The sequence below is a fragment of the Streptomyces colwelliae genome (assembly GCF_048158785.1).
Classification (GTDB): Bacteria; Actinomycetota; Actinomycetes; order Streptomycetales; family Streptomycetaceae; genus Streptomyces.
This window is the reverse complement of sequence record NZ_JBLTJC010000038.1, coordinates 1-45,977: the sequence shown is the minus strand read 5'-3', so window position 1 is coordinate 45,977 and position 45,977 is coordinate 1. Positions and strand designations below refer to the sequence as shown.

Here is a 45,977-nt window from a genome sequence, read left to right as displayed (position 1 = left end):
GCGTGCCTACCGCCTGGGCGCCCAACACCTCTGGGAGCAACTCCTCCATGAAGCAAGGAAGTTGGGCGGCGACGCGCCCGACGCGCTCCCCTCCAGAGGGTCCTCGGCGAGCATCGCCGGGTTCGCGGCGCAGCCGACAGGGCCGGTGGCGGCATCGATCCAGCCGGCGGCCCGTCCACCGTTCCGCCATGCCCACCAGCAGCCGTACGACCTTCTCGCGGCCCTCGATCGGGCGCCGGACCGCGCTCGCCCTGCCGCCGCCGTCGCCCCACCAGGTCGCGTCGGCGGCCAGGACCTTCTCCAGGCCGGTCGAAGCGGGACCCCGGTTCGCCCACCCGTTGGACCGCCCGCCGGTACAGCTGGCGGGAGTTGGCCTCGGTGAGGTCCAGTACGTCGGCGACACGGCGACACGGCGTCCCGCTGTTCGGCCGACTCGAAGGGGCCGAGGGTGCCGTCCGCGGTGAGGACGGGTTCCGGCAGCCAAGTGCCGACGTACTGCTCGCTGCGGACCCGGGCCGAGGTCGTCACCAATCTCTCCCGCACCCGGCTGACGGCATAGCCGCCGCACGGCATGAGCGCTGAGTGGCCCGGCGGTGGGCAAGGGCCGTCGTCACCACCGCCGGACCGGTCCAGGGGTGTCCCCTCCGGAGATCCGAAAAGGACTAGACCAGATGATCCAGCAGGTAGGGGCCGCTTGAGAAGTCCACCGACACTGTCTGTGAGTCAGCCCACACCCTTCACCTGGATGGACCCTTGCCGGGCGTGGCACACTGGCCGTGTACCAGAAGCAGCGCACTCCGGGGTCGGTGAAAGTCCGAACCGGCGGTTACAGTCCGCGACCCGTCCGCTTCCAGCGGCCGGTTGACCAGGTGAAATTCCTGGACCGACGGTTAAAGTCCGGATGGGAGGCAGTGCGCGGCGGGCGGGCATTCGTGCGCGCCGCCGTATCGGCTCGTCCTGTGTGGACGGGGCCTGTCCGGCGTCGTCCTCGGTGCTTCCGTTCGTTTCATTCTGTCGTCTTCGACAGGCCCCGGAGTCCGTGCCCCGATGTGGCAGGAGGACCCGGGAAGTGTTCACCGGAATCGTCGAAGAGCTTGGTGAAGTCACCGCTGTCGAGACCCTCGACGACGCGTGTCGCTTCCGCCTGCGCGGCCCTGTCGTCACCGAGGGCGCGAAGCACGGCGACTCCATCGCCGTGAACGGCGTGTGTCTGACCGTCGTGGACTTCGAGGGTGACGAGTTCACCGCCGACGTCATGGCCGAGACCCTGAACCGCTCCAGCCTGGCCGACCTCGCCGTCGGCTCCCGGGTCAACCTCGAACGCCCGATGGCCCTCGGCGCCCGCCTCGGCGGCCACATCGTGCAGGGCCACGTCGACGGCACCGGCGAGGTGATCGAGCGCAAGCCGTCCGAGAACTGGGAGATCGTCAAGATCTCGCTCCCCGCGGACCTCACGCGCTATGTCGTCGAGAAGGGCTCCATCACCGTCGACGGCATCAGCCTCACCGTCGTCGACGCGGGCCCGGACTACTTCACCGTCAGCCTCATCCCGACCACCCTCGGCCTGACCACGCTGGGCCACAAGCAGCCCGGCGACCCGGTCAACCTCGAGGTCGACGTCATCGCCAAGTACGTGGAGCGGCTGATGGGTTCACGCGAGGTGACCTCGTGAACTGGCTCAACTCCGAGGCCTTCGTCCTGTTCGGCCAGCACATCAAGTGGTCGGACATGATCGGCAACGTCGTCGGCCTGATCGCCCTGGCCTTCGGCTGGCGGCGCTCGATCTGGAGCTGGCCCACCCAGTTCGTCTCCGGGGTCATCCTCTTCGCCGCGTTCGCCACCGCCCACCTCTCCGGCAGCGCCGGCAAGCAGGTCGTCGTCATGGTCGTCGCGGTCTACGGCTGGTGGCAGTGGAACCGCGGCAAGGGCGGTTCCGCCGACGGCCACATCACCCCCCGCTTCGCCACCTGGCGCGAGCGCGCGATCCTGGCCGGCTCCGCCGCCGTCGGGACCGTGGCCGTGGCCGTCCTCTTCAAGGCGTACCCCTCGCTCTCCTGGGACCCCTGGCCCGACGCCTACATCTTCGTCGGCACCGTCGTCGCGATGTACGCCCAGGCCCGCGGCATGGTCGAGTTCTGGTTCGCCTGGCTCCTCGTCGACCTCGTCGGCGTCCCCCTCAACTTCGCCAACGGCTTCGCGTTCTCCGGCTTCGTCTACGTCATCTACGGCGCACTCGTCCTGTGGGGCATGCGCGACTGGTGGCTGCGCTCCCGAAAGGCCCCGCAGCCCGTCCTGGAAGGAGCGCCGGCATGACAGCGGCACCGATCCTGTACAGCACCGACGGTTTCGAGGACTTCTCCCTCGACCCGGTCGAGCAGGCCATCGCGGACATCGCGGCCGGCCGCCCGGTCGTGGTCGTCGACGACGAGGACCGCGAGAACGAGGGCGACCTCGTCATCGCCGCCGAGAAGGCGTCCCCCGAGATCATCGCGTTCATGATGAGCGAGTGCCGCGGCCTGATCTGCGCCCCCATGGAGGGCGACGAGCTGGACCGGCTCCGGCTCCCGCAGATGGTCGAGGACAACACCGAGTCCATGAAAACCGCGTTCACAGTCTCCGTGGACGCCTCGCCCGTTCACGGTGTGACCACCGGTATCTCGGCCTCAGACCGCGCGACCACGCTTCAGGTCCTCGCGAGCGGCAACGCCCAGGCCGACGACCTGGTTCGCCCCGGCCACATCTTCCCGCTGCGCGCCCGCTCCGGCGGCGTGCTGGTCCGCAACGGCCACACCGAGGCCGCCGTGGACCTCGCCCGCCTCGCGGGCCTGCGCCCGGCCGGCGCGATCGTCGAGATCGCGGGCGAGGACGGCCGTATGCTCCGCCTCCCCGAACTGATCCCGTTCGCCCGCAAGCACGGCCTGACGATCATCTCGATCGAGGATCTGATCAGCTACCGCCAGGCCGCCGAACCCACCGTCCGCCGCGAGGCCGAGGTCCAACTCCCCACCCGCCATGGCCAGTTCACGGCCTACGGCTACCGCTCCACCGTGGACGGAGTGGAGCACGTCGCCCTCGTCCACGGCGAGATCGGCGACGGCGAGGACGTTGTCGTCCGCGTCCACTCCGAGTGCCTCACCGGCGACGTCTTCCACTCCCTGCGCTGCGACTGCGGCCCCCAGCTGGAGGCCTCCCTGGAGCGCATCCAGGAAGAGGGCAGGGGAGTGGTCGTCTACCTGCGCGGCCACGAGGGACGCGGCATCGGCCTGCTCTCCAAGCTCCGGGCGTACGAACTCCAGGAGCGCGGACGCGACACCCTCGACGCCAACCTGGAGCTTGGCCTGCCCGCCGACGCCCGGGACTACGGCGCCGGCGCGCAGATCCTGGAGGATCTCGGCGTCCACAGCCTGCGCCTGATGACCAACAACCCCGACAAGACCGACGCGCTCGTCCGGCACGGCCTCAAGGTCACCGGCCGCGAGCCGATGCCCGTACAGGCGGGCGAGCACAACCTCCGCTACCTGCGCACCAAGCGGGACCGGATGGGGCACGACCTGCCCTGGCTGGACGCGGCCCCCGTGTCCACCTGCGGCAACCAGTAAGAACAGGAACTGAGGAGAGACGTGAGCGGCAAGGGCGCACCCGAACTGTCCGTACGCAACGTCGGAGACCTGCGGGTCGCCGTCATCGCGGCACAGTGGCACGAAAAGGTGATGGACGGTCTGGTGGACGGCGCGCTGCGCGCCCTGCACGACCTGGGGATCGACGAGCCGACCCTGCTCCGGGTCCCCGGCAGCTGGGAACTCCCGGTCGTGGCAAAGGTGTTGGCGGGCCGGGGCTACGACGCGATCGTCGCCCTCGGTGTCGTCATCCGGGGCGGCACCCCGCACTTCGAGTACGTGTGCCAGGGCGTGGTTCAGGGCCTCACCCAGGTCTCGGTCGACACCGGCGTCCCCGTCGGCATGGGCGTCCTGACCTGCGACACCGAGGAGCAGGCCCTGGACCGGGCGGGCCTGGAGGGCTCGAACGAGGACAAGGGGCACGAGGCGGTGACGGCGGCCGTCGCGACGGCGGCCACCCTCCGCTCAGTATCCGAACCGTGGCGTTAAGCCCACGATCGTTTGCAATAGGGTGGGTAGCACCATGTCCAATAAGACGTTCGAGGAGCTCTTCACCGAGCTCCAGCAGAAGGCCGCCACCGGCGACCCCGCCACTTCCCGCACCGCAGAACTGGTCGGCAAGGGCGTCCATGCCATCGGCAAGAAGGTCGTAGAAGAGGCCGCCGAAGTGTGGATGGCCGCAGAGTACGAGGGCAAGGAGGCGGCTGCCGAGGAGATCTCGCAGCTGCTCTACCACGTCCAGGTGATGATGGTCGCCCGCGGAATCTCGCTGGACGACGTCTACGCCCACCTGTAAAAACCCTTAAGACCCGTTCGAGACAGTTCACCCCTTTTCACCCGAAGGAAGCCGACCTCATGCTGCGCATCGCCGTCCCCAACAAGGGTTCCCTGTCAGGACCTGCGGCGGACATGCTGCATGAGGCCGGCTACCAGCAGCGCCGGGAGTCCAAGGAGCTGCGGATCGTCGACCCGGTCAACGAGGTCGAGTTCTTCTACCTCCGCCCCCGCGACATCGCGATCTACGTCTCCTCCGGCCGCCTCGACATCGGCATCACCGGCCGCGACCTGCTCATCGACTCCGCCGCGAGCGCCGAGGAGATCCTCCCGCTCGGCTTCGCCCGCTCCACGTTCCGCTTCGCCTCCAAGCCCGGCGCGGCGAGCAGCGTGGAGGACCTCAAGGGCAAGACGGTCGCCACCTCGTACGAGGGGATCGTCGCGGGGCACCTCGCGGACAACGGCATCGACGCCTCCGTCGTCCACCTCGACGGCGCCGTCGAGACCGCCATCGAGCTGGGCGTCGCCGAGGTCATCGCGGACGTCGTCGAGACCGGAACGTCCTTGCGCAACGCGGGACTTGAGGTCTTCGGCGACCCGATCATGAAGTCCGAGGCCGTCGTCATCCGCCGCAAGGACGCCCCGACGGACGACACCGCGGAACCGAAGGTCCAGCAGTTCCTGCGCCGCCTCCAGGGCGTCCTGGTCGCCCGGACCTACGTGATGATGGACTACGACTGCCGGGTCGAGCAGCTGGAGAAGGCCGTCGCGCTCACCCCCGGCCTGGAGTCCCCGACCGTCTCCCCGCTGCACAACGAGGGCTGGGTCGCCGTCCGCGCGATGGTCCCCGCCAAGGAAGCGCAGCGGATCATGGACGACCTGTACGACATCGGCGCCCGGGCCATCCTGACGACGGCCATCCACGCCTGCCGTCTCTGAGGAACACGCCAGCCATGTCTCAACTCCCCGCCCTGCCGGTCACGTTCCGGCCGGGGCGCACCCGTGCCGTGCTGCTCACCGCGGGCATCGCGATCTTCGTCGTCATCACGACCGTCGCGATGCTGCTGGAGCAGCTCACCCCGGGGGAGAAGCTCAGCTTCGTCTTCACGGGGGCCATCCTCTTCGCCGTGCTGGCCCTGCTCGCCCGGGTCAAGGTCGTCGCCGACGAGTCCGGTGTCACCGTCGTGAACATCGTCAGCAGGCGCCGTCTGGCATGGGCCGAGATCCTCCAGGTGAATCTGCGCCCCGGCGATCCCTGGGTCTTCCTCAATCTCAGCGACGGCACCAGCCTGCCCGTGCTCGGCATCCAGCCCGGTATCGCCAAGGCGCGGGCCATCGCCGACGCGCGCACTCTGCGGGCGCTCGCCGAGGACCGGTCGCTGAGGGATCTGCCGTAGAGGGCCATGTCTTGATTAATCTGTTGTCGGTGGCGTTTTTCGTTCCCGCCTCCGCCACCGATGTTCCCCCCTGTCTTCAGAGGCACCCTGCGACCCGAGGAGTGACTCCCTCCAGCGATGGACGGATCGTCCTGTAGTACCTGCGCCGCCCCCTCCCGGCATATCGAGGCGGCGGCATGACCATCCCCTTGTTGCTCCTCGGAGCGGCGATCCTGCTGATTCTGGCCAACGGCTTCTTCGTCGCGGCCGAGTTCGGGCTCGTCACCGTGGAGCGTGCCGAGGCCGAGAAGGCCGCCGCCGAGGGTGACCGACGGGCCGCCACGGTCGTCGAGTCGCTCAAGGAGCTGTCCTTCCAGCTCTCCGGCACCCAGCTCGGCATCACCATCACCTCCCTGGTCGTCGGCATGCTCGCCGAACCGGCCCTCGCGGAGCTGCTGCACGGCCCGTTCAGCGCGATCGGCATCCCCGAGGGCGCCGTCTCCGGCGTCGCCGTGGTCGTCGGCATGCTGCTGGCCTCCGCCGTACAGATGGTGATCGGCGAGCTCGTGCCCAAGAACTGGGCGGTGTCGCGCCCCCTCCAGGTCGCGCGCTTCGTCGCCGCACCGCAGCACACCTTCGCCCGCCTGTTCCGCCCGGTGATCGCCGCGCTGAACACCGTCGCCAACAAGCTCGTCCGCGCCCTCGGCGTCGAGCCCACCGAGGAGCTGGCCTCCGCCCGCACCCCCGGCGAACTCGTCTCCCTGGCCCGGCACTCGGCGCAGGCCGGCACGCTGGAGCAGGACACCGCCGATCTCTTCGTACGGACGCTGTCGCTGGGCGAGTTGACCGCGCAGCACGTGATGACCCCGCGCGTGAAGGTCAGCGCGCTCCAGTCGTCGGCGACCGCCGAGGACGTGGTCAACCTGACCCGCGCCACCGGTCTGTCCCGCTTCCCCGTCTACCGCGAGAAGATCGACGAGATCATCGGCATGGTCCACCTCAAGGACGCGCTGGCCGTGCCCTCGCACGCCCGCCTGCGCACCTCCGTCACCAGCATCGCCAAGTCCCCGGTCCTGGTCCCCGAGACCCTGCCCGTCCAGCCGCTCCTCGCCCGGCTGCGCAGCGAACAGCCCATCGCCGTCGTCGTCGACGAGTACGGCGGTACGGCCGGGGTGGTCACCCTGGAGGACATCGTCGAGGAACTCGTGGGCGAGGTCCGCGACGAGCACGACGGCCAGGACGTCCCCGAACTCGCCGCGGCCCCACCGGAGGACGGCAAGCCGGCCTGGGACGCGGACGGCAGCTGCCGGGTCGACATCCTCCAACGCATAGGCCTCGATGTCCCCGAGGGCCCGTACGAAACGGTGGCCGGACTGGTAGCCGACCTCCTCGGCCGCATCCCGGCCCCCGGCGACAAGGCCGAACTCCCAGGCTGGCGGCTCTCAGTCCGCCAGGTAGGCCACTACCGCGCCGAACGAGTCCGCCTGGTCCGCACGACTCCGGCCGTGAACGTGATGGAGGCGGCCCGATGACCGTCCTCCAACTCCTCTTCGCTGTACTCCTGGTACTCGCCAACGGCTTCTTCGTAGGCGCCGAGTTCGCCCTCGTCTCCGTCCGCCGCAGCCAGATCGAACCCCTCGGCACGGCCCGCGCCCGACAGGTCCTCTACGGCCTCGAGCGGCTGCCGCAGATGATGGCGGCGGCCCAATTCGGCATCACCGTCTGCTCGTTGACGCTGGGCGCGGTCGCCGAGCCGACGGTCGCACACGTTCTGGAGCCGGTCTTCGAGTGGATGCACCTGCCCGAGGGCATGATCCACCCCCTCGGCTACGTCCTCGCGCTCGCCGCGGTCGTCTTCTTCCACCTCGTCATCGGCGAGATGGTCCCGAAGAACCTCGCGATGGCCGCGCCGGAGAAGGCCGCGATGTGGCTCAGCCCCGGCCTGGTCGCCTTCGCCCGCGTCTGCAAGCCGATCACCGTGGCCCTCGGCGCCGTCGCTCAGGGCATCCTGCGGCTCTTCCACGTCGAACCCAAGGACGAGGTCGAGGCCGTCTTCACCAGCGAACAGCTCAACCGCCTGGTGGAGGACTCGGGACAGGCCGGCCTCCTCGACCCCGAGGAGCAGGAACGCCTCGAAGACGCCCTGGAGTTGGGCTCCCGCCCGGTAACGGACGTCCTCCTGCGCCGCGAGGACCTGGTGACGGTCAGCCCCTCGGTCACCCCGGGCGAGATCGTCGCCCTCACGGCCCGCACCGGCTACTCCCGCTTCCCCGTCGCCGCGGAGACCGGCGCCTTCATGGGCTACCTCCACGTCAAGGACGTCCTGGACCTGGAGGAATCCGAGCGAGCGGTCCCCCAACAGATCTGGCGCCCCATGACGACCCTACGAGCCGAACTCCCCCTGGACGACGCCCTCACGGTCATGCGCCGAGCGGCAACCCACCTGGCCCAGGTAGCGGACGCCTCCGGCAAAGTTCTCGGCCTGGTCGCCCTGGAGGACGTCCTGGAACTCCTGGTAGGCGAGGTGACGGACCCGGCCCATCGGGAGGTCCCGGCACCGGCCCAACCACGAACGCCGGAACTGAAGCAGGCGGTACCCAGTTGAGAACTCAAGCGGGCGGTGTCCGGCCCGGAGGCTGATGCCGGCGGTACTTGGTTGAGACCTGGAGTCGACGGCGCCTGCCTGAGAACTGAAGCGGGCGGTGCCTGGCTGGGGACCTGAGGCGGGCGGTGCCTGGCTGAGGCGAGGCCTGGAGCGGGCATCGTGTGGCTGGGGCGCGGGCCTGGGGTCTGGAGCTGGCGATGAGCGGCTGAGGGCTGGAGCCGTCGGTGTCCGGCCTGAGGTCTGCAGAGGGCTTTGCCTGGCTGATGGCCTGAAGCCGGCGGCCCCTGGCAGGCACCGGTTCCCCGTGCCCACCCAAGGGGCGCGGGGAACTGCGCGACCAGCCCCCACGCACCCGCACTCGCGGAACAACAGATCCAACCCAGCCCGTGCGCACCCCTCACATCCCGGCAGAACCGGGCCCCCTCCCCGACAACACCTCTCCATACGCCTGCATCAGATCCGGCAACCGCAACGTCGACAGATCATCCCGGGACAGCATCCCGGGATACACCGACAACCGCAGATCCCGATACGCACAGCTCTTCTCGTACAGCGTCCGCAGGAACCGCCCGTTCCCCAGCTCGTCGATCCACCCCTGATCGACAACATGCCCGGCGATCGACCGCAGCTCGTCCAACGCCTCCTCGTCCCACACGTCACCGTTCTCGGCGGCCAACACCTCGCCGATGGACGTGAGTTCAAGCGGCCGGTACGAAGGAAAGTCGACGCGAGTCGTGAAACGGGACGACAACCCGGGGTTGGCCGCCAGCAGCCGGTCCATGCCCTCCGGATAGCCCGCCAGGATCACCACGAGGTGATCGCGATTGTCCTCGGCCCGCTTCAACAGCACCTGCAAGGCCTCGTCGCCGTACGCATCGCCCTTGCCGTACCCGGAGTTGGAGAGCGAGTAGGCCTCGTCGACGAAGAGGACGCCACCGATCGCCGAGTCGATCAACTCGTTTGCCTTCACAGCCGTCTGGCCCAGATACTCACCGACCAGGTCTGCCCGCTGCGCCTCGACGAGATGGTCCCCGCCGAGCAGCCCGAGGGCATAGAAGACCCGCCCGAGAATGCGCGCAACGGTGGTCTTGCCGGTACCCGAGGGCCCCGAGAAGACGAAGTGCCGTTTCGGCGGCTGAACCGGCAGCCCCTGCCCGGCACGCAGCCGCGCCATGTTCAACTGGGCGGACAGCGCCTTGACTTGGCGCTTCACCGGCTCCAGCCCCACCATGCGCTCCAGTTCGTTGAGCGCCTCCTCCAGCAGGACGGGATCGGTGGGCCCCGTGGGCAGCGGAAGCACCGGATTCGAGGTCTTCTCCCGCACCGAATCGCCCGCGGCGGGCAGCGGCCCGGTCGGCGGCAGACCGGGCTCCGACAGCTTCAGATCGCGCCCCTCCGCACCGAACAGCGGATCGAGCCCGTCCGGCCCCTCCAGCGCGTCCTGCCCGCCGGAGAGTGTGATCGCCGCGAGGTCGGTCACGTCCTCGGAGCCGTCGTACCCGTCGGAGTCGGTGATCGCGGCGAGCCGCGCCGAGGTGTCCATGAACGCGGGGTCGACGCGATGCACCGCCCGGTACAACGGGAGGGCGGCGGCACTGCGCCCGGTGCCCTCGTGGGCCCGCGCCAGCCAGTACCGCAGCTCCTTGCGCTGCGGCTGTTCGCTGCGGCAGCGCATCAGCGCGGAGGAGAGGAGCGGTTCGGCCTGGCCGTACATCTCCAGCCGTACCCGGGCCATCCCGCCGAACAACCCGGCCTCGATGCCCAGGAGTTGATCGTTGATCAGCGGATCGGTGTGCCGGACCAGCTGCTCCCAGTCCTTGACCAGATAGGCGCGGCACGCGTGCAGGAAGCGGACCTGGTGGTCGGTGTCGACGGGCGGCAGTCCGGCCAACGCCCGGTCCAGCTCGGGAACATGGCGGCCGTCCAGCCAGTGCGAGGCGTGCGCGAGCAGCAGATCACGCGGGCTCTCCAGCACGGGCTGGACCCACCAGCCCAGCCAGTACCAGGAGTTGAGTGTGCGGCGGTGCCTGGTGCGCTGTTCCCCGAAGCGTTCCCGGTGCCGGTACATGCGCAGCAGCGCGGTCGTGGTGTCGACGCGCAGCGCGTGCAGTCCGAGCCAGCCGTCGGCCATCCCGGGATCCATCCGTACCGCCGTGCGGAACTCCTCCTCCGCCTGCGGATAAGCGCCCATCGTGTAGGCGTCCACGCCTCGCAGCCACGCGAGGTCGGCCGGGGCCTCGGGGCCCTGCGTGCCGAAGTCCATCACGTCCCCCCACAAACCGTGCCCCCGTTGATTCGCCGCCGGGCCGGCGCCCGTCGGCAGTCTGGGTCGAACCGCTGTGCCGCGGACGGGAGTTGCCGTGGTGCGCGAAGCAGCCGTCCGTCGGTCGCACCCTGGGCATCGTACCTGCGGGGCAGTCGCCCATCGAAGGGTGCCGCACAGGCCGTTTGACGAGGTGGGAGCAGATGGGGCGCACTCAGGACGGTGACCCAGGGTGAGCAAATCACGGCTCGTGACGGCCGGAAAACGCGCTGGGAGCAGAACGAAGCCCCCGATCACGGGGGAACAACCGGGGGCTTCGCGACTCTGGGCGGCTCCGAACGGCCGCACATTCAGAACGTAAGACCTGTACGGCCCCTGGGTCAAGCCGAGTTGAGGCACTCAAGCAAGTTCGAGTGAAAGGGTCTTCACAAGTTCAGCACACTGCGGGCGGTCCGTCACCGTGGGTCACCTCATGGTCCGGTCCAATCGTCCCTGAGGGCCCCGCGAGTACCTCGTACCCCATGCTCAACTGCCGTACCAGGAAGTCCGCGTGGGGTCGCGAAGGGTCTTTGGCGAAGTGTTCGTGTTCCGCCTCGACCCACCCGTCCCAGAAGTCCCGCTGCTCCGCCCCGTCCCGCAGTCGCCCCCGTGCCCACGACTCCTCCCGGGGGAGTTCCATCCACAGCAGCCCCGCGAGGAACGGGCGCACCGCCCGGCGTCCGGCGCCGACGCCCTCGACGAGGACCACGGGCGCGGGCGGCAGCGCGCGGGGCGCCGTGAAGTGCCGGGCGTGCCAGTCGTAGGGGGCGTAGTGGGCGGTCTCGCCGCGGCCGAGCGGGGTGATCACCTGGCTCAGCAGCCGGCCGGTCCAGCCGAACAGTTCGTCGTGGCTGGCGAGGTCGTCCAGGTGCAGCACGGGGGCACCGCCGAGGGCCTCGGCCAACTGCCCGGCGAACGTGGACTTCCCGGACCCCGCGTGCCCGTCGACGCCGACGAGCCGGACCGGGCCGCAGGACGGGGGCAGGCGGCGCAGGTGGTGGGCGAGGTCGTGCATGGCTGGTCCCGGGAGGTCGTGGGGCGGGTGATGCCGCAGGTCGCCGGGACAGTCTAGAGAGCGGTGGCTCGCGCCCCAGGTCATACCAGTGGTCGATACCAATATTGGTGGGTGTGGCGAGGTTCGAAGTGCTGGCAGCGGAGTGCCGTGTGTGTTCATAGTGGGCGCACAGTCGTCCATTGGATCTGTCCCGACTGGATCTGTCCCGACTCGGAACACCCGGGGGTCTTCCGCCCATGAGCAGAGCCGAACAGCCGTCCCGCAGAACCGTCCTGGCCGCGGCGGTCGCCGCCGCGGTGGTGAGTGCCGCGGGCCCCGCGGCCGCCGACACCGCCGGTGCGCCCGCCGAGGCCACCGACACGGACCGCGCCCCGACCAGCTCGGTCGACAACCACGCGTGGACCACCTACGCCGACTGGCGCCGCGGCGCCGCCCAGGGCACCCGCGCCGTCGCGGGCCCCCGCCCGGGCCTCCAGATCGGCGCCGCCCTCGGCAGCGTCGACTACACGGACCCGCACACCGGAAAGACCGCGGCCTGGGAGTACGCGACCTGGACGTCCCCCGTCCACAAGCTCTCCGTCCCCGCGACGGAGACCATCGCCTCCTGGAACGCGCACACCCCGGCCGGCACCTGGCTCCAGATCGAGCTGCGCGGCACGTACTCCGACGGCACGGACACCCCCTGGTACGTGATGGGCCGCTGGGCCGCAGGCGACCAGGACATCAAGCGGACCTCCGTCGACGACCAGACGGACGGCAAGTCCACGATCTGGACGGACACCTTCGCGATCGACGACGCGACGACAGGCCTGCGCCTCACGTCGTACCGGCTCCGCCTGACCCTCTACCGCACGCCCGGCACCAAGCTCACCCCCACCGTGTGGCGGCTCGGCGCGATGGGCTCCGACGTCCCGGACCGCTTCACCGTCCCGGCGTCGACTCCCGGACTGGCCCAGGAGTTGATCGTCCCGCGCTACTCGCAGGAGATCCACGTCGGTCAGTACCCCGAGTACGACAACGGCGGCGAGGCCTGGTGCAGCCCCACCTCCTCGCAGATGATCATCGAGTACTGGGGCGGCCGGCTCACCCCGGAGCAACTGGCCTGGGTCGACCCGTCCTACGCCGACCCCCAGGTCGACAACGCAGCTCGCTTCACCTACGACAACCAGTACCAGGGCTGCGGCAACTGGCCGTTCAACGCCGCCTACGCGGCCACGTTCAAGGACCTCCAGGGCGTGGTCACCCGGCTTGGCTCGCTCGGCGACCTGGAGACGCTGATCGCGGCGGGCATCCCGGCCATAACGTCACAGTCGTTCCTCAGCAGCGAGCTGACCGGCGCGGGGTACGGCACCTCCGGCCACCTGATGACCGTGATCGGCTTCACCGCCGACGGCGACGTGATCGCCAACGACCCCAACTCGCCCAGCGATCCGGCCGTCCGCCGCGTCTACAACCGGCGCGAGTGGGAGAACATCTGGCTGCGCACCAAGCGGTACAACGCCTCCGGCAAGGTCTCCTCCGGCACCGGTGGCGTCTGTTACCTCTACTTCCCGGCACACCCGACCGCCCGCCAGCGCAAGGCCCTCGCGGCGGTGGGCGTGCGCTGACCCGGAGCGCTGTCACAGGGCGCCTGTGATCAGGCGCCCTGTGACCAAGGTCTCCGGCGCAAAAGCCGATACGGATGGCAAGGTGGACAGAACGGGGGAGTCCACCGCACATCCGACCTCTGCGAGCCACCATGACCGCACACTCCGCCAGCGCCGCCCGCACCCGTACCCGCATCGGCGGCCCCAAGGGCGACGGTCCGAAGATCGTCGAGCACGTCATGGGCTGGACCCTTGTCGTGGTGATCGCGATGCTTGTGACCCAAATCGGCCTGCTGTGACCTCACGCATACGCGACCTGCCATACTGCGGTTGACCAAGCCCAGTTGGAGAGCCAGAGTCGAAATTGGAAATCAGTCAGCAGCGTGACGTCCCACGTCCCCGGGCGCGCGGTACCGAGCGTTCCTTGGCGCGCCGCGCCGAACTCATCACCATCGGCCGGAAGTTGTTCGCCGACACGTCCTACGACGCGCTGTCCATGGACGACATCGCGCGGCAGGCGCATGTCGCCAAGGGGCTGATCTACTACTACTTCCAGTCCAAGCGCGGCTACTACCTGGCGATCATCAACGACTCGGTCGCCGACCTGGTGACCTTCGCGGCGAGCGGCCTCGAACTGCCCCAACTGGACCGCGTACAGCGGACGATGGACAGCTACCTGCGCTGGGCCGAGCACAACCAGGCCGCGTACCGCACCATCGTGAGTGGCGGCGTCGGCTTCGACACCGAGGTGCACGCCATCCGCGACGGGGTGCGCGCGGCGATCGTCGCGACCATCGCCGACGGGGCGTACGGTCGCACGGACATCTCCCGGATCGCCCGCATGGGCCTGTTCGGCTGGGTGTGCAGCGTCGAGGGCGCGACGCTTGAGTGGATCAGCACCTCCGACCTCTCCCGCGAGACGATGCGCGAAATCCTCGTGAAGACCCTCGGCGGCACCCTGCGCGCCATCGAGGAACTGGACCCCGCCCACCCGGCGCCCAAGCCCGCCCGCCGGGACGGCTGAAGCGGCGGTTCCGCCCCGTTCCGGACGGCCGGGCTATTCTTGAAGTAAGCGGTCGTTAACTGGTGACGCGAGACCTTCGATCGGGCATACTCACAGCGCAGAGCCGCTGGTCAGCCGCTTCCGAGACCCGGGAGTAGGAGCAGCGGCCGCATCCGTGCGGTACCCGGCCACGTCGCCTCGACCCCAGGCGTACGCCCGCCGATGTGCCCGACAGGGAGGAGAGCGTCGCCATGCCCGACCGCGCCCCGCAGCCGGTGGACCGGCAACTGCCCACGGACGAGGCCCGGGATCTGATCTCGCTGGCCCGCGACATCGCACAGCGCGAGATCGCCCCCGGAGCGGCCGAGGAAGAGGACGCCGGACACTTCCCGCGCGAGGTCTTCACCCTGCTCTCCCGGTCGGGACTGCTCGGCCTCCCGTACGACTCCGAGTACGGCGGCGGCGACCAGCCGTACGAGGTCTACCTCCAGGTCCTCGAAGAGCTCGCCGCGGCCCGCCTCACGGTCGGCCTCGGCGTCAGCGTCCACTCCCTGTCCTGCCACGCGCTGGCCAACTACGGCACCAAGCAGCAGCAGGTCGAGCACCTGCCCGCGATGCTCGGTGGCGGACTGCTGGGCGCCTACTGCCTCTCCGAACCGTCCTCCGGCTCCGACGCGGCCTCCCTGCGCACGAAAGCGGTGAGGGATGGCGACGACTGGGTGATCGACGGCACGAAGGCGTGGATCACGCACGGCGGCATCGCCGACTTCTACACGGTCATGGCCCGCACCGGTGAGGACGGCCCGCGCGGGATCAGCGCCTTCCTGGTGCCCGGCGACGCGGCCGGCCTGAGCGGCGCGGCGCCGGAGAAGAAGATGGGCATGAAGGGCTCGCCCACCGCCCAGGTCCACTTCGACGGCGTCCGCGTCCCCGACGAGCGCCGCCTCGGCGAGGAGGGCCAGGGCTTCGCGATCGCCCTGTCCGCACTGGACTCCGGCCGGCTCGGCATCGCGGCCTGCGCAATCGGCCTGGCCCAAGCGGCACTTGACGAGGCGGTGGCCTACGCGAGCGACCGGCGGCAGTTCGGGCGCCCGATCTCCGACTTCCAGGGCCTGCGCTTCATGCTCGCCGACATGGCCACCCAGATCGAGGCGGGCCGCGCGCTCTACCTCGCGGCGGCCCGGCTGCGCGACGCCGGCCGCCCGTTCGCCAAACAGGCCGCCATGGCCAAGCTGCACTGCACCGACACCGCGATGAAGGCCACCATCGACGCCGTCCAGGTCCTCGGCGGCTACGGCTACACCGCGGACTTCCCGGTCGAGCGCTACATGCGCGAGGCCAAGGTCCTGCAGATCGTCGAGGGCACGAACCAGATCCAACGGATGGTCATCGCCCGTCATTTGGCGGGTCCCGAAGCCCACCGAACCGGCTGACGCCTGGGGCCTGTCCGGAGGCTCGGGCCGCGGACGCGGCGCCCGTCGCCGTTCAGGCGCCGTTGGCCCCCTCCGCCCTGATCCAGCGGGCGGACCCCACCGGCGGCGCCGCCAGCCGCGCCCACTCCGGGTCGTGACGCCCCGGCAGGGTGCGGCCCCGGTCGGCCCAACTCCGCATGAGATCACGGTAGATGGGCGGGTCCTGGGGCTGCGGCGGCGCCGGGGGAACCGATTCTGCGGGTACGGGGACGAAGATCCGGCGCTGACGCCCGGTCGGCGCATAGGTGGGGGTCATACCAGGGCAACGTAAGGGCCCGTCGACAGGTCACCGGCGCGGGTAATCGAGCGTGCGTTCACCGGCGTACGGGTTCCGGGTCTGGCTACCGCACCCGACCTGACGTACCGTCACCTCCACTGTCCCCAGGGGAGGTTAGCCGTGGCAGACGACCGTCCCGTGCCCCTCGACGAGTACCCCGTGCACCAGGTCCCCCTGTCGATGAAGCACGTCGCGACCGGCGACCGGAACGCCTACGACCGCTGCATCTTCCACGTGTTCGACCACGAGGGCCGCGCCCTGCTCATCCTCGGCCTCGGCGTCTACCCCAACGTCGGGGTGATCGACGCCTACGCGACCCTCCGCACCGGAGACGTACTCCACGCGGTCCGCGCCTCGGACGCCCTCGGCGACGACCGCATGGAGCTCGCCGTAGGCCCGTTGCGCATAGAGGTGGAGGAGCCCCTGCGCCGACTGCGCCTGCGCTGCGAGGACAACTCCCTCTGGTGCGACCTCACTTGGACGGCCGAGTTCCCCGCCCTCTGGGAACCCCACCACGTCCAGTACCGCGGCGACCGGCTCACCCTCGAAGGGCGCCGCTTCGTCCAGGCGGGCGGTGTGGAGGGTGTGATCCGCGCCGGTGACGAGGAGTTCCGGGTCTCCGCCAACGGCTGGACCGGCACCCGTGACCGGAGTTGGGGCGTGCGGCCGATCCCCGGCGAGGAAGGCGGCAGGCTCGCCGAGGACCACCCGACCGAGGGCTTCCACTGGATCTGGTGCCCGGTCCGCTTCGAGGACCGCTTCCTCATGGTCATCGTCCAGGAGGACGCCGACGGCTACCGCACCCTGAACGAGGCGACCGTCGTCCGCCCCGGCCACCGAGACCGCCAACTCGGCTGGCCCCAGGCCGAGATCACCTACCGCTCCGGTACTCGCCACCCCGAGCGGGCCCTCGTCCACCTCGGCGACGCACGCAAACCGCAGGAACTCGACGTCGAGATCCTGACCTCCTCACCGCTGGCGACCGGCGCCGGTTATCCACCCGCCGACGACTGGCAACACGGCACGTGGCGCGGCCGCGCCTGGACCGACACGCGCACCTACGACCTCACCCGGCCCGCCCCGCTCGCCGCCTACGGCGTCACCGACCACGCGGCCCGCTTCCGCCTGGACGGCCGGGTCGGCCACGGCATCTTCGAGCACGGCTCTTTCGGCCGCCACGACCCGAGCGGCTTCACCGGCTTCGACTCGGTAGCACCGTAGGGGAGTTGAGACATGGCGACGGCACCCCGCCCCCGCACGACCACCCGTGACCCCGAGGAACTCGCCCACCGCCTCACCGCCTGGCTCGACACCCGCCTGCCCGGCGCCAAGGCCGTGGACGTCAGGGTCCCCGCCTCGAACGGCATGTCCAGCGAGACCCTGCTCTTCGACATCGACCACTCCGAACCCCCGCTCCGCGCCTGCGCGTTGAGACTCGCGGCGGACCCGGCGGCGTACACCGTCTTCCCGGTCTACGACATGCCGCGCCAGTTCCGCACGATGCGCCTGGTCGCCGAGCGGACGGACCTCCCGGTACCCGAGGTGCGCTGGCTGGAGGAGGACCCCGGCCCGCTCGGCGCGCCGTTCTTCGTCATGGCGCGCGCCGAGGGACGCGTACCGCCGGACGTCATGCCGTATACGTACGAGGGCAATTGGCTGCACGCGGCGACCGACGCGGAGCGGGAACATCTGGAGGCCGCCTCGGTCGGGATCGTCGCCCGCCTCCACGACCAAGTCCCGCTGGGAGAGGCCGAGTTCCTCACCCTCCCGGGCGACGGCGACGCCCTCCACCGCCACGTCGCATCCCAACGCGCGTACTACGACTGGGTGGTTGACGGTCTCGCCCGCTCACCGCTCATCGAGAGCGCCTTCGACCGGCTCGCGGAACTCTGGCCGGCCGACCCCGGCGAACCGGTCCTCAACTGGGGCGACGCGCGCATCGGGAACGTCGTCTACGACGGGTTCGACCCCGTCGCCGTCCTCGACTGGGAGATGGCGGCCCCGGCCCCGCGCGAGGTGGACCTCGGCTGGACCGTCTATCTGCACCGCTTCTTCCAGGACCTGACGGTCGCCTTCGGCCAGCCGGGCCTGCCGGAGTTCTTCCGCCGGGACCGGGTGGAGGCCCGGTACGCCGAACTCACCGGCCACACCCCGCGGGACATGGACTTCTACACCCTGTACGCGGCCCTGCGGCACGCGATCGTGATGCTCCGTATCGCCTACCGCCAGGTGCACTTCGGCGAGGTGGCCGTCCCGGCGGACCCGGACACACTGATCCTGCACCACGGCAGTCTGCGGGCCATGGTGCAGGGCAGCTACTGGGGTTGAGCGAGTGCGCTCAGGCGGCGCGGCGCATGTCCGGCACGCGCATCGGGCGCGAGCTCGGTCCGCCGACGTGCGAGAACGGCTGCGTCCGCCAGTCGAGGCCCTGAGGGAGCGTCAACAGCAGCGCGGTGTCCTGCTCTTGGGGCTCCGCGGACTCGTCGGCGGACCGGGCGTCGGCCGCCTTGCGGCCCGTACCGGCGCAGACCGTCAGCCCGAACGGGTTCCACGGCGAGGCGCACAGCGCGTGCTCAGGCAGGACCGCCTCGTCCGCGAGGAGCGCGATGGGCTGCACGCAGTCCGGGCAGATCACCCGGTACATCTCGAAGGTGTCGTACGCGTCGAGCTCATCGGCGTCGAAATCATCGGATTCGACGCCCTCCGGCTCGGAGTCGACGACGAGCTGCGGCCGCTTGGGCGCGGTGCGTCCAGGGCGCTTAAGACTCTGCATGGGTTCTCCCCCTACTGGGCTGGGCCGTGAAGGCACTGCGGCCTCGACCACAGCAAGCACTTCCCGTCCCGTCTCCGCGGTAATCACGAGACCATCACGGAGACCGTCCGGGGCCTGTGGCGTTCGTCACATGCCGCCCGCAGATGCCCGAGGCGGCGGTTTTGTCCCCGGCAGGCTCACGAGCCGCCCTCCGCCACATCACGAACCGGGTATGACCTGCGCCGCCGAGGTATCGGTGGAGATCAGCTGCACTGTAGGTTCTTGCGTCATGGAGGAGCTGGACCGACAAATCGTGCAGCTGCTCGTCAAGGACGGGCGGATGAGCTACACAGACCTGGGCAAGGCCACGGGCCTGTCCACGTCGGCCGTGCACCAACGGGTGCGCCGGCTGGAGCAGCGGGGCGTCATCCGCGGGTACGCCGCGGTCGTCGACCCGGAGGCGGTGGGCCTGCCCATGACCGCCTTCATCTCGGTGAAACCGTTCGACCCCAGCGCCCCCGACGACATCGCGGACCGCCTCTCCGACGTCCCCGAGATCGAGGCCTGCCACAGCGTCGCGGGCGACGAGAACTACATCCTCAAGGTGCGGGTCTCCACCCCGCACGAACTGGAGGAGCTGCTGGCCCGGCTGCGCGGCCTGGCCGGCGTCTCGACCCGGACCACGGTGGTGCTCTCGACGCCGTACGAGGCACGCCCGCCCCGCATCTGACGGACCTGCGTTCGGGGCGGCGCCGGTGAGGCGCGAGACTGTTCCCCATGAGTGAGCGCACCCCCGAGCCGTCAACCGTCCTGCTCCGCCGCGGCGAAGTGCACAGTCCCGCCGACCCCTTCGCGACCGCGATGGTCGTGGAGCGCGGCCAGGTCGCCTGGGTCGGCTCCGAGGGCGCCGCCGACGCCTTCGCGGACGGCGTCGACGAGGTGGTCGACCTGGACGGCGCGCTGGTCACCCCGGCGTTCACCGACGCACACGTGCACACGACGGCCACCGGCCTCGCGCTCACCGGCCTCGACCTGTCCGACGCGCCCTCCCTGGAGGCGGCCCTGTCCCTCGTCCGGGACTTCGCCGCCGCCCGCCCAGCCGACCGCGTTCTGCTCGGCCACGGCTGGGACGCCGCCCGCTGGCCCGGGGGCCGCCCGCCGACCCGCGCCGAACTGGACGCGGCGACCGGCGGACGCCCGCTCTACCTCTCCCGCATCGACGTCCACTCCGCGGTCGTCACCACGGCCCTGCTCGACCTCGTCCCCGGCCTCGACGCGACCGACGGCCCCCTCACGGCCGACGCCCACCACGCCGTCCGCGCCACCGCGCTCGCCGCCATCACGCCGGAGCAGCGCGTCGAGGCCCAGCGGACCGCCCTCGCCCACGCGGCGTCCCTGGGCGTCGGCTCGGTCCACGAGTGCGCGGGGCCGGAGATCTCCTCCGAGGACGACTTCACGGGCCTGCTGCGGCTGGCCGCCGAGGAGCCCGGGCCGCGTGTTGTCGGCTACTGGGCCGAGGAGGACGTGGCGAAGGCGCGGGAGCTGGGCGCCGTAGGAGCGGCGGGGGACCTCTTCGTCGACGGCTCCATCGGCTCGCACACCGCCTGTCTGCACGAGCCGTACACCGACGCCGGGCACACCGGCATCGCCTACCTCGACGTGGACGCCGTCGCCGCCCATGTCGTCGCCTGCACCGAGGCGGGCCTCCAGGCGGGCTTCCACGCCATCGGGGACGCCGCCGTGACCGCGGTGGTCGACGGCTTCCGGGCAGCCGCCGAGAAGGTCGGCCAGGGCCGCGTCCGCGCCGCCCGCCACCGCGTCGAACACGCCGAGATGCTCACCCCGGAGACCATCGCGGCCTTCGCCGAGCTGGGCCTGACCGCCTCCGTACAGCCCGCCTTCGACGCGCTGTGGGGCGGCGAGGACGGCATGTACGCCCAGCGGCTCGGCCTGGAGCGGGCGCGCGCCCTGAACCCCTTCGCGGCCCTGCTGCGGGCCGGCGTGCCCCTCGCCTTCGGCTCGGACAGCCCGGTCACCCCGATCGACCCGTGGGGGACGGTCCGCGCCGCCGCTTTCCACCGGACGGCCGAACACCGGGTCTCCGTACGGGCCGCGTTCACCGCCCATACGCGGGGCGGCTGGCGGGCCGTAGGACGGGACGACGCGGGTGTTCTGGTCCCGGGCGCACCCGCCGACTACGCCGTCTGGCGGACCGACGCCCTGGTCGTGCAGGCGCCCGACGACCGGGTCGCGCGCTGGTCGACCGACCCGCGCTCCGGCACACCCGGACTGCCCGACCTGACACCGGGCGGCGACCTTCCCGTCTGCCTGCGCACCGTCGTGGGCGGACGGACGGTGTTCGTACGGCCGGGCGAGTGATCTCCCGGGGTGGCGTGCCCCCGATCCGTGGCCGCCGCTCCGTCGCGCGACCTGCGCATCCTCGGCCCTGACCAGCCGGTTGAGGGGGAAAGGCCAGGTCAAACGACTGTTGACAGGCAGGCGCAGGGGGCCGGTAGGTTCGTCCGAGTCCACCACCGGACGCCCGACCGGGGAACCTCCGAGCAATCGCCGCAGCGCCGCTGGGTCAGGGACGGTGTGCCGTACCGGGCACCGCCACTGGGAGCCAGGCTCAGCGCCCGCGCCACGGCGAGGGAACGTTCCGGCCGGTCGGCTGGTGTGACCCGGGTGGGGCCCGGACGTCCAGTAGACAACGGCTTTGGTCGACCCGCAGCCGGCGGGTCCCAGGTCGGCCCGAAGGGCGCCGGGCCCCCATCCGCAGCACGTATTCACCGAAAAGGACGTTCTTACCCCGTTCTTGTCGAATCGACACCGCCGTACGAACGACGTGGCACGTCATGCCAGGCCGCGGCCACTATGGTGGACGCCTGCGTACGGACATGAAGGGGCAGCAGTGAACGACGGCGACGGAGCCCTCGCGGCACAGGCCCAGGGGCGGAAGTTCGGCCCGCTCGGCAAGGCCTTGGTGATCATCCCGACCTACAACGAGGCGGAGAACATCAAGTCCATCGTCGGTCGGGTGCGGCAGTCGGTCCCCGAGGCTCATGTCCTCGTGGCGGACGACAACAGCCCCGACGGCACGGGCAAGCTGGCCGACGAGCTGGCGGCCGAGGACGAACAGGTCCAGGTGCTGCACCGCAAGGGCAAGGAAGGCCTCGGCGCCGCCTATCTGGCGGGCTTCCACTGGGGCATGGACAACGGCTACGGCGTCCTCATCGAGATGGACGCCGACGGCTCCCACCAGCCCGAGGAGCTGCCCCGGCTGCTCACCGCGCTCAAGGGCGCGGACCTGGTGCTCGGCTCCCGCTGGGTGCCCGGCGGCCGGGTGGTGAACTGGCCGAAGTCCCGCGAGTTCATCTCCCGCGGCGGCAGCCTCTACTCGCGCGTGGCCCTCGACCTGCCGCTGCGCGACATCACCGGCGGCTACCGCGCCTTCCGCCGCGAGACCCTCGAAGGCCTCGGCCTGGACGACGTGGCCTCCCAGGGCTACTGCTTCCAGGTCGACCTGGCCCGCCGAGCCGTCAGAGCCGGCTACCACGTCGTCGAGGTCCCCATCACCTTCGTGGAGCGCGAACTCGGCGACTCCAAGATGAGCCGCGACATCCTCGTAGAGGCCCTGTGGCGGGTCACGACATGGGGCGTGGGCGAGCGCGTCGGCAAGCTCCGCGGCCGCGCGAACCCCGGGAGAAAGCCTTCACAGCCGTAGCCCTACGACTTCACAGGCCTCGTTGATCGTCCGCTTATCCCGCCCTGAGCCGGGCCCAGGCACACTGGACGTATGACGACTGGCGTACCCACCCCATCCTCCGCCGCCCGGCCTCCGCGTTCCCGGCTGCGTACGTTCCTGCCGTTGGGCATCGCCGTGTGGCTGGTGCTGGAGATCTGGCTGCTGACGGTGGTCGCGGGCGCGTCGAGCGGGCTTACGGTCTTCCTGCTGCTGCTCGCCGGGTTCGTGCTCGGCGCCGTGGTGATCAAGCGGGCGGGCCGGCGGGCCTTCCAGAACCTGAGCCAGGCCGTGCAGCAGGGCACCGCCCCCGCCAGCGGCGGTGGCAGCGGCCTGATGATGCTCGGCGGTCTGCTGCTGATGATCCCCGGTCTGATCTCGGACGCCCTGGGCCTGCTCCTGCTGGTCCCGCCGGTCCAGAAGGCCCTGGGACGCTACGCGGAGCGCGTGGTCGAGCGGAAGCTCGGCAAGGCGGCCCCAGGCACCCTGGGAGACGCCTTCCAGCAGGCCCGTATGCACCGCCCGGACGGCAAGGTCGTCCAGGGCGAGGTCATCCGGGACGAGCCCGGCAGCGACGCCCCTCAGGGCCCGCGTCCCCCACTCACCCGCTGACCCGGTCGCAGGCACGCAAAAGCGCGGGCGCCGTACAGGTTCGTACGGCGCCCGCGCTTACTTGCTTGTACTCGGTCGTGCGGTAGAACCGCTCCGCACCTTCAGGACTAGGCCGACTTGCGGCTGTCCCTCGGGTGAACCGCGATATTCATCGCGCCGGAGCGGAGAACGGCAAGACGCTCCTCGAGGACCTCTTCGAGTTCCTCGCGGGTGCGCCGCTCCATCAGCATGTCCCAGTGGGTACGCGCGGGCTTGGCCTTCTTTTCCTCAGGGCCGTCGCCGTCGACCAGGAGTGCCTGGGCCCCGCAGACCTTGCACTCCCACTCCGGCGGAATCTCCGCCTCGACCGAGAAGGGCATCTCAAAGCGATGTCCCTTCTCGCATGCGTACTCCACGGCCTGGCGTGGTGCCAGGTCGATACCGCGGTCCGTCTCGTAGCTGGTCACCACGAGGCGCGTGCCGCGAAGAGCTCGCTCACTCATGAATCGTGCCTCCCGGGCTTGTCGCCCACAGGACAGGTGTCGCTGTCGTCGTCATCCGGTCAACGTCCGGTCGGCGGTAAAGATTCCCGTACGGGGTCATGCGTCGCCGTCGTAGCCGCCCCTTGTTGTACCCACCAGCGCCCGGTTTGTCACATCTACTAGCAGATGTCACCTAGCGATTCGTCATCTTTGACGCGCAGTAACGGTACGCCAGGCAGGCCAAACGCGTACACTACCGCCCTTTCGCCTCCAGCGCTAAATCCTCTCGGGAAGAGGATTCCCCGCGTCGCTGATCGCCCGCGCCACTGGAACCCGCGCGAGCAGCACGAATCCCATCACGAAGAAGACCACCAGGGAGATGATCGCGTCCCGATAACTTCCGGTCAGCTGGTAGGTCACCCCGAACAGAAGGGGGCCCAGCCAGCTCATGCCCCGATCGCTCATCTCGTACGCCGAGAAGTACTCGGCCTCTTTCCCGGGCGGCACCAGATGGGAGAACAGGGACCGGGACAGCGCCTGGCTGCCGCCCAGGACGAGGCCGATCCCGGCGGCCAGCACGAAGAACCAGACGGGCGCGCCGGCGGGTAGGAAGTACCCGGCGGCCAGCGTCACCGTCCACGCGACGAGCGAGCCGAGAATCGTCCGCTTGGCCCCGTAGGTCCGGGCGAGTCGCCCCATGCCGAGCGCGCCGGCCACCGCGAGCACCTGGACCATCAGGACGGCCGTGATGAGCGTGGACTGGCTCAGGCCCAGCTCCTCGGAGCCGTACACGGATGCCTGGGAGATCACCGTCTGGATGCCGTCGTTGTAGATCAGGTAGGCGAACAGGAAGGACAGCGTGAGCGGTTTGCCGCGCATGTCCCGGACGGTCGCCGCGAGCTGCCGCCAACCCTGAGCCGTCGGTGCCTCGGACGGCGTGCGGCCGCGGTCACGCAGCCGTTTCAGCGGTACGAGGGTGAAGGCGCCCCACCAGATGCCGGCCGAGGCGAGACAGATGCGTACGGCCATCGACTCGGAGAGGCCGAAGGAGTCGTGGGCGGTGAACAGGATCAGGTTCAGGACGAGGACCAGGGAGCCCGCCGCGTAGCCGAAGGCCCAGCCCCGGGAGGAGACCGCGTCGCGCTCCTCCGGAGGGGCGATCTGCGGAAGGTAGGAGTTGTAGACCACCATCGAGACGGCCACCGACGAGTTGGCGACGATCAGCAGGAAGCCGCCGAGCAGATAGCGGTCGCCGTCCAGGAAGAACAGGCCCGTGGTGGCGGTCGCGCCCACATAGGCGGCGAGCGCCAGGAGGGGTTTCTTGCGGCCCGTGCGGTCGGCCGCCGCGCCCGCGAGGGGCATGACGAGGATCGACACGATGACGGACGCGGAGACCGTGTAGGCGAAGAAGGACCCCGCCCGGACCGGTATCCCCAGGGGATGCACGAAGCCGTCCGGGTCCGCCGCCGACTTCGCGACCGACGTCAGATATGGGCCCAGGAACACGGTGAGCACGCTCGTCGAGTAGACGGAGCAGGCCCAGTCGTAGAAGTACCAGCCGCGCTGCTCGCGCCGCCGCTCTGCGGCCTCGTCGGCCGGCTGTGACCGCAGGGTGTCGGTACCCACCCGTGCCCTCGCTTCCCCGTGCACGCGTCGCCCCGGGGGCTCAGGCCCAGACGCCCCGCTCCACCATGACCTCGCGCAGTGTGTCGATGTGATCGGTCATGATGCCATCCACTCCCAGGTCAAGGAGCCGGTGCATGCGATCGGCCTCGTTGACGGTCCACACGTGGACCTGCACCCCGCGCGCGTGGGCGGCGCTGACGAAGCGCCGGTCAACCACGGGGACGCCCGACTGCTCCTCGGGCACCTGTGCGGCGACCGCCGAGCGGCGTACCGGCAGAGGCGCGCCCCAGGAGCGCAGCCGCAGGTTCAGCACCCCGCGCGTGCCGAACGACGTGGCCAGGCGGGGACCGGCCAGGTGCTGGGCGCGGACCACGCGCTTCTCTGAGAAGGAGCCGACGAGGACGCGGTTCCAGGAGTCGGTGCGCTCCAGGAGGTCCAGGAGGGGGCGGAGCGCCGGCTCCGCCTTGATGTCGACGTTCCAGCGCACCTCGGGGAACGTCTCCAGCAGTTCCTCGAAGAGGGGCACCGGTTCCTTGCCCGCCACGCGCGCGTGGCTCACGTCCGACCAGAAGAGGTCCGCGATCCGGCCGGCGCCGTCGGTCACCCGGTCCAGGGTCTCGTCGTGGAAGGCGACGAGCTTCCCGTCCGCCGTGGCGTGGACGTCGGTCTCGATGTACCGGTAGCCCAGCTCCACCGCGCGGCGGAACTGGAACACGGTGTTCTCCAGGCCGTCCGCCGCGCCGCCCCGGTGGGCGAAGGGGATGGGGCCGGGGTGGTCGAGGTACGGATGACGTATGAGCGTGGTCACCGGGGCAGTATCGCCCGTTCCGGTGACCCGGTGGCTACGACCGTGCTGCCGCCGGATGCCGACGGGGCGGCGAACACGCGCAGGAACAGCTGGGCGAGCGGGCCGATCGCCAGGGCGTACAGCAGGGTGCTGATACCGACGGTGCCGCCGAGTGTGAAGCCGGTGGCCACGACCGCGACCTCGATCACCGTCCGTATGAGGCGGATCGAGCGGCCCGTGCGCCGGTGCAGCCCGGTCATCAGCCCGTCGCGCGGGCCCGGTCCGAAGCTCGCGGAGATGTACAGCCCGGTGGCGACCCCGTTGAGCACGATGGCCGCCAGCAGCAGCGGAATCCGTACGGCCAGGCCGTGCGCGTCGGGCACCAGCGCGAGGGTGCCGTCCATGGCCAGGCCGACCACGAACACGTTGGAGACCGTGCCCAGCCCCGGGCGCTGGCGCAGCGGGATCCACAGGAGCAGCACCGCCGCGCCCACGATGATCGAGACGACGCCGATCGTCAGGCCGGTGAGTTCGGCGAGACCCTGATGCAGCACGTTCCAGGGCTCCAGGCCCAGGCCCGACACCACCAGCAGCGCCGAGCTGGCGCCGTAGAGCGCGAGTCCGACGTACAGCTGGGCCAACCGTCGTCCGAGGCGGCTCTGTGTGGACAAGGGGGCTCCTTGGTGGTGGTAGTGGCCTGACACATGGCACTCTGTGGCTTGAGAACGAATGCCATCCATGGCCAATTCCGGGAAGGTGGACTGGTTTCCATGGCGCAGTGGACCTCGGCGATGGGCGCCGCGCAGCTCGCCCGGCTGCTCAACTCCCAGCAGGACCGGCCGGCCGGACCCGGCACCCGCCGGCCGCCCGCCTATCGCGCGCTCGCGGACGGCATCCGCCTGCTCGTGCTGGAGGGGCGCGTCCCGGTGGCCGCCCGGCTGCCCGCCGAGCGGGAGTTGGCGCTCGCGCTGTCCGTCAGCCGGACCACGGTCGCCGCCGCCTACGAGGCGTTGCGCACCGAAGGGTTCCTGGAGTCGCGGCGCGGGGCAGGCAGCTGGACCGCCGTACCGGCCGGAAACCCGCTCCCCGCGCGCGGGTTGGAACCGTTGCCCCCGGAGGCCCTCGGTTCGGTGATCGACCTCGGCTGCGCCTCCCTGCCCGCGCCTGAGCCGTGGCTCACCCGGGCCGTGCAGGGCGCCCTGGAGGAGCTTCCGCCGTACGCCCACACGCACGGCGACTATCCGGCCGGGCTGCCCGCGCTGCGCGCGATGATCGCCGAGCGGTACACCCTGCGCGGGATTCCGACCATGCCCGAGCAGATCATGGTGACGACCGGCGCGATGGGCGCCATCGACGCCATCTGTCATCTCTTCGCGGGGCGCGGCGAGCGGGTCGCCGTCGAGTCGCCCTCGTACGCCAACATCCTTCAGCTGATGCGGGAGGCGGGCGCGCGGCTGGTGCCCGTGGCGATGGCCGACGGGCTCTCCGGCTGGGACATGGACCGCTGGCGTCAGGTGCTGCGCGACGCGGCGCCCCGGCTCGCGTACGTCGTCGCCGACTTCCACAACCCGACCGGCGCCCTCGCCGACGACGACCAGCGCCGACGCCTCGTGGACGCGGCCCGCTCGGCCGGCACCGTGCTCGTCGCCGACGAGACGATGACCGAGCTGTGGCTGGACGACGACGTCGACATGCCGCGTCCCGTCTGCGGCTTCGACCCGGCCGGTTCGACGGTGATCACCGTCGGCTCCGCCAGCAAGGCCTTCTGGGCGGGCATGCGCATCGGCTGGGTCCGCGCGGCCCCCGACGTGATCCGCAGCCTGGTCTCCGCCCGCGCCTACGCCGACCTCGGCACCCCCGTCCTGGAGCAACTCGCCGTCAACTGGCTGTTCAGCACCGGCGGTTGGGAGCAGGCGGTCGACATCCGGCGCGCACAGGCCCGCGAGAACCGGGACGCGCTGGTCGCGGCGGTACGGCGGGAGCTGCCCGACTGGGAGTTCGAGGTGCCCAAGGGTGGGCTCACGCTGTGGGTGCGCACGGGCGGGCTGTCGGGCTCACGCCTCGCCGAGATGGGGGAGCGCGTCGGGGTCCGGGTGCCGTCCGGGCCGCGTTTCGGCGTCGACGGCGCCTTCGAGGGGTATGTGCGGCTGCCGTTCACCGTGGGCGGCGCGGTGGCCGAGGAGGCGGCGGTACGGCTGGCTGCGGCGGCCCGGCTGGTGGAGAACGGGGTCACCGGGGGCGGAGAGTCGCCACGCACGTTCGTGGCGTAGGCGAGAAAAGACGTACCCGGGTTCGGTGCGGGCGGGCGACTCCCGGCCGCCCGCACCGACCCCGGGCTGTTACGAAGTCTCCGCCACGGCGGCCTCCACCACCGCTTCTGTCGCTACCGTCTCCTCCGCGTCCGCCGGTGTCGTGCGCGGCGGGAGCAGGGCGAGGACCGCTTGGCGGTGCGCGTCGTTCGTCGCGTCGTCGTACGGGTCCGGGGTCGCCGGGACCTGGAGGCGGTGGACCGGGCCGTTGCCCAGGCGGGCGTAGCCGCGGCCCGGGGGGACCTGGGCGATCGGCGTGGTGTGCGGGGGAGCGCCCAGGACCGCCTCCAACTGCGCGGCGGTGGCGGGGCCGAGGACGACACGCGCGCGTGTGTGCTGTCGTACGGCGTCGCTGAGGGTGTCCGCGCTGTCGAACTGGTCGGCCACCACCACCGTCACATTGGCCGCGCGGCCGTGCCGGAGGGGGACCTGGAGCAGGGACTGGGGGTCCTTGTAGCCGTCGGCCGTCGCCACGTGGGCGAAGGCGCTCGGGCGGTCCAGGATGATCCACAGGGGGCGCCTGGTGTCGTCCGGTGCCGGGTGGCCCGACTGGCGGGCGCGGTTGGCCGCGATCAGTCGGCGTTCGGTCTCCTGGGAGGCCCACTCCAGGCTGGCCAGTGCGCCGGCCAGGCCGCACTCGACGGCGAGGACGCCGTCCCGGCCGGTCAGGCACGCGTACTCGCCGGTGCCGCCGCCCTCGACGATCAGGACGTCGCCGTACTGGAGCGCCTGGAGGGCGATCGAGCGCAGCAGGGTGGAGGTGCCGCTGCCGGGCTGGCCCATGACCAGCAGGTTCGGCTCGGTGGAGCGGATGCCGGTGCGCCAGACGACCGGCGGGACGTCGCGCTGTTCCTCGCCGTGGGTGAGGGGGAGGGTGCGGTGGACCTGGGTCGGGTCGGTGAAGCCCAGGATGGTCTCGCCGGGGGCGGTGACGAAGCGCTGGGCGGCGATGTCGGTGGGGAGCGGGGCGAGGACGCCGATCGTGAGCTGGTTGCCCTCCTCGTCCCACGCGAAGTGGTACTCCCGGCCGCGGCCGGACTTCGCGGTGAGCAGCTGCTCGATCCGCGCGCGGGAGTCGGCCTCGCCGTCGGTGAAGTACGCCGGATAGCGGACGACCAGATGGGAGATCCGGCCCCCGCCGTCGAACTCGTAGGCGGGGAAGGCCTTCTCCCAGTCGCCGCCGTGGGCGAACAAGGGAGCCGGGTCCTCGGCGGCCGAGAAGTAGGGCACCAGCGCCTCGTAGAGGGACTGGAGGCGCTGGGTCTGGGACTCGTCGGGCCCTTCGGGCGCCGGCGGGGTGCGGTCCCGGCCCTGCCATGCCGCCGCCGCCATCAGGGTGATGGCGGCGAGCAGCGGGCCGTACGGGACCAGGGCCACGACCAGGATCACCGAGGCCACCAGGAAAAGCAGCGGCCCGCGCTTGTCCTTGGGGGTCTCGGCCCATCTGCGCCGGCCGGCGGATGCCAGCCGGCGCAGACCCCGGGTGATCGTGATCAGCGGATGGAGGACATCGGTGGCGCTGTCGGCCGCCGTCCGGGCCAGCTCCCGGCTCCGGGCGATCTGGGCGGTGCCGTTGCTCAGGATGCGGGGGAGGGGGCGCCGGGCCACTGCTGTCTCCTGAAGGTCCGTACGGGTGGGGACGTCAGAACTTGATTCCGCCGAGGAGGCTCGCCAGGCTCTCGCCGCCGGCCTTGATGCTGGGCGCGATGGCCGTGCTGGCCATGTAGAAGCCGAAGAGTGCGGCCACCAGGGCGTGGGAGGCCTTGAGTCCGTCCTTCTTGAAGAAGAGGAAGACGATGATGCCGAGAAGGACGACGCCTGACATGGACAGGATCATTTGAGCTCTCCTGGTTCGTGGGGACAGTCACCATGAGTTGTTCCAGGATCACAGGATGTATCCATACGATAAAAGGTGCAAGTGGGTGAATTTCGGCGAATTTCCCTCGAATGGTGGAGCGTATTCGGGCCCTCTGAGCAGGGGTTTCACCTGTGTCGGGCCCGGTGGTGATCTTTGCCGCGGAGGGGGCCGGTCATGTGTCTGCGGAGCCAGTACGCTGGCGATTCACCCGTACTAGTGAGAGGCGGTCAGGCCGATGAGTGAAGCCCCCGACCCCGAGGTCGTGGAGCTCGCGACCAAGATCTTCGACCTGGCCCGCCAGGGCGGGACCGAGGCGCTGGTCGCGTACGTGGACGCGGGCGTCCCGGCCAATCTCACCAATGACCGCGGCGACTCCCTGGTGATGCTCGCCGCGTACCACGGGCACGCCGACGCCGTACGGGCCCTGCTGGCGCGGGGCGCCGAGGCCGACCGGATCAACGACCGGGGCCAGACGCCGCTCGCCGGAGCCGTCTTCAAGGGCGAGCAAGAGGTGATCGAGGTCCTGCTGGAGGCCGGCGCCGATCCGGCCGCGGGCACCCCGTCGGCGGTCGACACGGCCCGGATGTTCGCCAAGGCCGAGCTGCTGGAGCTGTTCGGCGCGCACTGACACGCGGCCCGTCGCCAGCAAAGACGGGCCTTCTGACCAGGTACGACAAGGAAAACGGGGGAAAACGGGGGAAGGCAGCACGGCGCCGCCCGAAATTTCGGTCGCGGCATCGAGAACTGCCGGGTCATCATGACGTCGTGATTTACGGACGCGATGGCTGGGCAGGTGTTGCCGCACCGCGCGGGCCGTAGTTGCGGCCCGCATGGGCCACCTACGAGAGGCAGAGGAAAATGGTCTACAGCAAGCAGGAAACGGCGGGCGCCCCGACGTGTTGTCACGCGGCCAGGTAGTGCACGTCCCCCGGTTGCGTCGACGCTTGATGTGAGGCTGTTTCCCATGTTCGATCCGGTCATAGCGCCCAGCGGTACGCTGCTCGGCCTGCTTCAGCGGGGCCGCGGCGACGGCACACTGCACGCGCTCACCGCACCCCGTGCCGAGGCACTCGCGGCACTGAACCACTGTGTGCTGCGCGACCCCCGCCACGACTGGCAGGTGGAGAACCGCTCCCTGTACTACGCCCGCCTGTACCTCGACCTGAACGGCGACCTGGACGCCGTCGAGGCCCACCTCTTCGACACCGAGGACGTCCTCGACACCGAGGAGTCACGTACGGGTCTCGCGCTCGCCGTCCTCGGGCACCTCGCCTCCTACGGCAGGCTGGACGCGCTCGAACTGCTGCGCAGGTACGCGGCCTCCGGGGCCAATTGGGCCTGGGCGCTCGACGAGCTGGCGCTCAGGGACGACGACGCGGGCCTGCGCGCCCTCGCCGCTCCCGTGCTGGCGCGGTTCCCGGCCGACCCCGAGGGCGAGGCCGAACTGGCGACCGCCGTGCGCGACGCCTTCGAACCCCGGCCCTGGCGGCTGTGGGCCGAGGACCCGCGCGAATCGATCGCCACGCGCGTGCGTGCCGCACAGGAAGCGGGCTGCTTCGACCTCTGGCAACGCCAGATGCGACCAACCGGGCCCCGTCCGGGGTGGAGCGTGCAAGCGGTGTTCGAGTGGGCCCAGCAGGGCCTCGAACGCGGAGCCGCGCTGCACGTCCCCGCCGCCCGCTGCCTCACCGCCGTGGCGGGCCCCGAGGACCGGCCCGAGATCGTCGAGGCCGCCAAGGACGGCAGCGAGGGAGCCCGCTGCACCGCCCTGCGCTATCTCGCCGACAGCAACGATCCCGAGGCCCTCCAGCTGATCGAGCGCGCGGTGGCCACCGGCCCGGCACCCGTCGTGGAAGCCGCCGTCGACGCCTTCGAACGGATGCGGTCCGTCGCCGCCGTCGACCAGGCCCGCGGCTGGGCCCGCCGCCCCGATCCGCTCGGCGCCGCCGCCGGACGGATGCTCGCCTGCCGGGGCGGAGCCCAGGACAGCGACCTCGTCCTCGGCGCCCTCAGGGAGGCCGTCATGGGCGAAGGACCCGACGCCCCCACCCTCTGGACCCTCGTCGACGGCGCCGGACGCCTCGGCATCGCCTGCGCCGCACCCGTCCTGCGCCATGTGTACCGGGAGACCGCCTCGTCCCATCTGCGCACCCGGGCCGCCCGGGCCCTGGCCGCCACCGACCCCTCCTACCCCACCGGCTTCGCCGTCGAATGCCTCTGGGACTGCGAGGAGACCACCCGCGAGATCGCCGCCCGGCACGCCGAGACCGCCGACGCCCGCGTCGTGGAGCAGCTCCGCAGGCTCGCCGACGACCCGGCCGAGGAAGCGGAAGTCCAGACAGCCGTACGGAGCCGGATCGGGCCCGACGCCCCCGCAGTGTGAACGTGGGATGACCCGCGGGTCAGACGCGCATGGACGCCGTCTGACCTGCTCGGGTGTGCAGCGCAACGCTCATGGGACGTTCACCGTTCGCATAGATCCACGTTGACGCGGCCACGTCCAGTCCGGCGACAACACGGGTATGCGTGTCGTCATCGTGACCGAATCCTTTCCCCCCGATGTGAACGGCGTGGCCCACTGCGCGCTCCAGACCGCCCGGCACCTCGTGGATCGCGGTCATCATCCGCTCGTCGTCGCGCCGGCCACCTCGGCCGGTAGCGGGCCCGACGCCCAGTCGCCGTGCCCCGTCATCCGTGTCCCCTCCCTACCGCTCCCGGGCTACCCCCAGGTCCGCGTCGCCCTCCCCAGCCGACGCGTCGCCGCGGCCATCACCGAACACCGCGCCGACATCGTGCACCTGGCCAGCCCGTTCATCCTCGGCGTCCGCGGCATGGCCGCCGCGGCCCGGCTCGGCATCCCCGCCGTGGCCGTCTACCAGACAGACCTCGCCGGATACGCCCGTACGTACGTCGGTGCGGGCGAGGCCACCGCCTGGCGGCGCATCCGCTCCGTCCACGCCGCCGCCGACCGCACCCTCGCGCCCTCCAGCGCGGCCCTGGGCGACCTGGAGGCGCACGGCGTGCCCCGGGTCAGGCTCTGGCCCCGTGGCGTCGACACCGAGCGCTTCCGCCCCGAGTACCGGGACGAGGCGCTGCGCCGCGAACTCGCCCCGAACGGCGAACTGATCGTCGGCTACGTCGGCCGGCTCGCCCCCGAGAAGCAGGTCGAACTCCTCGCCGGAGCCTGCGGACTCCCGGGCGTCCGTGTCGTGGTCGTCGGTGACGGGCCCAGCCGGCCGCACCTCGACGAGGCGCTGCCGGGCGCGGTCTTCCTCGGTCGGCGTACCGGAGACGAGCTCGCCCGTATCTTCGCCTCGTTGGACATATTCGTGCACACCGGACCTTTTGAGACCTTCTGTCAGACCGTCCAGGAAGCCATGGCCAGCGGTGTCCCCGTCGTCGCGCCCGCCGCCGGCGGCCCGCTCGACCTGGTCGCCCACGGCCGCACCGGGTTCCTCTTCCCGCCCCGCGACGAGGCCGCCGTGACGGACGCCGTGCGGACACTGGCCGCCGATCCCGCGCTCCGGGCCGAGTACGGCACCGCCGCGCGGGCCATGGTCGAGGGCCGCACCTGGGCGGCCGTCGGCGACCAGCTGATCGCGCACTACGGGGATGTCCTCGCCGCGCGCAAGGTGGTGGTGGCGGCATGAACACCGCGTCACTGCGGATCGTGCGGCTCGCCAACTTCGTGGCCCCCTCCTCCGGGGGGCTGCGCACCGCCCTGCGCGAGCTGGGCAAGGGCTTCAAGGAGGCCGGACACGATCCGGTCCTCATCGTGCCCGGCGAACGCCACACCGACCGTGAGACCGAGCAGGGCCGGGTCATCACCCTGCCCGGGCCGCTGCTCCCCGGCACCGGCGGCTACCGCGTCCTCGCCGACAAGCGGCGCGTGGCCAGCCTCCTGGAACACCTCGCCCCCGACCGCCTGGAGGTCTCCGACCGAACGACCCTGCGCTGGACCGGCAAATGGGCCAGGCGGGCCCGCGTCCCCGCCGTGATGGTGTCCCACGAGACCGCCGACGGCGTCCTGCGTACCTGGGGCCTGTCGGAGAACTTGTCCCGGCGCACCGCCGACGCCCTCAACGTCCGTACGGCGCACACCTACGCGCGCGTGGTGTGCACCACCGAGTTCGCCGAGCGGGAGTTCGTCCGCATCGGCGCCCGCAACGTCGTACGGGCACCTCTGGGCGTCGACCTGGTGGGGCGCAGTCCGGCGCTGCGGGACCTGGTGGTGCGCGCGGAGTACGCGCGCGTGGACCAGGTTCTGCTGGTGACCTGCACCAGGCTCTCCGTGGAGAAGAAGCCCGGCACGGCGCTCGACGCCCTGGAGGCGCTGGTACGGCGCGGGCGGCGGGCGGTCCTGGTGGTCGCCGGGGACGGCCCGTTGCGGGCCCGGCTCGAACAGCGGGCGCGGGAGCGGGGGTTGCCGGTCACCTTCCTCGGGCACGTCTCCGACCGGCGGCTGCTCGGCGCGCTCCAGGCCTCTGCGGACGTGTGCCTGGCACCGGGGCCCGCCGAGACCTTCGGGCTCGCCGCGCTGGAGGCCATGGCCTGCGGCACGCCCGTGGTGGCCAGCGCCTCGTCCGCGCTGCCCGAGGTCATCGGTTCCGCCGGGGCCACGGCCGCGGACAACGGGAGGGCCTTCGCGGACGCCGTGGACATGCTGCTCGAACGCTCCGAGGCGGAGCGGCGGGAGACCGCACGCACGCGTGCCGAGTGTTTCGGCTGGCACACGGCGGTCGACGCGTTCCTCGCTGCCCACGACGCGGATGTTCCGGTACGGCGGTTCGTGCCCGGAGGCGTGGCATGAGAACGGTCCGTTTCGTCGCCCTCGGTGACTCGCTCACCGAGGGCGTGGGCGATCCCGTCGGCGAGGCATGGCGCGGTTGGGCCGCGCTGCTCGCCGACGGGCTGGCCGAACAGCCCGAGGAATCCGTGGAGTTCACGAACCTGGCGGTCAGCGGGGCGCAGTCGCGGGACGTGCTGGAACGGCAGACCCCCGCCGGGCTCGCCCTGAACCCGGACGTCGTGTCCGTCGTCATAGGCGTCAACGACACCCTGCGCTGCACCTTCGACATCCAGGCCGTGGCCGCCCGCCTCGACGAGGTCTACGCGGCCTTCACGGCGCAGGGCGCGACCCTGCTCACGGCCTGCCTGCCCGACCCGGGCGCGATGCTCGGCCTCCCGGGCGCACTGGCGCGTCCGCTGGCCCGGCGGCAGCGGGCGGTGAACACCGTGGTGCACGCGCTCTCCGAGCGGTACGGGGCCGTGCATCTGCACGCGGCCGAGGGTGCGTGGATCATGGACCGCGCGATCTGGAGCGCGGACCGGCTGCACCCCGGGGAGCGTGGGCATCGTCAACTGGCGCTGCGGTTCCACGCGTTGCTCACCGAGGAGGGCGTGGCCACGGGGGTCGCGCCGTCGCCCGAGCCCGAGTTCCCGACGCCCACCAGGTCGGCCAGCCTGCTGTGGCTGGCGACCGCGGGCACCGGGTGGGTGGCCCGTCGCTGCACCGACCTGCTGCCGCAGCTCCTGAGGCTGGCCGCCGACGAGATGCGCCACCGCGCGCGGGGCACGAGCGCGCGCCTCGACCTGAGCGCGTCCCACGCCGTGTCGATGGCGCTGGCGTCCCTGTCCGTGCAGCAGGAGCAGCCGGACGCCGCATAGGGCGTCCGGGGCCTCAGCGGCGGCGTACGGCCACGAAACGGACCGGGGTGCCGGGCACCGCCTGCGCGGCCGCCGGGAGGTCCGTGGGGCGGACGACAGCGATCACCGGATAGCCGCCGGTGGTCGGGTGGTCGGCGAGGAACACCACCGGGCGGCCGTCCGGCGGGACCTGGACGGCACCGAGGACCATGCCCTCGCTGGGGAGTTCACCGGTAAGGGCCCGCTCCAGGGCGGGCCCCTCGGTGCGCAGCCCGATGCGGTTGCTCGCCGAGGACACCCGGTAGGCGCGTGACGTGAACGTGCGTACGGCCTCCGGCGTGAACCAGTCGTCGCGGGGCCCCAGGGTCACCCGCAGGACGAGTTCGACCGGGGGGCGCGGCTGCGGGGCGACGTCCACGCGCGCGTGGAGGCTCATCGGGGAGCCCAGCGGCAGTATGGCGCCGTTCGTCAGCGGCGCCGGCCCGAGCCCGGACAGCAGGTCCGTGGAGCGGCTGCCGAGCACCGGCTCGACGCCGACCCCACCGGCGAAGGCGACGTAGCTCCGTACTCCGGAGACGGCCGTCCCGATGTCCAGGAGCGCCCCGGCGGGCACGTGCACGGGAGCTCCCCAGGCGACGGGCCGTCCGTCCACCGTGACCGGGCAGGGGGCACCGCCGACGGCCACGAGGATCGTTGAACGAGGCCGTACGGCACAGCCGTTGAGGGTCGTCTCCAGGACGGCCGCTTCGGGCGGGTTGCCGACCAGCCGGTTGACGAGCGCCGCCGCGGGCCCGTCGAGCGCCCCGGAACGCGGCACCCCCAGGTGCGCGTGTCCGGGCCGTCCCAGGTCCTGCACGGTGGTCAGGGCCCCGGCCCGTACGACGGCGAAGGCACGGTCGGTCATACGTCCGCCACCGGGACGAAGCGCACGCGCGTGCCCGGCGACAGCAGCGCGGCGGGCTCGCGTGTGTGGTCCCACAGGACCGCGGTCGTGGTCCCGATCAGCTGCCAGCCGCCGGGCGAGGCGCGCGGGTACACGCCGGTGTACGGGCCCGCCAGGCCCACGGCACCGGCGTGGACGGCCGTGCGCGGGGTGGCCCGGCGTGGCACGTCGTAGCGGGCCGGGAGGCCGGTGAGATAGCCGAAGCCGGGAGCGAACCCGCAGAAGGCGACGCGGAACTCGGTGGCCGCGTGGATACGGGCCACCTCACGCTCGGGAACGCCCCACAGCGCGGCGACGTCGGCGAGGTCCGGGCCGTCGTAGCGCACCGGGAGTTCGATCACCTCACGCGTGCGTGGGGGAGCGGGGGGTACGTCGGAGGTGGTGAGTTCGGAAGCCAGCCGGGCCGGGTCGTCGAGGCCGTCGAGGAGGACCGTGCGGGCGGCGGGGACGATCTCGCGGACGGTGAGCAGGCCCTCCGCGCGGCGACGCAGCAGCTCCGCGTGGACGGCCTGGGCCTCCTCCCCAGAGGCGACCTCGACGAGCAGCGCGCTGTCGCCGACGGGCAGCACCCTCATACGAAGGCCTCCACCCGGACACCCGACTCCAGGAGCCGCTCGCGGACCCTGCGGGCCAGGTCGACCGCGCCGGGCGTGTCCCCGTGCAGGCACAGGGAGCGGGCCCGTACCTCGATGCGCGCCCCGGAGAGCGCGTCGACCGTCCCGGAGCGGGCCAGGCTCAGTGAGCGCTCCACGACGGCCTCGGGGTCGGTGACCACCGCGCCGGCCCGGCCGCGCGGCACGAGGGTGCCCTCGTCGGTGTAGGCGCGGTCCGCGAACGCCTCCGTGACGGCCGGCAGCCCGGCCTTCGCGGCCAGGTCGAGGACGACCGAGCCGGGCAGCCCGAGCACGGGCAGCGAGGCGTCGGCCAGGAGCACGCCCTCGATCACCGCGGCGGCCTGCTCCGGGTCGTGCACGACCCGGTTGTAGAGCGCCCCGTGCGGCTTGACGTACGACACGCGTGTGCCCGCCGCCCGGGCGAACACCTCCAAGGCACCGATCTGGTACGCCACTTCGGCCGCCAGCTCGGCGGACGGCACGTCCATGGCGCGCCGTCCGAACCCCGCCAGATCCCGGTAGGACACCTGCGCGCCGATCCGTACCCCGCGCTCGGCCGCCAGCTCGCACACCCGCCGCATGGTGACCGGGTCCCCGGCGTGGAAACCGCAGGCCACGTTGGCGCTGGTGACGACGGACAACAGCTGTTCGTCGTCGGTGAGGTGCCAGCGGCCGAAGCCCTCGCCGAGGTCGGCGTTCAGATCGATCATCATCTCTCCTGGTCAGGCGACGCGGTACTGCTCGTCGCGGGCGTCGGTGACGAACATCTGGCCCGGCGCGTGGGTGATCGCGAACGGCGGGCGGGACGCCATCACCGCGGCCTGCGGGGTCACTCCGCAGGCCCAGAACACCGGGATGTCGTCCGGCGCGGCGTCCACCGGATCACCGAAGTCCGGACGGCCGAGGTCGTCGATGCCCAGCCCGGAGGGATCGCCGCAGTGTACGGGGCTGCCGTGCACCGCCGGGAGCAGCGCCGTCTCCCGGATCGCCGTCGCCAGGTGCTCCGGCGGCACCGGGCGCATCGACACCACCATCGGGCCGTGCAGCCGCCCCGCCGGGCGGCACGGGCGGCCGGTCACGTACATCGGGACGTTGCGGCCCTGCTCGATGTGGCGGATCGGGACACCCGCCTCGCTCAGCGACCACTCGAAGGTGAAGCTGCACCCGATCAGGAACGACACCAGGTCGTCGCGCCAGTACGCCCGCACGTCCGTCGGCTCGTCCGTCAACTCGCCGTCCCGCCACACCCGGTAGCGCGGCAGATCGGTGCGCAGGTCCGCGCCGTCCGCCAGAACCGTCTCCCAGGAGCCGGCGTCCGTGACGTCGAGCACCGGGCAGGGCTTCGGGTTGCGCTGGCAGAACAGCAGCATGTCGTACGCCCAGTCGGCGGGGACCGAGATCAGGTTGGCCTGGGTGTGGCCCGCGGCGACCCCGGCCGTGGGGCCCGTCAGCCCGGCCCGGAATCGGGTCCGGGCGGAACGCGGGCTCCACGCGTGCGCGTGCTCGTCGCCGAGGATCAGGGGGCGGTCTTCCGTGCGGTTCACGCGAGTTCCTTCCCACGGGTCTCCGGCAGTCCCAGGAGCGCCAGCGCCGCGATGCCGTAACCGATGGCCCCGAAGACGAGCGCTCCGCCCACACCCCAACTGTCGGCCAGAAAGCCCACCAGGGTCGGGAAGACGGCGCCCACCGCGCGGCCCGTGTTGTACGTGAAGCCCTGTCCCGTGCCGCGCACCGCCGTCGGGTACAGCTCGCTCAGGTACGAGCCGAAGCCGCTGAAGATCGCCGACATGCAGAACCCGAGCGGGAAACCGAGTATCAGGAGAAGGGTGTTGGAGCCAATGGGGATGTGCGTGTACGCCAGGATGCAGATCGCCGAGAGCAGGGCGAAGAGCCAGATGTTGCGCTTACGGCCCAGCACGTCGGTGAGGTAGCCGCCGGTCAGATAGCCCAGGAACGCGCCGGAGATCAGGAAGGTCAGATAGCCGCCGGTGCCGACGACCGACAGGCCGCGCTCCGTCTTGAGGTACGTCGGTACCCAGGTGGCGAGGGTGTAGTAGCCGCCCTGGACGCCGGTGGAGAGCAGACCCGCGAAGACCGTCGTGCGCAGCAGGCCCGGAGACTCGGCCGTACCTGGCTTGAAGATCGCCGCGAACGAGCCCTTCTGGGGGTTCTGCTCACGGGTGGCCGTCGCCTCGGGGGCGTCGTGCACCCGGCGCCGTACCCAGATCACCAGCAGCGCGGGCAGCGCGCCGGTCCAGAACATCACCCGCCAGGCGAGGTCGTCGCCGAGGAACGAGAAGACCAGCGTGTAGACGACCGCCGCCAGCGCCCAGCCCACGGCCCAGGAGCTCTGGACCGCGCCGAGGGTACGGCCGCGGTGCTTAGGGCTCGCGTACTCGGCGACCAGGATCGCGCCGACCGCCCACTCACCGCCGAAACCGAGGCCCTGGAGGGCGCGGAACACCAGCAGGGTCTCGTAGTTGGGCGCGAAGCCGCAGGCCACCGTGAAGACGGCGTAGGTGACCACCGTGATCATCAGGGCCTTGACGCGGCCGACCCGGTCGGCGAAGACGCCCGCCAGGGCGCCTCCGACCGCGGAGACGACCAGCGTGACCGTGGTGAACAGTCCGGTCTGGCCGCTGTCCAGGCCGAAGTACGCGGCCAGCGCGACCATGCTCAGCGGCAGCGTGAAGTAGTCGTAGGAGTCCAGGCCGTAGCCGCCGAACGCGCCGGCGAAGGCACGGCGGCCGTTCGGGCCGAGTGCGCGCAGCCAGGCCAACGCACCGTCGTCGGCGGTGAGTTCATCCGTTTCCGGATGTACGCCGGTGACCGGGGCCTGAGGTGGAGGGGTCGTGCTCATGGGCACCTCGCAGAAGGAGGACGGAGGGTGCTGGGAGTGAGCAGGGCTGTGCGGAAGCCGTCGGCGCCGGGGTGAGCGGTGGCGCCTTGCCGAGAAAGGTAGAGGATCGTTGAACGATCCTTCAATACCCATGTTGTTTCGTTCTTGTATCTGCGGTTGAATTCCGGGCATGGCAGAGCAGATGGCGGGACTGGCCGACGACCGTGCCCTCCTGGGCCGTACGAGCACCGCGGAACGCGTCTCGGACATCCTCAGGAGCCGTATCGCGGAGGGCTATTTCCCGCCGGGCGCACGGCTCTCGGAGGACAGCATCGGCGGGGCGCTCGGTGTGTCGCGCAACACACTCCGCGAGGCGTTCCGGCTGCTCACCCATGAGCGCCTGCTCGTCCACGAGTTGAACCGGGGCGTCTTCGTCCGGGTCCTGTCCGTCGAGGACGTCGAGGACATCTACCGCACCCGCCGCCTCGTCGAGTGCGCCGTCGTACGAGGACTGGGCGAACCGCCGTACGCCCTCGAACGGCTCGCCGGGGCCGTGACGGAGGGACAGGTGGCGTCCGTCGAAGATGACTGGAAAGGAGTGGGTACCGCCAACATCCACTTCCACCGGGAACTCGTCGCCCTCGCCGGCACCGCCCGCACCGACGAACTGATGCGCAGCGTCTTCGCCGAACTCCGGCTCGCCTTCCACCTCGTGGACGACCCGAAGGCGCTCCACGAGCCGTACCTCCAGCGCAACCGCCTGATCCTCCAGGCCCTCCAGGCGGGCGACCGCGCCGTGGCCGAGAAACTGCTCGCGGTCTACCTCGACGACTCGCTCGAACGGGTCGTCGACGCCTACCGGCAACGGGTCGGCGAGGACGGCACGGCGCCCGACTGACCCGCACATGATCCGCACACGCGGCTGAGGCTGTAGTCGCTTCTGCGTCGTTTGGGTCGTTGTCAGACCGAGGACCTAGTCTGTGCACCGTGACTTCGCCTGCATCGACGGACAGCGTTCCGCCCCAGTTCAGCGCGGGGCCGCGCCCCGCCCCGGGCCCGGCCGCCGACGAGGGACTGGCGCGGCGACTGCGTGCGCTCGCCTGCACCGCGCCGCTGCACGACCTCGACGTACGCAAGGCCAACCTCGCGGGCGAGTACTCGGTCTACGGCATGGCGGAGGTGGCCCTGGCCGCCATCGACCTGGTCACCCTCAACATGGACTTCGACACCGGTGCGGACCACGACCAGATAGTGGCCAGGCTCATCCCGCGCATCGCCGCCCAGGCCCCCCAGCGCCCCGTCGTCGAGCACGAGCGCGTGGCCCGCTGGGTCCTGGAGAACCTGATCAACGTCGGCAGCGTCGACCGCGGCTTCCGCACGGTCTACGGCACGTTCGCCCAGGACGGCACGTATGTGCGCCGCGACTACGACTTCAAGCTGATCGAGGAGGTCCCCGGCTACGGCGGCAGCGTGTACCTCCGTACGACCGACGAGGCCGTCAACGTCCTCGTGGGCGCCCTCGACACCGACGTCACCAGCGCGCAGATCGCCGCCGAGGTGAAGCTGGAGGTGCTGATCAGCCGAGGCCGGCTCGCCGACGCGCAACTCGCCGCCGAGCAGGCCCGGTACCGGACCGTGCAGTACTCGGAGACGCTCCGCCGCGCCCTGGACGCCACGCGGCGCAACGTCCGCGCGGTGGACTGGCTCAACGCCGTGCCGGACATGATCGCCGAGGCCCTCGATCACGTCGCCGATCGGTACCGGCACGAGAACGCGATCCTGACCAACATCCGCAAGGCCCGTGACGAGTCCGAGGACGCCGAACAGAAGCGGCGCGCGGCCGAGTTGGTCGACATCGTCAAGGACTGCATCCGGCGGCACACGCAGCTCCAGTCGCGTCTCCTGGAGGCGGGGCCCCTGTTCCGTGCCGAGCAGGACCGGCAGGCCTTCGCCACGCCGATGACGACGTCGGGGATAGACCTCTACGGACATCTCGTCTCGCCCGTTCTGCCGCTGCCCCTGGAGCAGGCGATCCGGGTCACGGACGCGTTCTTCGCTCGCGGGACCGGGTTGCGTACGCCGGTGTCCGTCCGGGTGGGGGACCTTGTCGACGTACTGCTGACGCCGCCGGCCGAGCGGGAGCATCTCGGGGCGGAGATGCCGGAGCCGGATCTCATCGCCACGCCGGACGACAGTCGGTTCAGTGAGGAGCAGTTGGCGGCGGCCATGGAGTTGCTCGATCTGCCTGCGGATGCGCCTCGGCGGTTGTCGGGGTTGCTTGCGGATGCGCGGCGGCAGGATGCGGAACTTCCTTATTTGGTTGCCCTGTTGGCCGTGCATGCGGCCAGTCCGCCGGTTGGTACGGCTTATCGGCAGGGGGAGCCGAAGTTGTTGTTCGCCGTGGATGACGGGGTTGAGCTGGACGATCCGGAGTTCGGTGGGGCCGATCTGATTGTGGGGATGGCCTTGTTGGACGCGGCGGGGATGGCAGCGGGGCGGAGTGAGGCGGCGTGAGGTTTGTGTCGTTGTTCGGGTGCGGCCTTGATGTGGCTGGTCGCGCCGTTCCCCGCGCCCCTTTCGGGGCGCTTGAGCTCGCCCTCGATTTCAAGTTCAAGGAGTTGCAGTCGTGAGTGAGCACGTCGAATGGAGTGAGCCGGAGGCCGCCGCCCCGGCGGCCAGCGCCGTCATCACCCCCGCCGACGCCGCCGACGCGGCTCGGCTCGTCGCGTTTGGGTTGCAGCCCAAACTGCAGCCCGCTCGGGATCAGGAGTACGCGGAGTTGCTCCGCCGGTACCGCGAAGATCCGCCGTTCGCTCGGCTTGCCGATGCCGTGGCTGCCGGGCTCGGGCTGGTTGTGCTGGAGGTGTCCCCGCGCGCGGGGATGGCCGTTACCGCTGCTGAGGACTCGGTGTTCGCCGTGCGGATGGGGGACTACGCGCGTCGTACGGCCGCCGACTCCGGGGACCGGTTCCTGCACGGGCTGGCCCATCTCGCCGTGGCCGCCATGGCGTTTCCGCGGCCCGAGGATCTCGCCGACGACGGGTACATCGGGCGCGTCACGGTCAACGGGGTCGACGCCTTCGTACGGCAGGCCTGCCGGCGGCTGGAGGAGCGGGCCGACGAGCAGGGCATGAACACCGACCCGGCCACCGACGCGCCCGGCCTGGAGGCCGCCTGGCGGATCTGGGTCAGACGCAGCGCGACCGGAGCCACCAAGGACGCCCGGAGACTGGCCGGTTCGACCACCGGCATCGTCGGCAAGGCCGCCGTCTTCCTCACCGATTCCGGGTTTTTGCAGCGCACCGGTGACGACAACGGCGGTACGTATCGCACAACCGCCCGCTATCAGCTCCAGGTGCGTGACATGGCCGGAAGTGCCGCCATGGCCGAGCTGCTGGAGCTGGGCGTCGTCCCCGTCACCGACGGCACCGCGAGCCTGCTGCCCGCCGAAGACACCGAGGACCTGGAGCTGGTGGCCGACGCCGGACTGCCGTTCCACTCCTGAACTCCCCCCACCTGCCGAAGACTTACGACGAGAGTCCGCCATGTACGAGCTGTCCCGGGTCCGCCTCTACTCCATCGGGCCCGCCGGTGCGCGCTACGCCGACACCGTGCTTGACCTGCGAGGCGTGGGCAAGCCCGTGCCCGACCCCGCGCCCACCCAGGCGGAGTTCTTCGAGGACGAGCCCGTCGGGCCGCCGCGCCGCCCCGCGCCCGCCGGTGTGCTCTTCCTGGAGAACGGCGGCGGCAAGTCCGTCCTCCTCAAGCTGATCTTCTCCGTGATGCTGCCGGGACATCGCAACACCCTTGGCGGCGCCAGCTCCGGGGTGCTGCGCAAGTTCCTCCTCGCGGACGACTGCGGCCATGTCGCCCTGGAGTGGCAGCACACGCTGACCGGCGAGTGCGTGGTGGTCGGCAAGGTCAGCGAGTGGCGGGGGCGCCAAGTCTCCAACGACCCGCGGAAGTTCGCCGAGGCCTGGTACTCGTTCCGGCCCGGGCCGGGGCTCAGCCTGGACAACCTCCCCGTCGCCGAGGCCACTTCCGTACGGCCGCCCGTCGAGGGCGCGTCCGGCGCGCAGGGCCGGCGGCGCACCATGAAGGGCTTCCGGGACGCCATCACCGAGGCGGGCAAGGCGTATCCGCACCTCGAAGTGCACTGGGAGGAGATCCACGACCGCTGGATCGAGCACCTCGGCGACCTCGGCCTCGACCCCGAACTCTTCCGCTACCAGCGGGAGATGAACGCCGACGAGGGGGAGGCGGCAGGCCTCTTCGCGGTCAAGAAGGACTCCGACTTCACCGACCTGTTGCTGCGCGCGGTCACCGACACCCGGGACACCGACGGCCTCGCCGACCTGGTCGGCGGCTTCGGCAACAAGCTGGGGCGGCGGGCCGAGCTGATCGCCGAGCGGGACTTCACGGCCGGTTCCGTGGATCTGCTCGGCCGGATCGTCGAGGCCGCCGAGGCACGGGCACGCGCGCGTGACATCCACGCCGGCGCCGAACGCCGTACCCGCACCCTGGCGCGCCGCTTGTCCGCGCGGGGCGCGCAGGAGCGGGTGCGGGCCGCCGACCTCGCCCAGCGGGTCACCGCCGCCGCGTACGCCGTCACCCACGCCGAGGGGGCGCGTGAGCGCAGCGCGCTGATCGCCGCCGAACTGGCGTACCGGCACGCCTCGTTGGCGCTCGCCACGATGGAGAAGTCCGCCGCCGCGCAGAAGCGCGAGCTGGCCGACGCCCGCACGCTGCACGCCGCCTGGCAGGCCGCCGAGGCGGTGCTACGGCACCGTGCCGCCGCAGACCGCTCCGCGCGCGTGGCCGTCGCCATCCGCGAGGCCGAGCGGGACGCCGCACCGGCGCTCGCCGCCCGCGCCAAGGCCGCCGTAGATCTCGTAAAGGCCCTGCACGAGGCCGCTGGGAACGCCGAGAACCTCGCCAACGAGGGCGAGGAGCGCTCCGCCGCGCTCCAGGAGGTCGGCGAGACCTCGCACCGGGACGCGACCTCCGCCGCCACCGAGGCGCAGCGCGCCCGCAGCGAGGTCGGGCATCTGCGTCAGCGCCTGTCCGAGGTCGAGCAGGAGACCGCCGAGGCGGTGCGCGCCGGCTGGCTCGACGACAGCGCCCCCGACGCCGACCCGGCCCGTGCGGCCCTCGCCGCGAGCGACGCCGAGAAGACCGCCGTGGCCTCCTGGGACACCGCGCGCGAGGCGTCCCGCCGGGCCTCCGAGCACGCCCGCGAGGCGGCTTCCGCCGAGTCCCGCGCGGAGTTGACGGCGGCGCGCGCGTCCGACGCGGCGACCGCCGCCGAGCGGACCTACGACACGGAGCGGCGCCTCGCGGAGGGACTGGCGGGGGAGGAGCGGCTCGCGGAGCTGCTCAGCTTGCCTGGTGCCGGTGGTGCCGGTGGTGCCGGTGGTGCCGGTGGTGCCGGTGGTGCCGGTGGTGCCGGTGGTGCCGGTGGTGCCGGTGGTGCCGGTGGTGCCGGTGGTGCCGGTGGTGCTGCGGGCGGTGGTGTGCCGGTGCCGCGTGGTGCGGGCGGTGAGCGCGCGGGTGACGGGGCGGCGACGGGGCAGGGCGATGCCGGGGTCGTAGGCGGCGTGGGCCAGGGCGCTGACGGCGTCGCGGGCTCGCGCTCGGGGGCCGCCGGTGCCGGTGCCGGTGCCGGTGCTGAGTCGGACGCGCGGACCGGCGCCTCAGCCAACACCGCTTCGGCCAACGGCCTTGCTGCAAGCGGCCGTTCCGCCGCCAGCGCCTCCTCGGT

Annotated in this window: 43 protein-coding genes, 2 pseudogenes and 1 riboswitch; of the genes and pseudogenes, 29 read left to right on the top strand and 16 right to left on the bottom strand. The window is 71.3% G+C overall.

Annotated features, from left to right (window positions below; genetic code table 11):
- Positions 1-403: pseudogene (locus tag ACNFOC_RS11260) on the bottom strand (hypothetical protein); the annotation flags it as partial.
- Between the two features lie 385 nt (positions 404-788).
- Positions 789-919, top strand: a riboswitch (FMN riboswitch).
- Between the two features lie 150 nt (positions 920-1,069).
- On the opposite strand from ACNFOC_RS11260, the gene ACNFOC_RS11255 reads away from it, so the two are divergent.
- The 9 genes from ACNFOC_RS11255 (at position 1,070) to ACNFOC_RS11215 (ending at position 8,372) form a co-directional block, all read left to right on the top strand.
- Positions 1,070-1,672 carry a riboflavin synthase gene (locus ACNFOC_RS11255; protein WP_416958948.1) on the top strand — a complete coding sequence of 201 codons (603 nt, stop codon included), beginning with the start codon at positions 1,070-1,072 and terminating at the stop codon, positions 1,670-1,672.
- Positions 1,669-2,313, top strand: coding sequence for a nicotinamide mononucleotide transporter family protein (locus tag ACNFOC_RS11250; RefSeq protein ID WP_416958947.1), 645 nt, complete (start codon positions 1,669-1,671; stop codon positions 2,311-2,313). Before ACNFOC_RS11255 ends, ACNFOC_RS11250 begins: the two co-directional genes overlap by 4 nt.
- Positions 2,310-3,599: a bifunctional 3,4-dihydroxy-2-butanone-4-phosphate synthase/GTP cyclohydrolase II gene (locus ACNFOC_RS11245; RefSeq protein WP_416958946.1), complete on the top strand. Its 1,290-nt coding sequence runs from the start codon at positions 2,310-2,312 to the stop codon at positions 3,597-3,599. Before ACNFOC_RS11250 ends, ACNFOC_RS11245 begins: the two co-directional genes overlap by 4 nt.
- 21 nt (positions 3,600-3,620) lie before the next feature.
- Positions 3,621-4,106 (top strand): 6,7-dimethyl-8-ribityllumazine synthase, encoded by a 486-nt coding sequence (gene ribH / locus ACNFOC_RS11240; RefSeq protein ID WP_416958945.1) that lies wholly within the window; start codon positions 3,621-3,623, stop codon positions 4,104-4,106.
- 34 nt (positions 4,107-4,140) lie between these two features.
- Positions 4,141-4,413 (top strand): phosphoribosyl-ATP diphosphatase, encoded by a 273-nt coding sequence (locus ACNFOC_RS11235; protein ID WP_018534786.1) that lies wholly within the window; start codon positions 4,141-4,143, stop codon positions 4,411-4,413.
- Between the two features lie 59 nt (positions 4,414-4,472).
- Complete coding sequence (gene hisG / locus ACNFOC_RS11230; RefSeq protein WP_416958944.1) at positions 4,473-5,330, top strand: ATP phosphoribosyltransferase; 858 nt, start codon at positions 4,473-4,475, stop codon at positions 5,328-5,330.
- A 14-nt stretch (positions 5,331-5,344) separates the two neighbouring features.
- Entirely contained in the window at positions 5,345-5,788 is a 444-nt protein-coding gene (locus ACNFOC_RS11225) for a PH domain-containing protein (protein ID WP_416958943.1), read from the top strand.
- Positions 5,789-5,964: 176 nt separating this feature from the next.
- Positions 5,965-7,299 carry a hemolysin family protein gene (locus ACNFOC_RS11220; protein WP_416958942.1) on the top strand — a complete coding sequence of 445 codons (1,335 nt, stop codon included), beginning with the start codon at positions 5,965-5,967 and terminating at the stop codon, positions 7,297-7,299.
- Positions 7,296-8,372, top strand: a complete 1,077-nt coding sequence (locus tag ACNFOC_RS11215) for a hemolysin family protein (RefSeq protein ID WP_416958941.1) — start codon at positions 7,296-7,298, stop codon at positions 8,370-8,372. Before ACNFOC_RS11220 ends, ACNFOC_RS11215 begins: the two co-directional genes overlap by 4 nt.
- 397 nt (positions 8,373-8,769) lie before the next feature.
- On the opposite strand, the gene ACNFOC_RS11210 is transcribed toward ACNFOC_RS11215, so the two are convergent.
- Together ACNFOC_RS11210 and ACNFOC_RS11205 are read right to left on the bottom strand one after the other, a co-directional pair.
- A complete protein-coding gene (locus tag ACNFOC_RS11210) occupies positions 8,770-10,635 on the bottom strand; it encodes an AAA family ATPase (protein WP_416958940.1) in 1,866 nt (621 codons plus the stop codon).
- A 433-nt stretch (positions 10,636-11,068) separates the two neighbouring features.
- The gene (locus tag ACNFOC_RS11205) at positions 11,069-11,689 is read right to left on the bottom strand and encodes a uridine kinase family protein (RefSeq protein WP_416958939.1); all 621 of its coding nucleotides are present in this window, start codon (positions 11,687-11,689) and stop codon (positions 11,069-11,071) included.
- 236 nt (positions 11,690-11,925) lie between these two features.
- On the opposite strand from ACNFOC_RS11205, the gene ACNFOC_RS11200 reads away from it, so the two are divergent.
- From ACNFOC_RS11200 to ACNFOC_RS11185, 4 genes are all read left to right on the top strand, one after another.
- Positions 11,926-13,296, top strand: a complete 1,371-nt coding sequence (locus ACNFOC_RS11200) for a C39 family peptidase (RefSeq protein WP_416958938.1) — start codon at positions 11,926-11,928, stop codon at positions 13,294-13,296.
- Positions 13,297-13,427: 131 nt separating this feature from the next.
- Entirely contained in the window at positions 13,428-13,574 is a 147-nt protein-coding gene (locus ACNFOC_RS11195) for an SCO1431 family membrane protein (protein ID WP_416958937.1), read from the top strand.
- A gap of 65 nt (positions 13,575-13,639) precedes the next feature.
- The gene (locus ACNFOC_RS11190; protein WP_363096600.1) at positions 13,640-14,299 is read left to right on the top strand and encodes a TetR/AcrR family transcriptional regulator; all 660 of its coding nucleotides are present in this window, start codon (positions 13,640-13,642) and stop codon (positions 14,297-14,299) included.
- Positions 14,300-14,529: 230 nt separating this feature from the next.
- Entirely contained in the window at positions 14,530-15,711 is a 1,182-nt protein-coding gene (locus tag ACNFOC_RS11185; RefSeq protein ID WP_416958936.1) for an acyl-CoA dehydrogenase family protein, read from the top strand.
- Between the two features lie 52 nt (positions 15,712-15,763).
- Here ACNFOC_RS11185 and ACNFOC_RS11180 read toward each other — a convergent pair whose 3' ends face one another.
- Positions 15,764-16,006 carry a hypothetical protein gene (locus ACNFOC_RS11180; protein WP_416958935.1) on the bottom strand — a complete coding sequence of 81 codons (243 nt, stop codon included), beginning with the start codon at positions 16,004-16,006 and terminating at the stop codon, positions 15,764-15,766.
- Between the two features lie 141 nt (positions 16,007-16,147).
- Here ACNFOC_RS11180 and ACNFOC_RS11175 point away from each other — a divergent pair, with 141 nt between their 5' ends.
- Together ACNFOC_RS11175 and ACNFOC_RS11170 are read left to right on the top strand one after the other, a co-directional pair.
- On the top strand, positions 16,148-17,248 hold the full coding sequence (locus ACNFOC_RS11175; RefSeq protein ID WP_416958934.1) for an Rv3169 family protein: 1,101 nt from the start codon (positions 16,148-16,150) through the stop codon (positions 17,246-17,248).
- Positions 17,249-17,260: 12 nt separating this feature from the next.
- Complete coding sequence (locus ACNFOC_RS11170; RefSeq protein ID WP_416958933.1) at positions 17,261-18,355, top strand: phosphotransferase family protein; 1,095 nt, start codon at positions 17,261-17,263, stop codon at positions 18,353-18,355.
- A 10-nt stretch (positions 18,356-18,365) separates the two neighbouring features.
- Here ACNFOC_RS11170 and ACNFOC_RS11165 read toward each other — a convergent pair whose 3' ends face one another.
- Complete coding sequence (locus ACNFOC_RS11165; protein WP_416958932.1) at positions 18,366-18,800, bottom strand: hypothetical protein; 435 nt, start codon at positions 18,798-18,800, stop codon at positions 18,366-18,368.
- A 268-nt stretch (positions 18,801-19,068) separates the two neighbouring features.
- Between ACNFOC_RS11165 and ACNFOC_RS11160 the strand changes: the two genes are divergently transcribed.
- From ACNFOC_RS11160 to fxsA, 4 genes are all read left to right on the top strand, one after another.
- Positions 19,069-19,509, top strand: a complete 441-nt coding sequence (locus tag ACNFOC_RS11160; protein WP_026150833.1) for an Lrp/AsnC family transcriptional regulator — start codon at positions 19,069-19,071, stop codon at positions 19,507-19,509.
- Positions 19,510-19,556: 47 nt separating this feature from the next.
- Positions 19,557-21,158 (top strand): amidohydrolase, encoded by a 1,602-nt coding sequence (locus ACNFOC_RS11155; RefSeq protein WP_416958931.1) that lies wholly within the window; start codon positions 19,557-19,559, stop codon positions 21,156-21,158.
- Positions 21,159-21,690: 532 nt separating this feature from the next.
- Positions 21,691-22,503, top strand: a complete 813-nt coding sequence (locus tag ACNFOC_RS11150; protein ID WP_416958930.1) for a polyprenol monophosphomannose synthase — start codon at positions 21,691-21,693, stop codon at positions 22,501-22,503.
- 72 nt (positions 22,504-22,575) lie between these two features.
- A complete protein-coding gene (gene fxsA, locus ACNFOC_RS11145; RefSeq protein ID WP_416958929.1) occupies positions 22,576-23,133 on the top strand; it encodes an FxsA family membrane protein in 558 nt (185 codons plus the stop codon).
- 107 nt (positions 23,134-23,240) lie between these two features.
- Here the strand turns inward: fxsA and ACNFOC_RS11140 are convergent, their stop codons facing one another.
- The 4 genes from ACNFOC_RS11140 to yczE form a co-directional block, all read right to left on the bottom strand.
- Positions 23,241-23,615, bottom strand: a complete 375-nt coding sequence (locus ACNFOC_RS11140) for an RNA polymerase-binding protein RbpA (RefSeq protein WP_003977404.1) — start codon at positions 23,613-23,615, stop codon at positions 23,241-23,243.
- 255 nt (positions 23,616-23,870) lie between these two features.
- On the bottom strand, positions 23,871-25,220 hold the full coding sequence (locus ACNFOC_RS11135; protein WP_416958928.1) for an MFS transporter: 1,350 nt from the start codon (positions 25,218-25,220) through the stop codon (positions 23,871-23,873).
- Positions 25,221-25,260: 40 nt separating this feature from the next.
- A complete protein-coding gene (locus ACNFOC_RS11130) occupies positions 25,261-26,028 on the bottom strand; it encodes a glycerophosphodiester phosphodiesterase family protein (RefSeq protein ID WP_416958927.1) in 768 nt (255 codons plus the stop codon).
- Positions 26,025-26,678, bottom strand: coding sequence for a membrane protein YczE (gene yczE / locus ACNFOC_RS11125; RefSeq protein WP_416958926.1), 654 nt, complete (start codon positions 26,676-26,678; stop codon positions 26,025-26,027). The genes ACNFOC_RS11130 and yczE overlap by 4 nt, the downstream gene beginning before the upstream one ends.
- Before the next feature lie 99 nt (positions 26,679-26,777).
- Here yczE and ACNFOC_RS11120 point away from each other — a divergent pair, with 99 nt between their 5' ends.
- Complete coding sequence (locus tag ACNFOC_RS11120; RefSeq protein ID WP_416958925.1) at positions 26,778-28,277, top strand: SCO1417 family PLP biosynthesis transcription factor; 1,500 nt, start codon at positions 26,778-26,780, stop codon at positions 28,275-28,277.
- 69 nt (positions 28,278-28,346) lie between these two features.
- Here ACNFOC_RS11120 and ACNFOC_RS11115 read toward each other — a convergent pair whose 3' ends face one another.
- Positions 28,347-29,924 carry a hypothetical protein gene (locus tag ACNFOC_RS11115; protein WP_416958924.1) on the bottom strand — a complete coding sequence of 526 codons (1,578 nt, stop codon included), beginning with the start codon at positions 29,922-29,924 and terminating at the stop codon, positions 28,347-28,349.
- Positions 29,925-29,958: 34 nt separating this feature from the next.
- A complete protein-coding gene (locus ACNFOC_RS11110) occupies positions 29,959-30,153 on the bottom strand; it encodes a hypothetical protein (protein ID WP_019059657.1) in 195 nt (64 codons plus the stop codon).
- Positions 30,154-30,409: 256 nt separating this feature from the next.
- Here ACNFOC_RS11110 and ACNFOC_RS11105 point away from each other — a divergent pair, with 256 nt between their 5' ends.
- From ACNFOC_RS11105 to ACNFOC_RS11085, 5 genes are all read left to right on the top strand, one after another.
- Positions 30,410-30,802 (top strand): ankyrin repeat domain-containing protein, encoded by a 393-nt coding sequence (locus ACNFOC_RS11105; RefSeq protein ID WP_329245706.1) that lies wholly within the window; start codon positions 30,410-30,412, stop codon positions 30,800-30,802.
- A 336-nt stretch (positions 30,803-31,138) separates the two neighbouring features.
- Positions 31,139-32,557: a HEAT repeat domain-containing protein gene (locus tag ACNFOC_RS11100; protein ID WP_416958923.1), complete on the top strand. Its 1,419-nt coding sequence runs from the start codon at positions 31,139-31,141 to the stop codon at positions 32,555-32,557.
- 139 nt (positions 32,558-32,696) lie between these two features.
- Entirely contained in the window at positions 32,697-33,824 is a 1,128-nt protein-coding gene (locus ACNFOC_RS11095; RefSeq protein ID WP_416958922.1) for a glycosyltransferase family 4 protein, read from the top strand.
- On the top strand, positions 33,821-34,984 hold the full coding sequence (locus ACNFOC_RS11090; protein ID WP_416958921.1) for a glycosyltransferase: 1,164 nt from the start codon (positions 33,821-33,823) through the stop codon (positions 34,982-34,984). Before ACNFOC_RS11095 ends, ACNFOC_RS11090 begins: the two co-directional genes overlap by 4 nt.
- Complete coding sequence (locus ACNFOC_RS11085; protein WP_416958920.1) at positions 34,981-35,841, top strand: SGNH/GDSL hydrolase family protein; 861 nt, start codon at positions 34,981-34,983, stop codon at positions 35,839-35,841. Before ACNFOC_RS11090 ends, ACNFOC_RS11085 begins: the two co-directional genes overlap by 4 nt.
- A 13-nt stretch (positions 35,842-35,854) precedes the next feature.
- Here ACNFOC_RS11085 and ACNFOC_RS11080 read toward each other — a convergent pair whose 3' ends face one another.
- Genes ACNFOC_RS11080 through ACNFOC_RS11060 form a run of 5 tightly spaced genes read right to left on the bottom strand, consistent with a single transcriptional unit; the run spans position 35,855 to position 40,237 of the window.
- On the bottom strand, positions 35,855-36,724 hold the full coding sequence (locus ACNFOC_RS11080) for a 5-oxoprolinase subunit C family protein (protein ID WP_416958919.1): 870 nt from the start codon (positions 36,722-36,724) through the stop codon (positions 35,855-35,857).
- Positions 36,721-37,338: a 5-oxoprolinase subunit B family protein gene (locus tag ACNFOC_RS11075; protein ID WP_416958918.1), complete on the bottom strand. Its 618-nt coding sequence runs from the start codon at positions 37,336-37,338 to the stop codon at positions 36,721-36,723. Before ACNFOC_RS11075 ends, ACNFOC_RS11080 begins: the two co-directional genes overlap by 4 nt.
- Complete coding sequence (locus ACNFOC_RS11070; RefSeq protein ID WP_416958917.1) at positions 37,335-38,087, bottom strand: LamB/YcsF family protein; 753 nt, start codon at positions 38,085-38,087, stop codon at positions 37,335-37,337. The genes ACNFOC_RS11075 and ACNFOC_RS11070 overlap by 4 nt, the downstream gene beginning before the upstream one ends.
- Positions 38,088-38,099: 12 nt before the next feature.
- Positions 38,100-38,921, bottom strand: coding sequence for a putative hydro-lyase (locus ACNFOC_RS11065; RefSeq protein WP_416958916.1), 822 nt, complete (start codon positions 38,919-38,921; stop codon positions 38,100-38,102).
- Positions 38,918-40,237 carry an MFS transporter gene (locus tag ACNFOC_RS11060; protein WP_416958915.1) on the bottom strand — a complete coding sequence of 440 codons (1,320 nt, stop codon included), beginning with the start codon at positions 40,235-40,237 and terminating at the stop codon, positions 38,918-38,920. The genes ACNFOC_RS11065 and ACNFOC_RS11060 overlap by 4 nt, the downstream gene beginning before the upstream one ends.
- 169 nt (positions 40,238-40,406) lie before the next feature.
- On the opposite strand from ACNFOC_RS11060, the gene ACNFOC_RS11055 reads away from it, so the two are divergent.
- From ACNFOC_RS11055 to ACNFOC_RS11040, 4 genes and pseudogenes are all read left to right on the top strand, one after another.
- Complete coding sequence (locus tag ACNFOC_RS11055; RefSeq protein ID WP_416958914.1) at positions 40,407-41,114, top strand: GntR family transcriptional regulator; 708 nt, start codon at positions 40,407-40,409, stop codon at positions 41,112-41,114.
- Positions 41,115-41,203: 89 nt separating this feature from the next.
- A complete protein-coding gene (locus ACNFOC_RS11050) occupies positions 41,204-42,730 on the top strand; it encodes a hypothetical protein (RefSeq protein ID WP_416958913.1) in 1,527 nt (508 codons plus the stop codon).
- 112 nt (positions 42,731-42,842) lie between these two features.
- Entirely contained in the window at positions 42,843-43,721 is an 879-nt protein-coding gene (locus ACNFOC_RS11045) for a hypothetical protein (protein ID WP_416958912.1), read from the top strand.
- Positions 43,722-43,761: 40 nt separating this feature from the next.
- Positions 43,762-45,977: pseudogene (locus ACNFOC_RS11040) on the top strand (hypothetical protein); the annotation flags it as partial.

Excerpts from the sequence above, each read along its gene's own strand:
- ACNFOC_RS11245 (WP_416958946.1), top strand. The coding sequence starts at position 2,310 with ATGACAGCGGCACCGATCCTGTACAGCACCGACGGTTTCGAGGACTTC.
- ACNFOC_RS11235 (WP_018534786.1), top strand. The coding sequence starts at position 4,141 with ATGTCCAATAAGACGTTCGAGGAGCTCTTCACCGAGCTCCAGCAGAAG.
- hisG (WP_416958944.1), top strand. The coding sequence starts at position 4,473 with ATGCTGCGCATCGCCGTCCCCAACAAGGGTTCCCTGTCAGGACCTGCG.
- ACNFOC_RS11225 (WP_416958943.1), top strand. The coding sequence starts at position 5,345 with ATGTCTCAACTCCCCGCCCTGCCGGTCACGTTCCGGCCGGGGCGCACC.
- ACNFOC_RS11220 (WP_416958942.1), top strand. The coding sequence starts at position 5,965 with ATGACCATCCCCTTGTTGCTCCTCGGAGCGGCGATCCTGCTGATTCTG.
- ACNFOC_RS11215 (WP_416958941.1), top strand. The coding sequence starts at position 7,296 with ATGACCGTCCTCCAACTCCTCTTCGCTGTACTCCTGGTACTCGCCAAC.
- ACNFOC_RS11210 (WP_416958940.1), bottom strand. The coding sequence starts at position 10,635 with ATGGACTTCGGCACGCAGGGCCCCGAGGCCCCGGCCGACCTCGCGTGG.
- ACNFOC_RS11205 (WP_416958939.1), bottom strand. The coding sequence starts at position 11,689 with ATGCACGACCTCGCCCACCACCTGCGCCGCCTGCCCCCGTCCTGCGGC.
- ACNFOC_RS11200 (WP_416958938.1), top strand. The coding sequence starts at position 11,926 with ATGAGCAGAGCCGAACAGCCGTCCCGCAGAACCGTCCTGGCCGCGGCG.
- ACNFOC_RS11195 (WP_416958937.1), top strand. The coding sequence starts at position 13,428 with ATGACCGCACACTCCGCCAGCGCCGCCCGCACCCGTACCCGCATCGGC.
- ACNFOC_RS11185 (WP_416958936.1), top strand. The coding sequence starts at position 14,530 with ATGCCCGACCGCGCCCCGCAGCCGGTGGACCGGCAACTGCCCACGGAC.
- ACNFOC_RS11180 (WP_416958935.1), bottom strand. The coding sequence starts at position 16,006 with ATGACCCCCACCTATGCGCCGACCGGGCGTCAGCGCCGGATCTTCGTC.
- ACNFOC_RS11170 (WP_416958933.1), top strand. The coding sequence starts at position 17,261 with ATGGCGACGGCACCCCGCCCCCGCACGACCACCCGTGACCCCGAGGAA.
- ACNFOC_RS11165 (WP_416958932.1), bottom strand. The coding sequence starts at position 18,800 with ATGCAGAGTCTTAAGCGCCCTGGACGCACCGCGCCCAAGCGGCCGCAG.
- ACNFOC_RS11160 (WP_026150833.1), top strand. The coding sequence starts at position 19,069 with ATGGAGGAGCTGGACCGACAAATCGTGCAGCTGCTCGTCAAGGACGGG.
- ACNFOC_RS11155 (WP_416958931.1), top strand. The coding sequence starts at position 19,557 with ATGAGTGAGCGCACCCCCGAGCCGTCAACCGTCCTGCTCCGCCGCGGC.
- fxsA (WP_416958929.1), top strand. The coding sequence starts at position 22,576 with ATGACGACTGGCGTACCCACCCCATCCTCCGCCGCCCGGCCTCCGCGT.
- ACNFOC_RS11140 (WP_003977404.1), bottom strand. The coding sequence starts at position 23,615 with ATGAGTGAGCGAGCTCTTCGCGGCACGCGCCTCGTGGTGACCAGCTAC.
- ACNFOC_RS11120 (WP_416958925.1), top strand. The coding sequence starts at position 26,778 with ATGGCGCAGTGGACCTCGGCGATGGGCGCCGCGCAGCTCGCCCGGCTG.
- ACNFOC_RS11110 (WP_019059657.1), bottom strand. The coding sequence starts at position 30,153 with ATGATCCTGTCCATGTCAGGCGTCGTCCTTCTCGGCATCATCGTCTTC.
- ACNFOC_RS11105 (WP_329245706.1), top strand. The coding sequence starts at position 30,410 with ATGAGTGAAGCCCCCGACCCCGAGGTCGTGGAGCTCGCGACCAAGATC.
- ACNFOC_RS11100 (WP_416958923.1), top strand. The coding sequence starts at position 31,139 with ATGTTCGATCCGGTCATAGCGCCCAGCGGTACGCTGCTCGGCCTGCTT.
- ACNFOC_RS11095 (WP_416958922.1), top strand. The coding sequence starts at position 32,697 with ATGCGTGTCGTCATCGTGACCGAATCCTTTCCCCCCGATGTGAACGGC.
- ACNFOC_RS11090 (WP_416958921.1), top strand. The coding sequence starts at position 33,821 with ATGAACACCGCGTCACTGCGGATCGTGCGGCTCGCCAACTTCGTGGCC.
- ACNFOC_RS11085 (WP_416958920.1), top strand. The coding sequence starts at position 34,981 with ATGAGAACGGTCCGTTTCGTCGCCCTCGGTGACTCGCTCACCGAGGGC.
- ACNFOC_RS11080 (WP_416958919.1), bottom strand. The coding sequence starts at position 36,724 with ATGACCGACCGTGCCTTCGCCGTCGTACGGGCCGGGGCCCTGACCACC.
- ACNFOC_RS11075 (WP_416958918.1), bottom strand. The coding sequence starts at position 37,338 with ATGAGGGTGCTGCCCGTCGGCGACAGCGCGCTGCTCGTCGAGGTCGCC.
- ACNFOC_RS11070 (WP_416958917.1), bottom strand. The coding sequence starts at position 38,087 with ATGATCGATCTGAACGCCGACCTCGGCGAGGGCTTCGGCCGCTGGCAC.
- ACNFOC_RS11060 (WP_416958915.1), bottom strand. The coding sequence starts at position 40,237 with ATGAGCACGACCCCTCCACCTCAGGCCCCGGTCACCGGCGTACATCCG.
- ACNFOC_RS11055 (WP_416958914.1), top strand. The coding sequence starts at position 40,407 with ATGGCAGAGCAGATGGCGGGACTGGCCGACGACCGTGCCCTCCTGGGC.